This is a genomic window from Paenibacillus cellulosilyticus (assembly GCF_003182255.1).
Lineage (GTDB): Bacteria > Bacillota > Bacilli > Paenibacillales > Paenibacillaceae > Paenibacillus_T > Paenibacillus_T cellulosilyticus.
On the sequence record NZ_QGTQ01000003.1, the window covers coordinates 288,358 to 339,206 of the forward strand.

The following is a 50,849-nucleotide window of genomic DNA, read 5'->3' on the forward strand; positions in this document are numbered from 1 at the left end:
GAAATTCTCGGTAAAACGCTTGTTACGCATCAAACAGGTCCGGAAGGTAAAGAAGTAAAGCGCCTGCTCATCGAGCAAGGCTGCGACATTAAGAAAGAATACTACGTCGGCGTTGTCGTTGACCGTGGTACGGGCCGCGTCGTTCTGATGGCTTCTGAAGAAGGCGGCACGGAAATCGAAGAAGTGGCGGCTCATTCGCCAGAGAAAATCTTCAAAGAAGTTGTCGACCCAGCAATCGGTCTGCAACCATTCCAAGCAAAGCGTCTTGCTTTCAACATCAACATTCCGAAAGAGCTCGTGAACAAAGCAGCTAGCTTTATGATCGCTCTGTACACGGCATTCGTTGATAAAGATTGCTCCATCGCTGAGATCAACCCGCTCGTCGTAACTGGCGACGGCAACGTTATGGCACTGGATGCCAAACTGAACTTCGATTCCAACGCACTGTTCCGCCATCCAGAAATTTTGGCGCTGCGCGACCTGGAAGAAGAAGATGAGAAAGAAATCCAAGCGTCCAAGTTTGACCTGAGCTACATCGCACTCGACGGCAACATCGGCTGCATGGTTAACGGTGCGGGTCTTGCAATGGCAACGATGGACATTATCAAATACTATGGCGGCGACCCTGCTAACTTCCTCGACGTAGGCGGCGGTGCTACGAAAGAGAAAGTAACGGAAGCATTCAAAATCATTTTGTCGGACGAGCAAGTTAAAGGTATCTTCGTTAACATCTTCGGCGGCATTATGCGTTGTGACGTTATTGCTGAAGGCGTAATCGCAGCTGCGAAAGAGCTCGGTCTGGATCGTCCGCTTGTCGTACGTCTGGAAGGCACGAACGTAGAGATCGGCAAAAAGATGCTCAACGAGTCCGGCCTGAACATTGTTGCGGCTGATTCGATGGCGGATGGCGCTCAGAAGATCGTTGCGCTCGTGAAATAAGGACTAACTAGCGACTAATTCCGAATTTTTTCTCAGGGGATGTGAAATTTCGATGAGCATTTTGATCAATAAAGATACAAAAGTCATCACGCAGGGCATCACGGGTAAAACCGCGTTGTTCCACGCGAAAGGCGCGCTCGACTACGGTACACAAATGGTCGGCGGCACGTCGCCGGGTAAAGGCGGCACGACGGTTGATATCGCGCTCGAGAACGGAACGACGGCATCGCTGCCTGTATTCAATACCGTTTCCGAAGCGGTAGCAGCTACAGGTGCAACAGCTTCCGTTATCTACGTTCCGCCAGCATTCGCTGCGGACGCGATTCTTGAAGCCGTTGACGCACAACTGGACCTCGTTATCTGCATCACGGAAGGTATTCCGGTGCTTGATATGGTTAAGGTTTCCCGTTACATGGAAGGCAAGAAAACGCGTTTGATCGGACCAAACTGTCCAGGCGTTATTACGCCAGACGAGTGCAAAATCGGTATCATGCCTGGTTACATTCATACGAAAGGCCATGTCGGCGTCGTTTCGCGCTCCGGCACGCTTACGTATGAGGCTGTACACCAGCTGTCGACGCGCGGCATTGGCCAATCGTCCGCAGTAGGTATCGGCGGCGACCCAGTTAAAGGTACGGAATTCATTGACGTGCTGAGCATGTTTAATGAAGATCCAGAAACGTATGCTGTAATCATGATCGGCGAGATCGGCGGTACGGCAGAGGAAGAAGCAGCTGAATGGATCAAAGCGAACATGAAGAAGCCAGTTGTTGGCTTCATCGGCGGCGCTACAGCTCCTGAAGGCAAACGTATGGGACATGCTGGTGCAATTATTTCCGGCGGTAAAGGTACGGCTGCTGAGAAAATCAAGACGCTCGAGGCATGCGGCATCAAAGTCGCTCCTACGCCGTCGGAGATGGGCTCGACGCTCGTATCGGTACTCGAAGAGCAAGGTCTGCTCGAGAAATGCATCACGCGTAAATAATGAAGTAAATATGGTTAGGAATCACGCCCCTGCTTAATCAGCAGCGTGATTCTAGCGATAAGGCAAGCAGCCTTTCGGCCCAAATTGGGCACGAAAGGCTGCTTTTTTGCATTTAAGTCGATTAGGCGGCTTGCATTCTCGTTCCGGCTAGAGCACAATAGGAAAGGAATGTAGGCCTCCACTATGGAGGTTATTGGAATGTGCAATGAGAAGAAGCGCAAAATGATGATTATGCTGCATCAACTGCCAGGCGTCGGTTGGAAATCGATTAAACGCGCAATGGATGCGGAGCTGTGGAACCGTACCTCATTAAGCAGCGCAGATGTATGGTTATCGGCAGGATTTCGTCCAGAGGCAGCCGGTGAGGCAGCTAGACGTTTCTCTGACAGCGAATCGGGGTATGATTCTATCATATCAAGCTACTCTCAGCGTAATGCCGACATCATCACGATTGATGATGAGGAATACCCGAATATGCTTCGGAATATCCATGAGCCGCCTTGGGTGCTATATGCGATCGGCAGGCTAGACCTGCTGCATCGGCATTCGGTCTCTATCGTAGGTACACGCACGCCTACCGCTTACGGTAGACATATGACCAAGGAACTGGCTACTGGCTTCGCACGGCGCGGCCTGACGGTCGTCAGCGGCCTTGCTAGGGGTATTGATGGGGTGGCGCATGAATCGTCCGTCACGCTGGCAGGAAGCACGATCGCAGTGCTTGGGACACCGCTGGACCGAATCTATCCACCTCAGCATGCCTCACTATTCCGACAAATCGCGGTAGAAGGGCTGTTGTTGACGGAGGTACCGATCGGGATGGCGTTCCATCCGGGCTATTTTCCACTGCGTAATCGCATTATTGCCGGCTTGTCTGCAGGAACGGTCGTAATCGAAGCTGCTGCGCGAAGTGGTTCGCTTATCACTGCCGAGCAGGCATTCGCGTTTGACCGTGAATTGTTCGCTCTACCGGGACCTGTAACATCGCCGAAGAGTGCCGGAACAAACGGACTGCTTGCCGAACGCAAGGCAAATGCGATATTATCGGTCGAGGATTGGTTTAAGCATTTACCGTATACCAGTTATTCGAGTGAGGACGATCAGCGTCATGAGCAGTACGAAAACGCTAGAAATTCGGCTGAAGAATTGACGGGAGATGCCAAGCTCGTATACGATCTGCTGCTTGATCGCCCTTGTACAGCAGACGACCTGCATGAGGCTACTGGAATACCGCTTGGACTTTTGCACGCTGTTCTGATAAATTTATGTATAACTCGCAGGATACATCAACAGAACGGCTCTACATATTCCATTATTTAATGCTGGGAGAGGAGGACGCTTAATGGCGGATTCGCTCGTTATTGTCGAGTCGCCTGCCAAGGCGAAGACGATCGGCAAATATTTGGGCAGCAAATATATCGTGAAAGCGTCCATGGGGCATATTCGTGATTTGCCGAAAAGCCAAACTGGCGTGGAAGTCGAGAACGGCTTCCAACCAAAATATATAACGATTCGAGGTAAAGGTAACGTCCTGAAGGAATTGAAGGATGCAAGTAAAAAAGTAAAACATGTCTTTCTCGCAGCCGACCCCGATCGCGAAGGGGAAGCGATTGCTTGGCATCTCGCTCACTACTTAGAGTTAGATGAAGCAAAAAGCTGCCGTGTCGTTTTTAACGAAATTACGAAGCAGGCCGTGAAAGATGCGTTCAAGACACCAAGACCTATTAATATGGACTTGGTTAATGCCCAGCAAGCGCGCCGCATCTTGGATCGACTGGTGGGTTATAAGATCAGCCCGCTGCTGTGGAAGAAGGTTAAGAAAGGCTTGTCCGCTGGCCGCGTACAATCGGTTACGGTGAAGCTCATTATCGATCGCGAGAACGAGATTGAAGCGTTCGTGCCAGAAGAGTATTGGACAATAACCGCGCGTTTGAACAAAAACGGTAACGCGTTCGAAGCGAAATTTTATTCGATCGCAGGAGAGAAGCGGGAACTCGGTAACGAAGCGGATATGCAGGCCGTGCTTGATGCGATGAATGGTGCTCCATTCACGGTCAGCGATGTTCGTGAGAAGGAACGTCTCCGCAATCCGGCACCGCCTTTCATTACAAGTTCACTTCAACAGGAAGCAGCAAGGAAACTTGGTTTCCGCGCATCGAAGACGATGTCCGTCGCTCAACAGCTGTATGAAGGTGTCGATCTTGGCAAAGAAGGTACGGTCGGTCTGATTACTTATATGCGTACAGACTCGACGCGTATCTCTCCGGTTGCACAGGAAGAAGCAAAAGGTTTTATTGAGAATAAATATGGGCCGTCTTATTTTCCGGAAGAGCCGCGTATTTATTTGAAGAAGAACAGCAATGCGCAGGATGCGCACGAAGCGATTCGTCCGACATCGGTGCTTCGCGAGCCGGATCAAATGAAGGAATTCCTGACCCGCGATCAGCTTCGCCTATACAAGCTTGTATGGGAGCGTTTCGTTGCTAGTCAAATGTCATCTGCCGTGCTTGATACGATGACAGTTGATCTTAATGCGAACGATACGGTATTCCGCGCGGTTGGTTCCAAGGTGAAATTCGCCGGCTTTATGAAGGTTTATGTCGAAGGCAATGATGACGGCACGACGAACGACGATGATAAGTTCCTGCCGGCACTTGCAGCAGGCGATCTCATTACGACGGATTCGATCGAGCCGAAGCAGCACTTTACACAACCGCCACCGCGCTATACGGAGGCACGTCTGGTTAAGACGCTCGAGGAGCTGGGCATTGGTCGTCCAAGTACGTATGCGCCAACGCTGGAGACCGTTCAGAAGCGTGGATACGTTGCGATCGAAGAGAAGAAATTTATTCCAACGGAGCTGGGCGGGCTTGTAAGCCAGCTGATGGAAGAGTTTTTCCCCGAGATTCTCGATGTAGAGTTCACTGCACAAATGGAAGACGAGCTCGATCACGTTGAAGAAGGTACAGAGAACTGGGTAAAGGTGCTGTCCGAGTTCTACGAATCGTTCGAGAAGCGGCTTGAATTTGCTGAGAACGAAATGAAGGAAGTTGAGCTTCAGGACGAAGTGTCTGACGAGTTGTGTGAAAAGTGTGGCAAACCAATGGTTTACAAAATGGGCCGGTTCGGCAAGTTCCTTGCTTGCTCGGGATTCCCGGATTGCCGCAATACGAAGCCGATCGTTAAAGACATTGGCGTTGCGTGTCCGAAATGCGCCAAGGGCAGCATCATCGAGCGGCGCAGTAAGAAAGGCCGTGTATTCTACGGCTGCAACCTGTATCCGGAATGCGATTTCGTATCATGGGATAAGCCGGCAGGGGTACCTTGTCCATCCTGTGGAGGCTTGATGGTCGAGAAACGAAGCAAAGCAGGCGTTAAGCTGCAATGTACGGTTTGCGATCATAGCGAGCAGGTTGCAGAGGATAGTGAAGAGGATCACGAACAAGAACAGGCATAACGCCTGTACGTATGCATCATTACAACGTGCTGTCCGTCTATTAGAGACGGCAGCCGTTTTCATTCCGAAAGGTAGGTTTGCACATTGTCTTCTTTTCCTAAAGTAACGGTCGTCGGCGCCGGTCTCGCTGGCAGTGAGGCTGCTTGGCAAATCGCGTCGCAAGGCGTACCCGTTACCTTATACGAGATGCGTCCAGTCACACGAACACCAGCACATCATACCGATAAATTCGCTGAGCTCGTCTGCAGTAATAGCTTGCGGGCCAATGGACTAACGAATGCAGTAGGTGTATTAAAGGAAGAAATGCGTCAGATCGGTTCGCTTATTCTAAGCAGTGCCGACCGTAACGCGGTACCAGCAGGCGGCGCATTGGCTGTTGACCGCGATGGCTTCTCCGGTGATGTAACGAACTCGCTTCGCGAGCATCCGCTCATCGAGGTTCGCAACGAGGAGCTTACGTCGATTCCTGAGGATGGCATCGTCGTTATTGCGACAGGCCCGCTGACGGCGCCTTCGCTTTCTCAGAGCATTCAAGGGCTGCTAGGCGAGGAGTACTTCTACTTCTATGATGCAGCTGCACCAATTATCGAGAAGGATTCCATCGATATGAGCAAGGTTTACCTTGCTTCCCGTTACGATAAAGGCGAAGCTGCTTACTTGAACTGCCCGATGACAGAGGAAGAGTTCAATACGTTCCATGATGCCCTTATTACAGCTGAGAAAGCAGAACTCAAAGAATTCGAGAAAGAAGTATACTTCGAAGGGTGCATGCCGATCGAAGTTATGGCTTCACGCGGCAAGCAAACCGTATTGTTCGGACCTATGAAGCCGGTTGGCCTAATTAATCCGCATACGGGCAAGCTGCCATATGCCGTTATCCAGCTGCGTCAGGACAACGCTGCAGGGACGTTATACAACATGGTTGGCTTCCAGACTCATTTGAAGTGGGGCGAACAGAAACGCGTCTTCTCGCTGATTCCAGGGCTTGAGAATGCAGAATTCGTTCGTTATGGCGTTATGCACCGCAATACATTCATCAACTCGCCAAGCTTGCTGAATGCGACATATCAGTTCAAAGGCCGTGACAACCTGTTCTTCGCTGGTCAGATGACAGGCGTTGAAGGTTATGTTGAGTCGGCAGCTTCTGGCTTGATTGCCGGCCTTAACGCTGGTCGTGTTGCACGTGGTCTTGAGCCGCTTGTACTGCCGGCGGATACGACGCTTGGCAGCATGGCGCAGTACATCACGACAGCTGATTTCAAACACTTCCAGCCAATGAACGCAAACTTCGGGTTGTTCCCACCGCTGGAGAAACGAATGAAAAGCAAACGGGATAAGAATGATGCAATTGCAAATCGTGCACTAGCATCGATCGAGCAATTCAAGCGCGAGCATCTGAGCTAATAAATTTTTGCTATTTTCTGAATCTCGCATATCATTTCGAATTAGGTTTTCAACAACCCGATCCTACACGATCGGGTTGTGCTGAAGACGAAGCTTATGCTTTCGAAGTAGGTTATTGCAATTGATTTCTGCGAATCAACAAAAGCAATAACCGGCTTATGCTTACGATGCTGGTTTTCTAAGATCAATCATCACAGATGATTGGTTGCTCAGAAAACTTAAAGGAGGTCCATTCATGGAGATGCAATTTCATGCGACGACCATATGTGCGGTGCGGCATAATGGCCAAGGCGCTATAGCAGGCGACGGACAAGTGACGTTCGGTAACAGCATGGTGATGAAGAGCACCGCGAAGAAGGTGCGCAGGCTGTATCGTGGGCAAGTCGTAGCTGGGTTCGCTGGCTCGGTTGCTGATGCGATTACACTGTTCGAGAAGTTTGAAGGCAAGCTGGAGGAGCATCACGGCAACCTGCAGCGTGCAGCTGTAGAGCTGGCCAAGGAATGGCGCTCCGACCGAGTGCTTAGACGATTGGAAGCTATGATGATCGTCATGGATGCAACTGGACTCCTTCTCATTTCGGGAAATGGTGAAATTATCGAGCCAGACGACGGAATTCTCGCAATCGGTTCCGGTGGCAGCTTTGCACTTGCCGCAGCAAGAGTATTGAAGCAGCATGCGACGCATATGGAAGCAAAGGATATGGCAAGGGCTGCGCTGGAGACAGCGGCAGACATTTGTGTATTTACAAACCGTAATATTATCGTAGAGCAAGTGTAACCGTCCTATCGTAATGAGCGTGTATATCATTCAATAACCGGCGGAGGGATGTTAATATGGGCAACGAGTCATTGACACCAAGACAAATTGTCGCGGAACTGGATAAGTACATTGTCGGCCAGAAGCAAGCCAAACGTTCCGTTGCGATCGCTTTACGGAACCGTTATCGGAGAAGCAGACTCGCTGAAGAACTGCGCGATGAGATTGCACCGAAGAACATTCTCATGATCGGACCGACTGGTGTCGGTAAAACCGAGATCGCCCGCCGTCTCGCGAAGCTTGTGCAAGCTCCTTTTGTCAAAGTAGAAGCTACGAAATTTACAGAAGTCGGTTACGTAGGTCGTGACGTGGAGTCGATGGTACGTGACCTTGTAGAGACTGCGATCCGTATTGTGAAGGCAGAACGGACTGAGGCCGTGAAAGATCGTGCAGAGGTGCTCGCGAACGAGCGTATTATTTCGTTGCTGGTTCCATCGCCGAAGAGCGCTAAACCGCAAAAGAATCCGTTTGAAATGCTATTTGGCGGTCAACAATCAAAAGAAGAAGACGACGAGCCCGTGCATGATGCTCCGACGGCAGAACAGCGTAAAGCGATCAAGGAAAAGCTGGCTGCTGGTCTGCTTGAGAATGAGCTTATTGAAATCGAAGTTGAAGACAATTCGCCCAATATGCTCGATATGCTGTCGGGTCAGAATGGCGAAGGTATGGGTGGCATGAACATGCAGGAGCTGTTCGGCCAATTTATGCCGAAGCGTTCGAAAAAGCGTAAGCTTCGGATTAAGGAAGCGCGCAAAGCGCTGACGCAAGAAGAAGCGAACAAGCTGATCGACATGGATGACGTTATTTCGGAATCCGTTACTCGCGCAGAGCAATCTGGCATTATTTTCATAGATGAAATTGACAAAATTGCAAGTCCGTCAAGAGGCGCAGGTCCTGATGTTTCCCGTGAAGGGGTTCAGCGCGATATTCTTCCTATCGTTGAAGGCTCTACCGTCATGACCAAATATGGTCCGGTCAAAACGGATTATGTTCTGTTCGTGGCAGCAGGTGCATTCCATGTTGCGAAGCCGTCGGATCTCATTCCCGAGCTGCAAGGTCGTTTCCCGATTCGTGTTGAATTGACTTCCTTGAGTTTGGATGACTTCGTCAATATATTGAAGGAACCGAAGAATGCGCTCATCAAGCAGTATGCTGCGTTGCTTGAAACAGAAGGTATTGCGATCGAATTCTCTGATGAAGCGATTCGTGAGCTTGCCTCGATTGCAGCAGATGTGAACAAAAACACCGAGAATATCGGTGCAAGACGTCTCCATACCATTCTAGAAAAGCTGCTTGAGGATCTTTCGTTTGAAGCGCCAGAGCTTCAATTGGAGCAGATTACGATCACCCCTGAATATGTAAGGGAGAAACTGGGCAGCATCGCGCAAAACCGCGATTTGAGCCAGTATATTTTGTAGCGGCTGTTTGTTCGGGAGGATACAACAATGACTCTTCTGTCAAAAACAAGAACGTTGAATAGGCTGCTCCAGCGGGCAGCCGGCAAGGCACTCAATTTCCGCGAAATGGCGGAGGTGCTGAGCGCAACGATGCAAGGCAATGTATTCGTTGTAAGTCGTAAGGGAAAAATTCTTGGCTGCGCGGCCATTGGCGCTTATGAACACGATCATATGCGTATGATGTCGATGAGTGAACTTCGTTTCTCGAACGAGAGCAATGAACGTTTTCTGCATCTGCAGGAGACGGTAACAAACGCAGATCCAGATCCTGGTGTCGTTGAGGTATTCCCGCTGTTGTCCGGACAGCGTACGATGACTGTGGTGCCGATTATCGGTGGTGGTGATCGGCTTGGCACACTTGTACTAACGCGTGACGCAGAAATGTTCGGAGACGAGGATTTAATTCTGGCCGAGTACGGGTCAACGATTGTCGGAATGGAAATTTTACGTGAGCGAGCCGAAGAAGTCGAACTGGAAGCGAGAAGTCGTGCAGTTGTTGCAGTGGCTGTTGGCTCACTTTCATTCAGCGAGATGGAGGCGGTCGAGCATATTTTCGAGGAGCTAGAGGGGAAAGAAGGACTACTCGTCGCTTCGAAAATTGCAGATCGTGTCGGCATCACACGTTCAGTTATTGTAAATGCTCTTCGCAAGCTTGAAAGCGCTGGCGTGATAGAGACGCGGTCCCTGGGGATGAAAGGAACATATATCAAAATTTTGAATCCCCAGTTGCTGGTAGAACTAGATAAAATGAAGGCTTAAATGAATAAATAAGGCGTTAGTATGAAAGCCCTGTCTTTGGAACTCAAAAGATAGGGCTTTTTTCTTATTGTACATATTTAGGAATTTGTTGAAGATTAATCATGTCGGCAAAACTCGACAGATTACCATATTATTTTTAATAATTTGGTGTCGAAGAAAGAAGGAATACATCGCTTCAGGTTGAATAGTGTTAAGAGATCATGAACAAGAAAGCGGGGGAACAATCGGTGAAATTGTTAAGTGGCGCTGACTTTCGACGTTTGGAATCAGCGGTTCAGTCGGCTGAGCTGAGACAGCAGGTCATATCGGATAATGTCGCAAATGTCGACACTCCGAATTTCAAGCGCTCCGAAGTATTGTTTGAGGATCTGCTGACAGAGGCAATGGGCACTAGTGAAGGTTCAATTTCGGGCTTCAGAACAAATGCCAAGCATATTCCAATAGGGCAATCGTCGGAAGTACCTGCTCCTATCGTCGTACAAGACGAGACCAGCTCGATAAACAATAACGGCAATAACGTTGATATTGATCGAGAGATGTCACTGCTAGCCAAGAACCAACTCGCGTACAATTTGTACATCCAGCAAGTGAACCATGATGTGTCGATGATGAAAACCGCAATCGATGGGAGGGTTTAATTAGGTGAAGCTTAGCGGCGGTTTTGACGCGAATGCATCGGCATTGACAGCGCAGCGACTTCGGATGGATGTCATTTCATCCAACATTGCCAATGCGGAAACGACTCGCGCCAAGTATGTAGATGGTAAATTTGTCCCTTATGCTCGTAAGATGGTTGTGATGGAGCCGACTAGTCCGAATTTCTCAGACATGCTGTCCAACCAGCTGAATGGAAGTGGTACAAGCAGCAGTACAGGCGGCACAGCATCCCCTGGTGTGAAAATAACCCAAATCGTTGAAGATCAAACACCTTTCAAACTTGTTTATAATCCTAGTCATCCAGATGCGGATGAAGATGGATACGTACAAATGCCAAACGTTGATATTGCAAAAGAAATGATCGATATGATTTCTGCTACTAGAGCTTATGAAGCGAACGTAACGGCATTGAACTCCAACAAAGCCATGTTTGCCAAAGCACTTGAAATCGGAAAGTAAACATGACGGAGGGATAAACCTTGATTCAATCTTTAAAATCAATCCCAATTCAATCGATTCAAACAAGCAATGCACTTACTTCGAACGTTCAAGCTACGCCAGCTGAAGTAACTCAATCATTCGGCGACTTCCTGCAGCAGGCTATCGAAGGGGTTAGCGCACAGGAGAAGGAAGCACAAGCGACAACTGTTAAGTTTATGGCAGGACAAGCTGACGTATCGCAAGTTATGATCGCCTCGCAGCAAGCAGAATTAAGCCTTCAGCTCACTTCTCAAATTCGCAATCGCGTAGTTGAAGCTTATCAAGAGATTATGCGAACGCAATTATAGTTAGAGAAATGAGCGGGTACAGCAATGGGTGAGGTGACATTGTGAATGAGACATTCGCCCGGTATCGCGAAAGTATTTCGCGGTGGTGGGGACAGACAGGTAAGAAGCAGCGAATTTGGCTTGGCGCAACACTAGGACTAATTATCTTATCGATAATTTTATTAACTTACATATTCTCAAGAACAGAATACGAAGTTGCATTCACTAACTTGGATTCAACCGATTCTGCAGCAGTAATGAATTACTTAGATAGCAGCGGTATCGGTTATAAGCTGTCGAGTGACGGCAAGAGCATTTCAGTACCAAGTGCAGTATCATCGCGAGTTAAAATCGACGTCGGTTCGCAAGGGCTCGTCCGTAACGGATCGATCGGTTTCGAATCGTTCGCAGAAAGCTCCTCCGCTTGGGGAGAAACGCAAAATGTGTTCGATGTAAAATATCGCAACGCACTTAACGGAGAAGTTCAACAGCTTCTCAACAACATGAAAGGCGTTGAGTGGTCGAAAGTTCTCGTAACACTTCCGGAAGAAAGCGTATTTGCAAACGAGGATGGCGACAAAGCGATTGCATCGATCTCGATGAAGTTTGTAAGCGGCTATCGCCCGACGCAGAAAGAAATCGATGGATACTTCAACCTAGTAAAAACGGCCGTTCCGAAACTGGCCATTGAAGATATCACGATCGCAAGTCCAGAAGGACAACTTCTCTCTTCCGAACAAAGTGATGGCGTAACGAGCACAGATTCGGCTGATCAATTGTTCACGATTCAGCGCAAGTACGAAAGTGAATTAAAGAAGAACATTCAACAGTACTTGAGCACAATTATCGGTGAGGGTAATGTGGCGGTATACATTGCCAGCAGCCTGAACTTTGACAAGACGACTTCCGAACAAAACCTGCTTCAACCGCTTGAGAACAATAACAACAACGGTGCATTGATCAGCTCGCAAGATAATAACAAATCGTCAACGAACAGCGCTTCCGATGCAGGCGGCGTTCCAGGAACAGGCGAAACGGATGTACCAGGTTATCAATCAACGGATTCGGGCAATGCTTCTTCCGAAGAATCGTCCAGTATTCGAAACTACGAATACAGCCGGATCAAGAATATTGTTGAGTCCAGCCCGTTCATGATCAAAGACTTGACGATCAGTGTTGGTGTCAACTCGGCTGCTCTTAAAGACGACGCTCAAACGCAAATTACGAACTACGTTAAACAAATTCTTCGCACGCAGCTGGCGCAATCGGGTCTCGATGTTTCGAGTGATGCTGTAGTAAGTCAGCGTGTGACGGTTATGGCGCAAGATTTTGTGATCGATGGCTCAGCTTCGCAATCGTCTAAACTTAGCACGGCATGGATTGCGGGTATCGGAGCTGCAGCAGTAGCGTTGATCGCGGGATTGGTATTCTTCGTAAGACGTAAACGTAAGCAAAATGAACAACTGATGACAGCGGCAGCAGCGGCTGAACCGGTTCGGGTCGAATATCCGACGATTGATCTGGAAAATGTGACGAACGATCATCAGGTGAGGAAAAATCTTGAGACGCTGGCCAAGCGCAAGCCGGAAGAATTCGTCAATCTCCTTCGGACTTGGCTTGTAGATGAATAGAGGTGGTCGGCATGGCGCGAGCTTATGGGGGTTTGACTGGAAGACAGAAAGCAGCAATCTTGCTGATTACGCTAGGACCTGAAGTATCGGCTGAAATATTCAAGCAGCTGCGCGAGGAAGAAATCGAACAGCTGACACTCGAAATTGCCAATGTTCGCAAAGTCGACAGCGCAGAGCGCGAACAGATTCTGTCAGAATTCCATCAGATCTGTCTGGCGCAAGAATACATTCAACAAGGCGGTATTGCGTACGCCAAAGATATTCTCGAGAAAGCGCTCGGCGAGCAGAAGGCTGTTGAAGTCATTAGCCGTCTGACAGCAACATTGCAAGTTAGACCGTTCGACTTCGCTCGCAAAGCGGAGCCAACACAAATCTTGAACTTTATCCAGAATGAGAATCCACAGACGATAGCATTAGTACTTTCGTATTTGCAAGCCGAGCAAGCTTCCAGCATCCTGTCGTCGCTGCCGCAAGAGAAGCAGGCAGAGGTGGCAAGAAGAATCGCACTCATGGATAGCACATCGCCGGAAGTTATTTCGCAAGTGGAACGCGTTCTTGAACAAAAGCTGTCCGCAACTGTTACGCAGGACTACTCGACAGCAGGCGGTATCGAATCGATCGTTCATATTCTCAACGGTGTCGACCGTGGTACCGAACGTACAATTCTCGATGCGCTCGAAATTCAAGATCCGGAGCTTGCGGAAGAAATCAAGAAACGTATGTTTGTATTCGAAGATATTGTCAATATCGACAACCGTTCCATTCAACGGATTATCCGCGACCTCGAGAATGCCGACCTGCAGTTGGCGCTCAAAGTGGCAAGCGAAGAGGTTCGCGAAGCGATCTTCCGCAACATGTCCAAGCGTATGGCGGATACATTCAAGGAAGAAATGGAATATATGGGACCTGTCCGGCTGCGTGACGTTGAAGAAGCACAAACTCGCATCGTAGCAACGATCCGCAGACTGGAAGAAGCCGGTGAGATCATTATCGCTCGCGGCGGAGGAGATGATATCATTGTCTAATTTGATAAAGTCTTCGCACGTTGTTTCCGTTGAAGACTTGCGCAAATTGGAATGGTTCAATCGCTATGTGCCACCTGCACCTGCGAATGATCACGTTCAACCAGAGATTCCGCAACCAGATGCCGAGACGATATCACTTCGCGATGAAATATTGCAGGATGCACAACAATTCGCTGAAGAACGACTTCAAGAAGCAACGATGCAGAGCAATGCGATGCTGTCAGACGCTGAACAGCAAATCTCGCAATGGTGGCAATCCCGTCGTGAAGAAGATGAGACGATTATCCGTCAAGCGCAAGATGAAGGTTTCAGCCTTGGCTATGAGGATGGGCGTGCTCAAGCGGTTGGAGAACTGAAGCGTGAATGGCAGCAGCGGATTGAAGAAGCACAGCAACTGCTTAGTTCCTCTTATAAGATGCGTGATCAAATTATTCAAGAAGCAGAGCCATTTCTTGTAGAACTGAGCTGTGCAATTGCTGAGAAAATCATCGGACAAGAACTTACGATGAATCCAGAGCTCGCGGTGGACATGATCCGCAAGTCGCTCGCAAGACGCAAAGAGCAAGGTGTTATTACATTATGTGTAGCGCCACAGCATTTAGCGTTCATGCAAGCAGCTAGAGAAGAGCTCGCATTATCGATCGACTCGCAAGCAGAACTTCATATTTTGCCAGATGCAACTGTACAAGATTTCGGATGCGTCATTCGCTCCAGCTTCGGCAGTATCGATGCTCGAATCGATACGCAGCTTACCGAGATCAAACGCGAACTGACACAGCTAGCGCTTGAAAGTGACGAGTGGGGGAACGCACATGAACGTTCCGAAGCTTAATACACGGAAGTATCTTGAACATTTGCGGCCGATTGATCCTGTCCGGGTAAACGGCAAAGTTACACAAGTTATCGGACTAACGGTTGAATCCGAAGGACCGGATGCAAGTATCGGTGATGTATGCCATATTTATCCGACCAAAGGTGCAAAGCCGCTCAAGGCTGAGGTCGTTGGTTTTCGTGATAACAAAGTTATTCTAATGCCGCTCGGCGAGCTGGATGCGATCGGACCAGGCTGCGATGTTGTTGGTACGGGTAAGCCGCTAACGGTACAAGTCGGTTCCGAACTTTTAGGTAAAGTTCTAGATGGATTAGGGCAACCCTTAGACGGTTCCTTCATGCCAAGCCGAATGCCGCATAGCTCGACGAACAATATACCAAGCAATCCGCTCACGCGTCCTCGCGTGAAGGTTCCGCTCGGGATTGGCGTTCGTGCCATCGATGGTCTGCTGACCGTTGGCCAAGGCCAGCGTGTTGGTATTTTTGCAGGCTCTGGCGTCGGTAAGAGTACATTGCTCGGTATGATCGCGCGCAACACTTCAGCTGATGTGAACGTCATCGCGCTCATTGGTGAACGTGGTCGCGAGGTGCTCGAGTTTATCGAGAAGGACCTTGGACCTGAAGGTCTTGCTCGCTCGGTTGTAATCGTCGCAACGTCAGATCAGCCAGCGCTTGTCCGGATGAAGGGCGCTCTGATTGCAACGACGATTGCGGAATATTTTCGCGATCGCGGCCTGAACGTCATGCTTATGATGGACTCCGTCACACGTTATGCGATGGCATTGCGTGAAGTTGGTCTAGCAATAGGTGAGCCGCCTGCTACAAGAGGCTACACGCCGTCTGTATTCGCCGCACTTCCGAAGCTGCTCGAACGAGCGGGAACCGGTCAGAACGGTTCCATCACTGCTTTTTACACAGTGCTCGTAGACGGTGACGATATGAATGAGCCGATTGCCGATGCGGTGAGGGGTATCTTGGATGGTCACATTGTCTTAAGTCGCGAACTTGCGCATCAAGGACATTTTCCGGCGATTGATGTGCTCGCTTCAATCAGTCGCGTCATGAAGGAAATCGTTACGGAAGACCAGCAGGATGCGGCTAATCAGCTTAAAAGTTTGCTAGCTACTTATAAGAGTTCGGAGGATTTGATCAATATTGGGGCGTATCAAATAGGTTCTAATGAAAAAATTGATCAATCTATTGAAGCAATTGATGAAATTCGTGCCTTTACAAGGCAGAAAACAAACGAGAAGGTCGGCTTAGAAGAAGCGCAACAGCTTCTGATTCAACAATTTCTCGGGAGATGAACGATAAGTGGCAAAGTTCGCGTATGCCTATCAGAAAATAGTAGGTTTAAAGGAAAGCGAGAAGCGTCAAGCGGAATGGATGCTATCTGATGCACTTGGAAAGCTGCAGATCCAGCAGCTTTCGCTCGAACAATTGTTGTCCGAGCGAAAGCTGTGGGAGGATCGGCAGACGGAGATGGCACAATCAGCAGTATCATTAGGAGAGCTGTTGGCTGTTCAACAGTATATAAGCTACCTGGACAGCTGCATTCAGAGCAAAAACGCAGAGGTTCGTCGGGCGAATGGAGTAGTAGAGCAAAGTCGCAGCCATCTGACTGTCAAATTGAAAGACGAGAAAGTGTGGCTGCAAGCGAAGGAACGAGCATTCAATCGATTCCGGCAAGCAACGATGCTCCAAGAGCAGAACGAGCTAGATGAAATGGCGACCGTCCGTTTCATGTTCGCAGCCCCTTAACCGATGCTAGAAAGCTTGCGTGATCCGGGACTTCGGGAGGGATGAAATTGGCGGAAATGGATTTGGACAATGAGCGCTACAGCGGATTTGAACGATTTATGTTCTTCTTGACGCCGATTTTGTTCACGATCATATTGCTTGGCGTGTTTCTAATGCTCTTTAACGAGAATATGAGAAACAGAATGCTAGAAGCAGGTAATTCGATTCCTTACTTAGCAGATGTACTTCCAGATCCGAAAACGAAGGAAGAGCCAACTGATCAACAAGTGGCTGCTGAGACATCGACTGCAAAGATCGATGAGCTGCGCAAGCAGCTGAACGACAAGACGAGCGAACTTACTGCAGCGCAGGACAAAGCCGCACTTGCAGATGAGCAAATCAAGCAGCTGCAAAGTGAAATCGAACAGCTGACGAAAGCGAACGAAGAGAAGATGCTCGACGATGAGCAGTATCAAGCGAAGATTACAGAGTTGGCTAACATGTACGCACTTATGACGCCTAGTAAAGCCGCTCCGATTCTTCAAAGCATGTCCACAGATGAAGCTGTGTTAGTTCTTGAAGCGATGGCTGTGGATAAACAATCTAAAATACTCGAGAAGATGACTGCGCAGAAAGCAGCTGACATCTCGATCAGTCTGAAAGATGTAGTATCGGCGAAGGATCGTCAAATCGCTGCATTGCAAGGGCAGTTGGATCGCCAATCGGCATCGAGTACGACGACTACGCAAACGCAAAGCGTGCTGGATACTACACAGCTGCAGAAGACATTTGCAAGCATGACTGCCAAAAGTGCAGCTGATCTGCTGATCAAAATGGCGGACGTCAGCCCGAGCAAGGTGCTTCGTATTTTGAATGCAGTGGATGACAGTACACGTGCTAGCATTTTGCAGGAAATGTCGACGATTAATAACGGTGTTACGGCACAACTCGTATCGAAGCTTATGACAGGAAAATAATCGAATCGCTTGCTTTCTAGGGATGGAAGGAGGTGAAACAGATGGATATGGCAATTGCTTCTACACCAACCGTTCCAGCTGCGCAGACGCAGTCGAAGACGGCAGCAAATGGCACGGATTCGAGTGCGGCAGCAGCGGGCAGCAGCGGCCAGTTCGGCCAGAAGCTCGCAGGCAGTATGAAGGGGCAAGGCGGTACCAGTACGGCAGCAGCGAAGACGGAAGCATCGTCGACGACTGCTGCGGACCAAACAGCAGCAACGACGCAGGTGGCAACAGTTGAACAATTAACGGCAGAGCAGCTTGTTGCAGCAATCGGAGAGCTATTGCAGGGACTGCAAAATAATGCAGACGAGCAGCAATCCGATGATGCGAGTACTCAGGATTCGCAAAATATGTTAGATACGCTTCAGCAAATGCTGGATCAATTGAATGCGATGCTGACACTGCTAGGACAGGAGCCTGTACAGCCTTTGCCGCAAGTTCCTGGCTTCGAGGTTGAAGACATGAAAGTTGATGTGGCGCAAGCGCTTGTTCAGCTGCAACAGACGATTGAAAGTGGTCAACTAGGTTCAGCTAAGCTTGGCAACTCGCTCGAATGGCTTAACTCACAACTTACAGTGCTGCAGCAATCGGTACAGCAGTTGAAGACAGGACAGAATGAGCAGGCAGCACCTCAAGAGGATGAACAACTCTTGAACATTGCTCCTCACACTTCGAGTACAAGTGAACAACCAACCGCAACAACTACACAGACGACAGTCACTGTTAAAGCGGTGTCGCTGCTTGATCAGCTGAACCGTAATACGGTAAGCCCAAATCTTCTGCAAGTCATTGCTGGTCAGCAGCAAACGAGTGAGCATGCGGAGGAGCCTGTTGTAACTGCAGACGAAACGCCAATTGCGATCAACTTGCATGCACAGGCAGTCGAAGCAGCGCGAACGACCACGGTGGCTCGCACGGTACAAGTACCGCAGCAAGTACCAGTGGAACAATTCGCTGAGAAGATGGCAGATTTGATGGTCAACAAGTTCGAGGTGAAGACTGCGGCTGGTAATTCGGAAGCGAAGCTGACGCTGACTCCTGAGCATCTTGGACAAGTGGATGTACGTATCTCTGTTCAGAATGGTCAATTGACGGCATTATTCGTTACCGATTCGAGTGCGGCAAAGGACATGTTGGACAACCAGTTAGCACTTCTTCGTGCTAACCTTCAATCTCAAGGTCTAGACGTTGAAAAGTTGGAAGTATCGCAGCAGTCCGTCGACAGTCAGATGGCGCAGCAGCAAGACGGCGGATCCGGCAGACAACAGTCAGGTAACAGTAGTGGAACTAGCGATAACAGCGAATCGGAGCTATCTGCATTCGAGACGGAGCTAGCCGAACAGACCGTTATTCGAGGGCTTGGATTCGGACGCGGTATTAACGTAAGAGCTTAACAGTTATTGGATACAGCAAGGGATGGAGGTGAAAGAAGTGGCATCAACTGTCAGTACTAACTCAGTCTGGCCGAATTACAGCACATCGAATGTGCAGAAGGCAGCTGCGAAAGAGTCGACTTCAACGCTTGGTAAGGATGATTTCCTGCAATTGTTAGTAACACAATTGTCGAACCAGGATCCAAGTTCGCCGATGGATAATACGGAATTTATCGCTCAGATGGCACAGTTCACTTCGCTTGAGCAGATGATGAATATGTCGGACGAGATGAGTAAGCTTCGTCAAAGTCTCAGTGCAGCTTCTAATTTGATCGGTATGACCGTTGAATGGACTGGTCTGTCGGACGAAGGAGTGACAACAACTTACTCTGGCATGGTAGAAGCCGTCACCGTCAAGGATGGCGTACAGTATGCGAAAGTCGGCGATTACGCTGTTAATGTTGATGATTTAAACACGATTACTTACTCATCTTCATCGTCGACAGCATCTTCTGAGGAAGAGAACAGCAATGAATAATCGAGTGACAATCGGCTCGATGTATCCGTTGCCAGGACGACCGGCGGATGTTCGCACATCGTCTAGTGGCCCGTCTATCCTACGCACGTCGGAAAGCCAATTCGAGCAAGTACTGCAGCAGCAGCAATTACAGCTCATATTTAGTCAGCACGCAGTTCAACGCATACAACAGCGTGGAATCGAAATGCCGCCAGAGACAATGACGAAGCTGGCTAACGCAGTTGATCAAGCAGCTTCCAAAGGTGCTGTCGATTCGTTAATCGTTATGCCTGATGTTGCATTGATCGTGAACGTACCGAACCGAACGGTCGTGACCGCAATGGATCATACGCAATTATCGAATACCGTATTCACCCAAATAGACAGTGCTGTTATTCTTCATTAACAAGCAATGGGCTGGACCTGAGAAGGAAGCCTAGCAATCGCAGATCGACTGAAGCGATTGAAATTCCAATGAACCCGAAACGGGAGGTTGAATTCGTACATGCTTAGATCGATGTATTCCGGTGTATCCGGCATGCGTGCTTTTCAAACGAAACTCGACGTAATTGGCAACAATATCGCGAACGTGAATACGGTAGGTTTTAAGAGCGGCCGTGTTATGTTCAAAGATATTTTGAGCCAGAGCGTTTCTGGTGTGACATCACCAGAAGAGGGTGTACAAGGCGGTACCAACGCAAAGCAGGTTGGCCTTGGCGTAGCAATCTCGTCCATTGATACGGTACATACTGCAGGCAGCGCACAGACGACGAACGTAGCGACAGACTTAAGGATCGATGGCGACGGATTCTTCGCAGTTCGCGCTAACGACGAACAAGAGGTTCCATACCTGACGCGTGCAGGTAACTTCACCCTTGATTCGGCTCGTCAGCTCGTTACGTCTGATGGCTACTTCGTTCTAGCAGAAGGAGGCGAGCCTATCACTTTGGGTGAAGACGTAACATCGTTCTCTATCTCAGAGGATGGGACTATTATTTCGGTTAACGCAGACGGTACTTCAGAAGCGACCGACTTCAAAATCGGCGTGGTGAAAGTAACGAACCCTGGCGGTCTCGAGAAAGTTGGCAATAGCATGTATCGTGTAACGACTAACGCTAACTTGGAAGATATCGAAGTTGGTGCGGCGAACGATGCTGAAACGGGGACAGGCGCAATTATCTCAGGTCAATTGGAAATGTCAAACGTCGACCTGACGGGCGAGTTTACTGAGATGATCGTGGCACAACGCGGCTTCCAAGCGAACTCGCGCATCATCACGACATCCGATGAAATTCTGCAAGAAGTCGTCAATCTGAAACGATAAAGCAGTGGCCGGGGAGAGGTTCTAGAATCTCTCCCTGGGAGCAGCCAATGCTTACGAAGCAGCTTTGCCGCTTAGTGGGCTAGACCAATGAGGGTGAGCTGCACAGCCTGTAGGAGGGAACGTATGATTGGCTTAACGCGATTGAATGGAACGCGAATTACAATTAACGCTTTGTTGATTGAGACGATTGAAGAGATGCCTGACACGCTTATTACACTCACGACCGGTAAAAAATTACATGTGCTTGAAAAGTCTTCGGAAGTGATTTCGCTCGTTCAGCGCTATCTTCAGACGATTGGCGCCATTGCGGCGACGACCTATAAGAGCGAGCAAACGGAGGAAACCTCGTCATGAGAAAAATGGTACCGTGGTTAATCTCGATCCTGTTAGCCATCACGTTAATTGCGATCGTCGTAGTTGTTCTACTAAATACGATGTTCGACGACACAAGCAAGGAGGCCGAATCGACAGAGCCTGTGAAGGTAGAGGTCTTGTCAGCTGATGAGCGAGTGGAGGTCACTTCTGAATTGAAGGATATAAGACGCAATCTGCTCGACAATGATTACGTCCTCATTGTGAGCTTTGCGTTTCAGCTAGACAGTAAGAAATCGCAAGAAGATTTCGAGAAAGTGAAAGACATTCAAATCCGTCCGATCATTAACCGTGTAATTGCGGATATGACGGTCGATCAATTGAGTGGTTCTAAGGGTCAAGATATGCTCTCATCGAAGCTTCTAAATTTGATCAACCAAGAGCTTCCCGAAGATGAGAAGCTGGTGAAAGTCGACATTACGAACTTCGTCATGTCCCAGATCTAGTCGATAGACCGGTATTCCTGTAAGGGGGGTGAGAGATTTGGTTGATGTGTTGTCACAGAATGAGATTGACGCGCTGCTAGCTGCTCTATCATCCGGCGAGATGGATGCAGAGGAGTTAAAGAAAGAGGATACGCAGAAAAAGGTACGTTCCTATGACTTTAAGCGTGCAACTCGATTCTCTAAAGATCACATCCGCAGCTTAACGCGTATACATGAGAACTTCGCGCGGTATTTGACAACCTATTTCTCCGCGCAGCTTCGAACCTTTGTACAAATTAGCGTCGTTGACGTAGAACAGCTGCCATACGACGAATTCATTCGCTCGATTCCAAAGATGACGATTCTGAACATTTTTGAAGCAGAGCCGCTTGAAGGCCGAATGGTGCTTGAAGTGCATCCAAACGTCGCTTACGCGATGCTAGATCGTCTCTTAGGCGGACAAGGCACTGCGCCATCCAAGATGAATGCGTTGACTGAGATTGAAATGACAATCATGGAACGTATATTCAGCCGTGCTTTTGAAAGTCTACAAGAAGCGTGGAAGACAATTATAGATTTGCAACCAAGATTGGAAGCACTTGAGACGAACCCGCAGTTCATGCAAATCGTTTCACCAAACGAGACGATTGCACTCATCTCGCTTAGTACAAAGATTGGTGACACGACAGGGATGATTAACCTTTGTATCCCTCACGTCGTCATTGAACCGATCATGCCGAAGCTATCTGTTCACCACTGGTTCGTATCGCAGAAGAAGTCGCGTTCGCCAGAAGAAGTGGAGATGCTCGAGCAGCGTGTGAATCGTGCTCAGCTGCCAATTGCAGTAGAGTTAGGTGAATCGACCATCAGCATCTTTGAGTTCCTAAACTTGTCGCAGGGCGATGTTATAGCGCTCAATAAACCTGTTGGCGAAGGACTGAGTGTTAAGGTTGGAAACAAAATCAAGTTCATCGGCAGTCCCGGCTCGGTCAAAGATCGAATCGCGGTACAGGTTGACGAAATTGTCAGCGAAGGAGTAGAGGAAGAACATGACTAGTAAAGATTATTTGAGTCAAGAAGAAATTGACGCTTTGCTGAGGCAGTCATCCAGTGATCCTGAGCCGGTGACGACAGATGCTGCAGAAGAAAGCATAACGAGTTTCCTCGATACGATTGAACAAGATGCGCTTGGCGAGATCGGCAACATCACGTTTGGCAGCGCAGCAACGGCATTATCGACTCTTCTTGGCAAGAAAGTAGATATCACGACGCCTCAAGTAACGCTTGTGAAACGTTCGGAGCTCAAAGAAGTATTTCCGAAGCCGCATGTTGCGGTATCGGTTGAATATGTGGATGGTTTTCAAGGTATTAACTCCCTAGTAATTAGAACGCATGATGCGCAAGTGATTGCGGATCTAATGCTTGGCGGAGAGGGAGACGTTCCGCCAGGAGAACTGAATGAAATTCATATCAGTGCCGTTCAAGAAGCAATGAACCAAATGATGGGTTCGTCGGCGACTTCGATGTCGACAATCTTCAACCGTTTCGTCAACATTTCGCCACCGGGAATTAACATTCTTGATGTCGACAATGGCGATGGCGTCAATTCGCTGCCACAAGATGACTACTTCATTAACGTGTCCTTCCGTCTAATGATTGGTGATTTGATCGATTCTACGATCATGCAGCTGCTTCCGGTATCGTTCGCGAAGCAAATGGTTCAAACGCTCATGGGTGGCATGGATGAGGCTCCAGCCCCTGTAGCAGCAGCGTCGGCACCGGCTCCTGTACAAGCAGTTGCAGCCCCTGCAGCAGCTTCTGTACCAGCACCACAGCCGCCTGCAGCAATGCCTCCTGCAGCACCGCCAGCCGCTTATGCACAACCGCAGCAGCAGGCTTACGCGATGCCGCCGCAAGGCCCGAATACATATGGTCAACATCCAAATCGCAATGTGAATGTTCAGCCCGTTCAGTTCGCGAATTTCCAAGGCGCTCCATATGTGCAAGCAGACGACACAAATCTTAATTTGCTTCTCGACATTCCACTGAAAGTAACGGTAGAATTGGGGAGAACCCAAAAGCAGATTAAAGATATTCTAGAGTTGTCGCAAGGATCGATTATCGAGCTGGACAAGCTTGCTGGTGAGCCGGTGGATATCCTCGTGAATAACAAACTGATCGCGAAGGGCGAGGTCGTCGTCATTGACGAAAACTTTGGTGTCCGGGTAACGGATATCGTTAGTCAATGGGACCGCATGCAAAAAATTCAATAACATCCTAGGGGGAAATGTGAACGATGGCTAACCGAATTCTAATCGTAGACGACGCAGCATTTATGCGTATGATGATCCGTGATATTTTGACGAAAAATGGGTACGACGTTGTAGGGGAAGCACCGGACGGCTCAGTTGCTGTCGAAAAGTTCAAAGAACTGAAGCCTGACCTGACAACGATGGATATTACGATGCCTGAGATGGACGGTATCGCTGCACTGAAAGAAATCAAGAAGCTTGATCCGAATGCGAAAGTCATCATGTGTTCTGCAATGGGTCAACAAGCGATGGTTATCGACGCTATCCAAGCAGGTGCTAAAGACTTTATCGTAAAGCCTTTCCAAGCAGATCGCGTAATTGAAGCTATCAAGAAAACGCTAGGTTAGGACTTTCGTATTATGACTAAAAGCCAGCTTCGTGTCGCGGCGCTCGCGACAGCCATTCTCCCGCTTCTCGCAGGGAAGGCTGCCGCGGCGTCCGAAGGACTGGAGACGACGGATACTGCTCCTACTTTTGATGGCAATATGACCGGAACTCTCATAACAGTCATGATCGTATTAGCCGTCATTATCTTTTTGATCGTTTTCCTAATCAAAATGCTAGCTCGGCGTAATCGAGGCTGGGGAGCGAATCGAGCGCTTCGTACACTTGGAGGTGTGCCGCTCGGGCAGCATAAATCGCTTCAGGTTGTCGAATTGGCTGGCAAAGTGTATGTAGTCGGTGTTGGGGAAGATGTCACACTGATCGATAAGGTGGACGATGCTGAGCAAGCTTCGCATATTATCAGCCTTATGGAACAGAGCAACGCGGTCAACTGGAATCCAGCAGCATTGTCGGATTTGATCGGCAAGCTGAAGAAGAACAAGCACGCAGGTGACAGCACAGCAGCCGACAGTTCGTCCGAGGGGCCGGATTTTGAGCGAATGCTCCGCCGCAAGCTAGACGAACAATCGCAGCGCAAGCAGCAAGTTGAAACACTGCTGCGTACACCAAATCAAAGCGATCGGTTGATGGACGAATGAAAACAAAATGGATTATTGCAGTCGCCCTTGTGCAATTGGTGATGCTGGGAATGTTCCATTCTCACGCTTATGCCGAACCGCTGCCGAACGTCAACATTTCGATCGGGGATGAAACAGAAGGATCGGGCTCCAGTGCGATATCGATACTGCTGATGTTAACCGTTCTCAGTATCGCTCCAGCGATTCTGATGCTGATGACAAGCTTCACACGAATTGTCATTGTACTCGGCTTCGTCCGTACATCACTCGGCACGCAGCAGATGCCGCCCAATCAGGTGTTAATCGGTCTTGCGATGTTCCTTACCTTCTTCATCATGTCGCCTACGTTGTCACAAGTGAACCAAGTAGCGCTTCAGCCTTACTTGAAAGGTGAGATCACGCAAACGCAAGCGTTCGAGAAAGCGGCTGAACCAATGAAGAAGTTTATGTTCTCGCAGACAAGAGAGAAAGATTTGCTCTTGTTCATCAAGTACACGAAAACAGAGAAGCCAAGCAGCTATGAAGATATTCCGATCACGGTTCTCGTTCCAGCGTATGCGATTAGCGAGCTCAAGACAGCCTTTCAAATGGGCTTCATGCTATTCATACCGTTTCTCATAATAGACATGGTCGTATCTAGTACGCTAATGGCAATGGGGATGATGATGCTTCCGCCGGTCATGATCTCGTTACCATTCAAAATATTGCTGTTCATCCTGGTGGATGGTTGGTACTTGGTCGTCAAGTCACTGCTGATGAGCTTTAATATGAGCTAGCGGAGGGAACGAACAGCAATGAGTGCGGATTTTATTATCGGGCTAGCAAGTGAGGCCGTGTTTACGATTCTTAAAGCGAGTGCGCCGATGCTTGTTATTGGTCTTACGGTAGGCTTGATCGTAAGTATTTTTCAAGCGACTACACAGATCCAGGAGCAAACGCTCGCATTCGTACCAAAGATCGTAGCCGTGTTTGCTTCCATTATCATTTTTGGCCCATGGATTATGAATACGTTGGTAGACTTCACATTTAACATCTTGAACAACTTGTATAAATACATCGGATAGGCTGGTTAAAAGGATGGAGCTGATCGCACAGGGGTTCCCTATTTTTTTGCTAATATTTTGTCGAATGACAGCGTTTTTCGTCGTAGCTCCCATATTTTCCATGAAGATGGTACCTACTACGTTTAAAATCGGCATCGGTTTCTTCCTATCACTTATCGTATTTCTAACATACGGGGTGAAACAGAATGTCGATCTGGACGCTGCGTATGCCTTACTCGTCATTCGTGAAGTATTAGTCGGTCTGCTTATCGGATTTGTCGTCTATCTGTTCTTCACGGTCGTTCAAACAGCAGGCTCGTTAATGGATATATCCATGGGCTTCGCGATGTCCAATGTCATCGATCCGATGACAGGTGCTTCTTCGCCTATACTTGGCAACTTGAAGCATTTGGTGCTGATTATGGTGTTCCTATCACTCAACGGACATCATTACTTGATTACCGCACTCATGGATAGCTATCAGTGGCTGCCGCTGGATAATGACTTATTCACACACATGTATGATGGCAAAGTTTCGAATTTCATTGTTACAACTTTCTCTGAGACGTTCATGCTGTCGTTTCAAATTGCATCCCCCATTCTTGTCGCGATGTTTCTGACGGATGTCGGTCTTGGGTTTCTTGCTAAGACGGCGCCACAGTACAACGTCTTCGTAATAGGGATGCCGCTCAAAGTATTGCTCGGTCTATTTTTATTAGCACTAATCGTGCCGTCGTTCTCGAATATGTTTGACCAATTGTTCTCGACGATGTTCGAACGGCTCCATCAGTTATTAACGATGCTGCAGCGACCGAATGCAGGCTAGGTGCCGCCCTCTAGGCGGCAGCTGGTACCGACAAGGAGGTGACTGCAAGTTGGACGAAAGAGCCCGATATCGCTTAAAGCTAGATCTGCAATTGTTCAGTCAAGAGAAGACCGAGAAAGCGACGCCCAAGAAGGTTGGAGAAGCTCGCAATAAAGGCCAAGTTGCCAAGTCACACGAATTGCCGGGCGCGTTAATTTTATTGTTCGTTTTTATGAGCTTCGCCATGATCGGGCCATTCTATAAGGATAAACTCGTTGGGATGTTCGGCGACCTATTCGATAAATGGCTCACGATGGAAGCTACACCAGGCAATATTATGTCGTTGATGACGAGCTTGATGTATGAAATGCTCATCATGCTGTCACCAATCTTCATTATCGCGGTTCTAGTTGCGCTGCTCGCCAACTACGCACAGGTCGGAATCCTGTTCACAGGACATCCTTTAATGCCGAAGTTCAGTAAATTGAACCCGCTTCAAGGACTGAAGAGCATAATGTCGCTGCGTACAGTGATCGAATTTATAAAGGCAATGCTGAAGCTGCTTATAATCGGAATTGTCGTGTTCCAATCGCTAAAGAGCGAGTGGGGACGTATTCTACACCTTGATCAATTGCCGGTTACGGAGCTCGCCAGCTTCGTAGGTGGTGTCACCTTGATGCTTGGTATCAAAATCGGTGCCTTGCTCGTCGCTCTCGCGGTAGGCGATTATTTCTACAAGAAGTACGAGCACAACAAAAGCTTGCGCATGTCCAAACAAGACATTAAGGACGAATTCAAAAACACCGAGGGTAATCCGCTTATCAAAAGTCGAATTCGCGATCGTCAACGGAAGATGGCGCTTCAGCGCATGATGCAAGAAGTACCGAAAGCAGACGTCGTTATTACAAACCCAACTCACTTCGCTGTAGCGTTGAAATATGATGCTTCCAAAATGGAAGCACCAGTCGTTATTGCGAAAGGGATGGACTATGTAGCGCTCCGTATTCGGGAAACAGCCAAGGAGCACGGCGTCATTACGATGGAAAACAAGCCGCTCGCCAGAGCGCTGTACGACCGTTCGGAAATCGGCGACTCGATTCCTTCGGATTTGTTCCAAGCGGTGGCGGAAGTGCTGGCATATGTATATAAGTTGAAAGGCCGAGTGAAATCTTCTTGAAACGGGGGAACGCGTCATGAAACCTAGGGACCTGGTCATCTTGATCGGCATCATCGGCATTGTGCTCATGATGGTTATTCCCGTCCCAACTGTCCTAATGGACGTGCTTCTCATCATTAACATTTCAGCAGCACTTATGATATTGCTTCTTTCAATGAACACGAAGGATGCATTGCAGTTCTCTATCTTCCCATCCGTTCTACTTATTACAACCTTGTTCCGGTTATCACTTAACGTTTCGACAACTCGCAATATTCTAAGTAAGCATGAAGCAGGTAAGGTTGTCGAAACGTTTGGTAACTGGGTAGCAGGCGGGGAGATCGCTATTGGTTTTATCGTTTTCCTCATTCTCGTAGTCGTTCAATTCATCGTTATTACAAAAGGTTCTGAACGCGTTGCAGAGGTTGCAGCACGATTCACCTTGGACGCAATGCCAGGTAAGCAGATGAGTATCGACGCCGACCTGAACGCGGGGATGATTAACGAACAGCAAGCAAGAGAACGCCGTACCAAAATTGAAAGGGAAGCAGATTTCTACGGCGCGATGGACGGTGCGAGTAAATTCGTTAAGGGCGATGCAATCGCAGCGATCGTCATCTTGTTCATTAACTTGATTGGCGGTTTCCTTGTTGGTATGGCTATTCATGGAATGCCATTTAACGAGGCGCTGCATACGTACTCGATCTTGACGATAGGTGACGGTCTCGTCAGCCAGATCCCGGCATTATTGATCTCGACGGCTTCCGGTATGATCGTGACGCGCGCTTCCTCGGATGGCAATCTTGCAGAGGATCTTACCTCGCAGATGCTCAAATATCCGAAATTGCTCTATATCGTAGCAGGTACGGTTGCCCTACTTGGATTATTTACCCCGATTGGGCCATTTGCGACGCTGCCAATTGCTGCCACTCTCGTCTATAGCGCTTGGCGCTTGCAGAAGAATATGAACAAACAGCAGATCGAAGAAGAGATGCTGGTAGAAGAACAGCAAATCGAAGAAGTTCGCAGTCCAGAAAGCGTTATCAGCTTGCTGCAAGTTGACCCGATTGAATTCGAGTTCGGTTACGGCCTCATCCCACTCGCGGATGCGCATCAGGGGGGCGACCTGCTCGATCGGATCATCATGATAAGGCGGCAGTGTGCACTTGAGCTTGGCCTCGTCGTACCGGTGATTCGAATTCGCGATAACATTCAGCTGAAGCCGAACGAATATGTGATCAAAATTAAAGGCAATTTGGTTGCTCGCGGAGACTTGCTCTTGAATCATTACTTGGCAATGAGCCCAGGCTTCGATGATGAGTCGGTTATCGGCATCGAGACAACGGAGCCTGCATTTGGACTTCCAGCACTTTGGATTGATGAGACAATGAAGGAGCGGGCTGAATTGTCCGGTTACACGGTCGTCGATCCGCCATCTGTCGTCGCTACACATTTGACGGAAGTTATTAAGCGCCATGCGCATGAATTGATCGGTCGTCAAGAAACGAAAGCGCTCGTCGAGAACGTGAAGGAGAACTACCCAGCACTGGTCGACGAATTGATTCCAAATGTGTTGACAATAGGGGATGTTCAGAAAGTATTGTCGAAGCTGCTGCGAGAGAAAATCTCGATTCGTGATCTCGTCACTATTTTCGAGACATTGGCCGACCAAGGTCACTTTACGAAGGATACCGATGTACTGACCGAATATGTAAGACAGTCGCTATCGCGGCAAATTACGCAGCAGTTTTCGCCTGCTGGCGAAATGCTTCGCGTCATTACGGTTGGTCCGGCGCTTGAGAAGAAAATTGCAGAATCGGTACAGCAATCGGATCAAGGTAGTTATCTGTCGATCGACCCTGTATCTACTCAGCAAATCTATCAGCGTCTAACAGATCAAGTAACGAAGCAAATTCAATCAGGCAATCAGCCGGTGGTCCTCGCTTCGCCTACGATTCGAATGTATTTGCGCAAGCTTGTTGAACGAACCATGCAGGATATTCCGGTATTGTCGTACAGTGAGCTTGAGCCGAATATTGAAATACAAAGCGTTGGGGTGGTGAATCTGTGAGAGTGAAGCGTTATGTAGTTAATACGGTGTCTGAGGCGCTTCCACTCATTCGCAGTGAGCTAGGCAGCGACGCTGTTATCCTTAGCACAAAAGATGTGAAGATCGGCGGGTTCATGGGAATGTTCCGCAAGCGCAGAACAGAGGTCGTAGCTGCTGTTGAAGCAGAAACGTCTAAACCAAACAAACCGCGTCCAGCCCAACAGCCACTGCTCCATGTGAATAAGCCGCAGCGGCCGGCTGCTTCTGCAGCTGCAGCCTACGGAGCGTCTTCCGAAACAGGCAGCATGCGTGCTGCAGCAACAGCTGTACTTGATCCTCTAGAAGCTAGTCAGGCTGCCGAACGGGCGGCCTTCGTGCTTCAAGCAGTAGCCGCTTCAGACAATGAGCCGGTATTTAACGCCGCTCCAGTTGTAAGTCAACCAGCCGCTCCTGCTGCTACTGCGGTGACTGCTTCCGTTCAACGTTCAGAATCCGAGCTGGAGAACAAGCTGACCAATGAGATTCGTGATATGAAAGAATGGATTATGAAGCTGTCGAAGCAGAAGGCAATCGATACACAACCTGAGGCTTTGCGGCTGCTCTGCGAACGGCTTAAAGAGCAAGAAGTTGCAGAAGAGTGGATCGACAAGCTGCGTGATGAGTTGAATGAACTGCCTGAAGCGCAAGAAGGCTGGCTTGATGTGGAAGTAGTCTGGCAGCGAGCTGCTGAAATATTAACACATTGGCTGAAATCTTACGAACACCCTGGCATTAGCAGTACAGAGCGCAATGTTTACTTCGTCGGTCCGACTGGCGTCGGCAAGACAACAACGATCGCTAAGCTGGCGGCCGAGCAGACGCTCAAGGCAGGCAAGAAGGTTGGATTCATTACCTCGGATACATACCGGATTGCGGCTGTTGATCAACTGCGAACGTATGCCAACATTTTGAACGTTCCAATGGAGGTCGTATTCTCACCCAATGAAGTGCCGAGAGCATTCAGCCAATTGGAGGATAAAGATCTTATACTGATGGATACCGCAGGGCGCAATTATCGAAGCGAACTGCATGTATCTGAAGTAAACAGTATGTTGAACAATCAACAGCCAGGCACCGTATTTCTTGTAATGAGCCTTACGGGGCGGACAAGTGATATGCGAATCATTGCAGAGCGTTTCATCCCTTATGGTATCCGTCAAGTAATCTTCACGAAGCTCGATGAAACAGCAGTGTACGGCACAATTATGAATCTCATTCTTGAATATGAGCTTCAGACAGCGTATGTAACTAGCGGTCAGACGGTACCAGACGATATCTCGCATTTCAGTGCGGATGACTACGTCGCAATGCTTCTGGGGGTTCCGGCACATGTATGATCAAGCAGAGGCGCTGCGGAATTGGGTCCGAAGCAATGAGAACGTCCAGGCAGGACGCGGGACGCGTATCATTACCGTGACAAGCGGTAAAGGCGGAGTCGGCAAGTCGAACTTTAGCTTGAACTTCGCATTAACTCTGCAGCAATATGGCAAAAGCGTTCTTGTCTTCGATGCCGACATTGGCATGGCAAATCTTGATGTGCTAATGGGACATTCGGCTACCTATTCGATTTACCATCTGCTGAAGCAGGATAAGACGATTTGGGACATTATTCAGCTTGGCCCCCAAGGCTTGCATTTTGTCGCTGGGGGCTCTGGCATGAATGAACTGCTCTCTTTGTCTGATGCCCAGTTGAACAAGTTTATCGATCAGCTCGATAAACTGCAGGGACGCTACGATTACTTAATATTTGACACCGGCGCTGGCTTATCAAAGGAAACTGCAAGCTTCATTGCTGCCGCCCATGAGACGATCGTCGTAACGACACCTGAGCCAACCGCGATTACGGATGCATACGCTTTGATGAAGATGGTTCGATCATTTGGACATACGCCATCTTTCCGGTTAGTCGTGAATCGAGCGTTAGATAATCGCGAAGGTCTGCAAACAGCAGAAAAAATCGCAATGGCAGCTCGTAAGTTTATGGGAATCGAAGTTCCTCTGCTCGGTATTATCGCTGATGATTCGAGCGTAAGCCGAGCAGTCCGAGAACAGCGGCCATTTTCACTCGCTTATCCTACAAGTGATGCCTCAAGAGGGATTCAGTCGATTACGCGTGCTTACCTCGATATGCCGGCTTTAAGTCAATCGACTAACGGCGGTGTCAAAGGATTTCTACATAAGATGATCAGGCTGATGAAATAGTCCTTTGTATAACGGAGGTGTGAGATGTCACTTTATCGCGTACTTGTCGTAGATGACTCTGCTTTTATGAGAAAAATTGTATCGGACCTCATTACGAGGGATGATCAATTCGAAGTCGTAGCTACTGCTGGCAATGGGCTTACAGCAATCGATATGGTAGCGAAGCATAAGCCAGACGCGGTTACGATGGATTTGGAAATGCCAGAAATGAACGGGTTAGAAGCGCTTCAAATCATTATGAACGAGCGGCCTGTGCCTGTCATAATGCTCTCGGGGATTAGCGAAGAGAATACGCGTGATACGATTAAAGCGCTGCATAATGGTGCTTTCGATTTTATTCGTAAACCTGCAATCGATGGCTCGGTTGACATTAACCAGGTTGGTGAGCAGTTGCTGGACAAGCTGCGCATCGCGGTTCTTGTAAGCCGAGCACAATCGAAGACGAAGCCCGAGAAGCAAATAGCTGTTCCTAAGCTTGCCGACCGAAAGCGTTCGGAAGGCACACCAGACAAACAACCAGAGCCAACAGCAGCTGCTGGTGAAAGCAAGCGACAGTCTAAACAGACGAAGAAGCAGCCGACGACACCGAAGAGCACTTCTATTGAAAAAACTGCTTCTCAGAAACCGGTTGCTGCTGATTCTATGAAGAGCACGACTGTTCCATCTGTACAATCTTCTTCCGTTGAGTACGTAGAAGCGGTCAAATTGACAGCTCCGAGTGATCGGAACCCGCTGCTGCCTACCAAAGGAGATAAACGCAAAGGCACTCCTGTCTTTGATAGTATCGTCCTAATTGGAACCTCTACAGGTGGACCGAGAGCGCTTCATGAAGTGATCTGCACGCTGCCGGCTGATATTAACGCTCCAGTGCTGGTTGTGCAGCATATGCCACCTAACTTTACTCGATCGCTTGCCCAGCGTTTGGATGCATTCAGTGCTGTGAAAGTGACAGAGGCGGTGCAAGGAGAGCGCGTGGTAAGCGGTACAGTATATATCGCACCTGGCGGATTCCACATGGAACTTGCAAAAGATCGCAGCGGCTATTACATCAAGCTTACGGAAGATGAGCTGCGCAGCGGACACCGACCGTCTGTGGACGTGTTATTTGAATCGGCGGCTTCCTGCAATGAGCTTCGGCGCCATGCTGTATTGATGACGGGCATGGGCAGTGATGGAGCGAAAGGCATGAAGTTGCTGCGCGACAGTGGGGCACTGACAACGATTGCTGAAGCAGAAGAAACCTGCGTCGTATACGGAATGCCACGGGCAGCCGTAGAAATGGGAGCGGCAACGGACATCGTTCCACTGCCCCGTATTTCAAGTGCTTTAGTTCAGGCAGTTGCAAGGCGTTCGACCGAGTAACAGAAGTAACAATACGTTAGAGAAGTAATCAACGGAGGTGCTCGAGCATGGACATGAACGCATATTTGTCAATGTTTATCGACGAATCGAATGACCACCTGCAAGCGCTCAACGAAAATCTGCTTAAACTGGAAGGCGACCCGAACGATATTAGTATCGTTCAAGTCATTTTCCGTTCGGCGCACACCCTTAAGGGGATGTCCGCGACAATGGGGTTTGAAGATCTGGCTTCACTGACGCATGAGATGGAGAACGTTCTTGATCTTGTTAGGAATAGCAAGCTATCGATGGACAGCTTCATCTTCGATACGCTGTTTAAAGGGTTGGATGCCCTGGAAGCGATGGTGCAGGACGTTGTCGAAGGCGGTACAGGCAAGGCGGATGTCAGTGCAATTAATGCTGCGCTGCAATCCATCGTCAAAGGTGACTATAAAAATAAGTCTGCTGGTGAAGCAGCGAGTGCGGCAAGCGGTACGGCTGATGCCGTAACAGGCAATTCAGGCGGCGGTTTGCTGGATATCTTCCAACACTCGGTGCTGAAGCAATCGATCGAGGCTGGAAATCAGGTTTATTACATACAAGTTACGCTGCGCGAAAGCTGTGTTCTGAAAGCAGCACGCGCTTATATGGTATTCGACATACTTGAGAATAACGGCGAAGTTATCAAGTCCGAGCCTTCGGTACAAGATTTGGAGCAGGAGAAATTCGACCGTTCCTTCGTCGTATTTATGATTTCGGCTACGCAAGCCGAGGTGTTGAAATCGCAAATCGAAGGCGTTTCCGAGATCGAACTTGCAGATGTTGTTCTGCTTGATGCAGAATCGCTTCAATTATATGCGCCAACTGCAGAAGCACGCGTCCAGCCTGCTGCTCCATCGCCAAGCGCTCCAGCTAGCCGAGAGGTGGCGAAGAAGGAGACGACGGAAGCGAAAGCACAAGCTTCGGCTGGTGCAGTTGCGGTAAACCGGACGATCCGGGTCGATATCGATCGTCTCGATTCGCTGATGAATCTATTCTCAGAGCTGCTGATTGACCGAGTAAGGCTCGAGCAGTTGTCGAGTGAAATTAAGCGCAGCGATCTTATTGAAACAGTGGAGCATATGGCGCGTGTAAGCACGGACCTGCAGGATCTCGTACTGAAGCTCCGGATGGTTCCAGTAGAATCGGTATTCAACCGTTTTCCGCGGATGGTTCGCGACATTGCGAAGCAGCTCGATAAGAAAATTGACCTAATCGTTACCGGCGCGGAGACTGAGCTCGATCGCACGGTTATAGAAGAAATCGGCGATCCGCTCGTTCACTTGCTCCGCAACTCACTTGATCATGGCGTCGAGACGCCTGCTGATCGAATTGCGGCAGGCAAGTCGGAGACCGGTACGGTTCACCTGCGTGCTTATCACAGCGGCAATCATGTGTTTATCGAGGTTGAAGATGACGGTAACGGTATCGACGGTGCGAAAGTTAGCCGTATCGCTGTGAAGAACGGCGTATTGACCGAAGAGGAAGCAAAGCGTCTGACAGAAGAACAGATGCAGATGCTGATCTTCGCCGCTGGTTTCAGTACAGCTGATAAGATTTCAGACATTTCGGGACGTGGTGTTGGTCTTGACGTCGTGAAGTCCAAAATCACCTCGCTTGGCGGCCATGTTACGATTCGTTCGAAGCAAGGCCAAGGAACCGTATTCTCGATTCAGCTGCCACTGACGTTGTCGATTATTTCCGCGATGCTGATCAAGATGGGTGACGAGAAGTATGCAATTCCTCTGTCCTCCATTGTCGAGACGGGTATCGTACAGCGGGATCAGATTGCAACGATTCACGGTAACCAAATGATTGAGTTCCGCGGCAGCGTTATCCCAGTCGTCTCGCTAGGTCGTGTATTGAATGTACCGGGCTATCGCGAAGAGGACGAAACAGAGAACGAGATCGTTGTTATTCGTAAAGGTGATAAGCTGGCTGCACTCATCGTAGATTCCTTCATCGGCCAGAGCGAAATCGTCTTGAAATCACTTGGCAAATATTTACCTAGCATTAAGTCCATCTCGGGCGCAACGATACTCGGCGATGGACAAGTTGCCCTCATCATAGATCCGAATGCTTTCATTAAATAAGGGAGGGATTACGAATGGCAGAAGAATTGAAAGTTATCGTTTTCGCACTTGGACAAGAAGAATACGGTATTGAAGTAGACAAAGTACGTACGATTGAACGAATTCAACCGATTACACGCGTTCCGAAGGCGCCATCTTTTATTAAAGGGGTAATTAATCTCCGCGGCGTCGTTATTCCTGTCATTGATTTGAGAGGGCGCTTCGGCCTGGAAGAGACGGTTACGACGGAAAACTCCCGTATTATTATCGTTGCTGCCAATGAGCTTGAAGTCGGCTTCATCGTAGACTCGGCAAATGACGTAATCGACATTGATGCGGAGTCGATCGACAGCCCACCGGAAGTTGTTGGCGGCATTAAAGCGAAGTATTTGCACGGCATCGCGAAGATTGGTGAAAAGCGCCTGCTTGTCATGCTGAATCTGTCCGAGGTGCTCAACCGCAAAGAAATTATGCAGCTTGAACAGCTTGAGGTTTAGTCGTGAATGATTTTAACGGACTAGGTCCATATAAGCTGGATGTACTGAAGGAAGTCGGAAATATCGGGGCGGGCAACGCGGCAACCGCGTTGTCCCGTCTTCTGGACAAGCCAGTCGACATGGCGGTGCCCAAAGTTTCACTTCTGCCTTTCGAGGAAATTGCCGAGATCGTAGGCGGTGCCGAGCAGACTGTCATTGCTGTATTCCTGCGTGTCGAGGGCGAAGCGCCGGGCAATATGTTTTTCATTATTGAAGAGCCGTCCGCTAAACGGATGATGCATCGACTGCTTTCGCTGGAAATCCGAGAGCAAGAAGGCTACTCCGAAATGGAGCTGTCCGCGCTATGTGAGATCGGGAACATTTTGGCAGGCTCCTATCTTTCTTCGCTTGCAGATTTTACTGGGCTTTCAATGATGCCAACCGTTCCATCCGCTGCACTTGATATGGCGGGAGCAATATTGTCTTACGGATTACTGCAATTCGGGGAAATGGGCGATTCTGCACTCCTTATTGAGACAGCATTCCTTGAGGGCAGAGATATGCTAGAGGGGCATTTCTTCCTCATTCCGGATCCTGGTTCATTCAATAAAATCTTCCTAGCGCTAGGGGTTACATCCGAATGATGGAGCAGCAAACAGTCAAGGTCGGCATGGCTGACCTGAACATTGCATTAAACGGCGCATTGATTCGGACGAGCGGTTTAGGATCGTGTGTAGGGGTTACACTCTATGACTCGGTTGCCGGAATAGCAGGTATGGCACACGTCATGCTTCCCTCCTCGGAAATCGCAAGAGAGTCGAATTTTAATGTTGCCAAATATGCGGACACTGCAATACCGGCGCTCATCCAAGCAATGGAGAATGCAGGAGCCTCGATCCCGCGGATGGTTGCCAAAATGGCAGGAGGCGCTCAAATGTTCGCCTTTGCGTCACAAAACGACTCGATGCGCATCGGTCCCCGCAACGTAGAATCGTGCAAGCTTGCGCTTGGGCAAGTATCGATTCCCATTCGGGCAGAGGATACAGGTGCGAATTTTGGTCGAACGATTGAAATTGATAGTGCAACAGGTAAGTTAACGATTCGAAGCGTCCAGTTTGGTATAAAGGAGATTTAATAATGATTGGAACGTGGCGGTGGAATGTCGGATTTGGTGCTGTAGGTGGCATGATGTCGCTATTGTTCTCGATGAGTGGGAACACGTTTGCTGTTAGCTGTGTGAGAGGGATTTACGCATTTGCAGTCTTCTTCTTATTGGCATTCTTATTCCGGGCTATTCTGCGAATAGTAGCAATGCCTCAGCCTTCCGTTCCTGCACTCCATCTGGATGAGCAGGACGGCGGCTATGAAGCTGGAAGCAAGTTTGAAGCCGTCATTCCAGACGAATCAGATCAGCTTCATGAGATGCTCAAATCAAGCCCTGACGGTCGACCAGCTGCACCGAATGCGGAAGCGGCACAAACGAACCAGTTTCAACCACTGAAGCCGCCTCAACTGGTATCGACCCAGAATAAGGATCCCGAGGAATTAGCCAAAGCAGTACGTCACCTGACAGGAGGGTGAGACGATGATTGAGCCGAAGACGCCTCATTTGTCTAACATCGAGAAATGGCGCAAATGGAAAACCGAAAAGGACATCGAAGCGAAGAAGCAACTCATTGAGCAGTATTTGCCTTTGGTTGATTATGTGAAAAGCCGAATGGCAATTGGATTACCGAAGACCGTATCCAAAGATGATCTATACAGCAATGGCGTAATGGGTCTCATCGATGCTATCGAGAAATTCGATTACGAGCGCGGATTACAATTCGAAACCTATGCGTCATGGCGTATTCGCGGCTCAATTATCGATGGGCTGCGGCAGGGCGACTGGGTTCCTCGATCCGTACGTGACAAGGCCAAACGGATCGAAGAAGCGTATCAGCTGTTGGAGCAAAAGTACTTGCGCTCTGTGTCGGACGCAGAGATTAGCTCATACTTGAATGTGTCCGAAAACGAATATAATGTGATGCTGCAAGAAATTGCAGTGACGACGATTTGTTCGCTGGAGGATCCGATTCGCGAGGAAGAGTCCGAAACCCGTCTCTCCTTACTTATTGACGAGAAAGCGAAAAATCCGGATTATAAGGTACATGAGTTTTATTTGAAAGAGTCCCTGATGAAGGGAATCGAGCGACTGACACCGAAAGAGCGCACAGTTGTTTCCTTATTCTACTACGAAGAATTGTCTCTTAGCGAAATCGCAGAAGTGATGTCTTTGTCACCATCAAGAATTTCACAACTTCACTCCAAGGCAATTTTGCGACTACGCGGAGCTTTAGGTAAAAATAAAGATCAGTTGCTCCAAAATACGTAAAATGAGGAGGAGTCGCCTTGAGCGAGGCAGGTCAATTGGAACAACATATTCGCATTCAGATTTCTGCGGATAAGCTTTCTGCATTCATACAATTTAATCGAGCGGATGATTCGTTCACTTGTTCGCCTGAAGCGCTGGAACAATATGTTAAAGATAATGGTGTCATTTATGGATTGCATTATGATGTCATACATAAAATTGCTAAAGATCCAAAAGCCTACTATTATAATCAGACATTAATCGCTGCAGGCGATCCGCCTCTGCAAGGTGAGAATGGCTCAATAAAGCTGGCGTATCGTCTTGATGATGATTCGCTTCACCGTCCGATCGAGAATGCTGATGGCAAGGTTGACCTCAAAGAGGTCAACCGGATCAATAACGTACAACGAGGCCAGTTAATTGCAGAGCGTATTGCTGCAACCCAAGGCAAGGAAGGCAAGAGTGTAACGGGTATTGTTCTTCCAGGTAAGAACGGGAAGGATGCACGGTTTAAGGTCGGCAAGAACGTTGTTCTTAACAGCGACCAGACAGCGATGTATTCAGCTATTGATGGGCTGATGACGAAGACGGATAATGATAAAATCAACGTCTTCCCTGTCTACGAAGTTAACGGTGACGTCGACTATCGTACTGGCAATATCGATTTTGTTGGAACCGTTGTTATTCGCGGCAACGTACTGACAGGCTTCCGTGTTAAGGCTGCAGGCGATATTCGTGTCATTGGCGGGGTTGAAGGTGCGGAACTCGAGTCTGATGGCTCCATCGAGATTACTGGCGGCGTTATGGCTGGTGACAAAGGGTATCTGAAGGCGAATCGCAACATTAAGCTGTCATTTGTTCAAGATGGCAGACTGCATGCAGGCGAGAACATTATTGTTAGCCAAAGCATTATGCATTCGCAGCTGAAGGCAGGCAAGTCTGTCGTTTGCTCGGGCGCCAAAGGACTTATTGTTGGCGGTTGTGTGCAGGCAGGCGAACGCGTTGCCGCTCGGACAATCGGCAATACAATGTCGACTGCAACCGTCATTGAGGTAGGGGTGCTGCCGGATCTGCGTACAGAGCTTCAAGAGCTTCGTACTTCCATACGTCAATTGGTTGATGGGCTCGACAAGACAGAGAAGGCGCTTGGACTGCTCGATCAGCTTGCATCGGTAGGTCAGCTGTCGGACGACAAGCTCGCATTGCGCGTAAAGCTTGGAGCTACGAAGCGCCAAACGAATGAACAGATCGATACGAAGCGCGAACGTATTCTCGAGATCGAGAAAGCATTAGAAGATACCGACTTGGCTCGTGTAGATGTTGCGAACGTTTGTTATGGCGGATCTAAGATCGTTATTGGTCGGTATACCCGTTTTGTAAAAGATGCCACGAAGCGCTGCTCCTTCCGTTTACAGGATGGCGAAGTGACGATGATCTCGTCATAGTCGGGGGGCTCGGCCTGATGGAAGACGAAGGGAGGGCTTGACTTGTCTTATCGTTCAATCGATTTTCAAGTATCAATGTCCAACATACCCGACAAAAGCATTACGCACAGCCAGTCAATGCATAAGCCAGTTACGGATCAGGCTTTAGCGGCTGACAGCTTTACGAAGCAGACAGATCAGGCTAGAACTCGTAATGCTCCGCTGGAGAAGTCGGATAAAGCTTCAATACGAAGCGGAGAAGAGCGGAAGCAGCAAGGTAATTCCAAGCAACGAGGTAAACGTAAATCCGATGGGCAGGATGCAGGAGAGCACAATCCCAAACCATCGGATTTGCATCCGTATAAAGGTAAGCAATTCGATGTATCACTTTAACTTCAAGTAGATTCAGACATACTATTAGCAGGTTGCCTTAGCCCTTTGCTACGGCAATAAGCAGGTGAGAAAACAATTATGCAGCTGTGGGGATATGTGGCGCTATTAGGCGCCTTTATACTCGTTATGTCATGGATGCTTCCTCGTCGAAAAAACGAGCCTCAGCACCCATCTCAAACGACAACCAACATGGAAATTGCACTTGAGCAATTTATGGAAAATATGGAGTCGGACAACAAAGAGCTTGTTGACCTTGTGAAACGAGCGCAAACCGATAATGCCGAGCAGCTTGCTATACGTGAGCGGAGAATTATCGATCTGGAACACCGATGTGCGGATCTTGAATCACGTTTGGAAAAAGTGATCACGCAGCCACCAGTAGCTGTATACGCGGATATTGGGACTGTTCATACACCAAATGCAGACGTACAAATCGCGCAAGCAGCTGAAGTGCAGCCAGAGCCTCGTATTACAATTCGTACTCGTTACACGGAGCTATTTGAGCTGTACGATAGTGGCAAATCGATTGAAGCAGTAGCCCGCAAGCTGGGTATGAATAAAGGCGAAGTGCAGCTCATCATTCAGCTGGCTAAGCAGGAGGAGGGCGCACTTGTTTAAAGATCGTCGCTTTCTATCTGGACTTGGAGCGGGAATTGTAGCAGGTGCACTTCTTCTTCAACTTATGACGATGGGTCAGCAGTCGGCTTCGCTGCCTGATTCTGAACAATCTGATCAGCCGATGTATTCCGAGCAAGAAGTTCAAGAGATGATTGAGAAGGCCAAAGCAGATGCGAAGGCAGAAGCTGACACAAATGCTGCAGCTGGCGAACAAGCAAGCACCGAAGGCGAGCAGGTGAAGACGCCAGAGGCACCAGAAGCGCCGAAACAGCCAGAGGATGCGAAGGCAGCTGTACAGCCAGAGCAGCCTTCTAGCCCAGTCGCTGATGCTGCTGCAGAGGAAGAGGCCCAGTCGACAACGGTTGAAAAACAGGTTGTTATCCGTATTCAACCTGGAGCCAATTTAACATCAACTGCGAAGATTCTATCGGATAATGGTCTAATCACGAGTCAAAGCAAGTTTATCTCGAAGATGAAGAGCGATAAAAAGCTGGTCCGCGCCGGCTATTTCGCGTTTAAGGGCGAACCAACGCTTGATGAGGTCATTACGACACTTACAAGCAAGCCCCTTACAGAAAGCGAAGCAAATCGAATAAAGTCGAATTCTTGACTGAAAAGGTGTCATGTTTACTTGCATGACGCCTTTTATTATGCTATATTAATTGTCGGTGTTAAAAACACACGCCAGTTAATTCCTTCAACGGTGCTTGCCGGGACGGCAAGTTTTGGAGGAAGATGCGACGGGCGGAGGAACATTCCAAAACCATTATTAGGAGGTGTAGTGAATATGGCGGTTATTTCCATGAAACAACTCCTCGAGGCTGGTGTACACTTCGGTCACCAAACGCGTCGTTGGAACCCAAAAATGGATCGTTATATTTTCACTGAAAGAAACGGTATTTACATCATTGACCTGCAAAAAACGGTCAAAAAAGTTGACGAAGCTTACAACTTCATCAAATCGGTAGCTGCAGAAGGCGGCACGATCTTGTTCGTTGGTACGAAAAAACAAGCACAAGATTCCGTTAAAGAAGAAGCAGCTCGTTGCGGCAACTTCTACATCAACCAACGCTGGCTCGGTGGTACGCTCACGAACTTCCAAACGATTCAAAAGCGTATCGATCGTCTGAAGCAACTGGAGAAATGGGAAGAAGACGGTACGTTCAACGTACTGCCTAAGAAAGAAGTAATCATTCTCCGCAAAGAGAAAGATCGCCTTGAGAAATTCCTCGGCGGCATTAAAGGCATGAAAGGTCTGCCAAGCGCGCTGTTCGTAATCGACCCGCGTAAAGAGCGTATCGCTGTTGCGGAAGCTCGTAAACTTGGTATTCCAATCGTAGGTATCGTTGATACGAACTGCGATCCGGACGAAATCGATTATGTCATCCCAGGTAATGACGACGCTATCCGCGCTGTTAAGCTCCTTACTGCTAAGATGGCTGACGCAGTTGTTGAAGCTAACCAAGGCGAACAAACAACAGCGTAATCAAACTCGGCATACAACAGAAAGGGTGGTCAGAAGGTGTAAAGCCTCCTCACCGCCCTTTTTTTGAAACATGAACGAATATAAGAAGAATTATTCAGGAGGTCATAGTATGGCAGTTAGTGCGAGTGCAGTTAAAGAATTGCGTGAAAAAACGGGCGCAGGTATGCTCGATTGCAAAAAAGCGTTGGACGAAGCAAATGGTGATATCCAAAAAGCTTCCGAGATCCTTCGCGAGAAAGGCCTCGCGGCAGCAGCGAACAAAGCTGGCCGTGTAGCTACTGAAGGCGTAGTTGAATCGTACATCCACGCAGGCGGCCGTATCGGCGTTCTCGTTGAGATCAACTGCGAAACAGACTTCGTTGCAAAAACGGATCAATTCCGTGAGTTTGCTCGCGACATCGCGATGCAAATCGCAGCTGCAAATCCTAAATTCGTTCGTCGTGAAGAAGTTGGAACAGAAGAGCTCGAGAAAGAGCGCGAAATTCTGACGGCTCAAGCGCTGAACGAAGGTAAACCAGCTAACATCGTTGCTAAGATGGTAGAAGGCCGCCTTGGCAAATACTATGAAGAGTTCTGTCTGATGGAGCAATCGTTCATCAAAGATCCAGACAAAACGATCGCTACGCTGCTGAAAGAAAAAATCAGCACGATCGGTGAAAATATTTCGATCCGCCGCTTCGTTCGTTACGAACTGGGCGAAGGCTTGGAGAAAAAAGTTGATAACTTCGTAGAAGAAGTTATGGCGCAAGCTAAACTGTAAGAAGCATTACAGCAGGCGGGGCGGATTTGTCTGCCCCGCCCTCTTGTATGCCCGGATTAAGTTTGATTGTGTCTCAGCCATTGTTTGACGAGGTACAAGATGGAGGTAATAAGAATGGAACGTCCAGTTTTCAAACGCGTAGTACTTAAAGTAAGCGGAGAAGCACTTGCTGGTCAGAACGGCTATGGTATCGAAGCGTCTGTAATTGCATCGATCGCTCAGCAAGTTAAAGAAGTAGTGGAATTAAACGTTGAAGTTGCAATCGTTGTTGGCGGCGGCAATATTTGGCGCGGTATCGCAGGGACAGCAAAAGGGATCGATCGTGCTACAGCAGACTACATGGGTATGCTTGCAACTGTAATGAACTCGCTGGCGCTGCAGGATGCACTTGAACAAATCGATGTACCGACTCGTGTACAGACTTCGATCGCAATGCAGCAAATTGCTGAACCTTACATTCGTCGTCGCGCGATTCGTCACTTGGAGAAAGGCCGCGTTGTTATTTTCGCAGCGGGCACGGGCAACCCGTTCTTCTCGACGGATACGACAGCAGCACTCCGTGCAGCAGAGATCGAAGCAGAAGTTATTCTGATGGCGAAAAACAAAGTGAATGGCGTCTACTCTGCTGATCCTTTCAAAGATGCAACGGCCGAGAAATACGATCAGCTTACGTATATGGAAGTACTGAACAAAAACCTGGGTGTCATGGATGCAACGGCATCTTCGTTATGCATGGACAATAACATTCCGCTTATTGTATTCTCCATTACGGAATCCGGCAATATTAAACGTGTTATACTTGGCGAGCGAATTGGTACGATTGTGAAAGGAAGTGTCAACTAGTGCCTCAAGCGATTAAGAAAGATGCAGAGGAACGGATGGAAAAAGCGATCGGTGCACTGAAGCGTGATTTGTCTACTCTTCGCGCAGGCCGTGCGACACCAGCACTGCTCGATCGCATTCAAGTTGAATACTACGGTGCTATGACACCAGTTAACCAGCTGGCTAACATTAACACACCGGATACAAGAACGCTTCTGCTTCAACCATGGGATAAGTCGTCGGTTGCAGCAATCGAGAAAGCGATTATGAAATCTGACCTCGGTCTGACGCCTTCGAACGATGGCAGCACGATTCGACTGTCGATTCCTCCGCTTACTGAGGAGCGCCGTACGGAGCTCGTAAAGTTGACGAAGAAATTCGGTGAAGAAGCTAAGATTGCAATTCGCAACATTCGTCGTGATGCGAATGATGACATCAAGAAGCTGGAGAAAACGACGATTTCGGAAGACGAGTCGCGTCGTCACCAGGACGATATTCAAAAATCGACGGATCGTTTTGTCGCAGAAGTAGAAAAAGTACTCGCTGCAAAAGAGAAAGAGATCATGGAAGTTTAATAGATGATGCTGCCCCTCCGACAGGTGGGGTTTGTTGTATCATTAGGAGGAGTCCCGGATGATCGATCGATTATGGTCCAAATTCGTCAAGCCGTCATCCGATAAGGCTAGTACGCTGACGGTTGAAAATGTGCCGCAACATGTCGCTATCATCATGGACGGCAACGGTCGTTGGGCTAAAAGCCGTGGGCTGCCTCGTATCGCTGGCCACCATACCGGCATGAAAGCAGTAAAGCAAATTACGATGGCAGCAGATCGGTTGGGTGTGAAATACTTAACCTTATATGCGTTTTCAACGGAAAATTGGAAACGGCCTAAGGCTGAAGTTGATTTCTTGATGAAGCTTCCGCAGGAATTTCTTGCTATTGAATTGGAAGAATTAATTGCCAACAATGTACAGGTTCGAATGATGGGGTACCGCGAAGCGCTGCCCGGTCATACTGTTGAAGCACTGGAAGAAGCGATGCTTCGGACCGCCAACAATACGGGACTTATCCTTAATTTCGCTCTTAACTACGGCAGCCGTAAAGAGATGACGGATGCGGTGAAGCTGATTGCCGAAGCTGTGCGAGATGGTAAGCTGTCCCCTGATCAAATTGATGAATCAACCATGAGTGAGCATCTGTTCACAAGTGGAATTCCAGATCCAGATTTGCTCATCCGAACAAGCGGTGAGCTCCGATTGAGCAACTTTATGCTGTGGCAGTTGGCATATAGCGAAATGTGGTTTACAGACGTCTACTGGCCTGACTTCTCGGAGAGCCATTTCCACGAGGCGATAGCGGAATATCAAAGACGCGCACGCAGGTACGGCGGCTTGTAACAAATAATGGAGTGAACAAGTTGAAACAACGGATCGTGACTGGTGTACTTGCCGGAGCTGTATTTGCCTGTGCAGTCGTAGCCGGGAATTGGGTTTATGCAGTATTGATTGTTCTTCTGGCTCTCATCGGGTTTCATGAATACGTTAAGATGAATGGCGTCCAATGGTCTCATCCTTCATCGGTTCTCGGATTTGTTGGCGTCTTACTTCTCGTTCTTCCCTGGGAGTTATTCGGAACGAAGCAGCCATCCGTAACAACTGTGCTGTGGGTATTGATGTTCGCGCAATTAGCGATTACTGTATTGTCCAAAAATAAATGGACGCTCGACAGTGCATCCTTGATGCTGCTCGGTGCGTTTTATGTTGGTTATGGCTTCGATGCCATGCTGACCGTTCGCTCGATGGAGCCACATGGACTTTATTTCTCTTGCTTGGCGTTCGGATGCATATGGGCATCCGATGCTGGCGCATATTTCGTCGGACGAGCTATCGGTAAGACGAAGCTGTGGCCTTCAATTAGTCCGAACAAGACGGTAGAAGGCGCAATTGGTGGTCTTGTGCTGGCGCTTGTTGTCGGTCTTGTTTTTGCGCTATGTGCACCAGATTGGATCGGAATAGGTGAGGCGCTTGGTATCGCAGCTGTATGTGCGGTTGCGGGTCAGTTTGGTGATCTTATTCAATCCGCATATAAGCGAATTCGCGGCATTAAGGATTCAGGTTCATTGCTGCCTGGTCATGGTGGCGTGCTTGATCGTTGTGATAGCTGGATCATCGTATTCCCGTTACTTGTACTTATGGAGCTATTTACTAAATAAGCGCGGTCGATCATCTATGAATGGCATCGATGAGGATTTAATACATAACCGATTCAGCAGCTGTAAGCCGATACTCGGCACATAGGCGTCAGGAGGATTTCGACATGACGAAAAAAGTAACCGTACTCGGCTCTACCGGATCCATTGGCACACAGACGCTGGACGTCATTGCCAATGATCGGGATCAGTACGAAATTGAAGGATTGGCAGCAGGGAACAATGTCTCGTTGCTTATTGAACAAGCGAAGCAATTTCATCCGACGTATGTTTGTGTCGCTTCAAAGGAAGCGGCTGAAGAAGTAAAGCTTCATCTACCGGCAGGTACGAAGGTCTATTATGGAGAGCAAGGACTTATTGAGATAGCAGCAGCAGGACAATCCGATATGGTTGTAACCGCTATTGTAGGCAGCCGTGGACTTGGCGCCACACTTGCCGCTATCCGAGCAGGTAAAGCGGTCGGACTTGCAAATAAGGAGACGCTCGTAACGGCAGGACACCTTGTCATGTCGTTGGCGCAAGAGCGAGGCGTTGCTGTTTTGCCAATTGACAGTGAGCACTCAGCCATTTTTCAATGTTTAAATGGTGAGAGCCGCAGCTCTGTGAAACGAATTACGTTGACAGCCTCCGGTGGTTCTTTCCGTGATCGTACACGCGAGGAGCTTGCGAACGTGACGGTCGAGCAAGCCTTGAAGCATCCTAACTGGTCAATGGGTGCCAAAATTACGATCGATTCGGCAACAATGGCGAATAAAGGGCTTGAGGTTATTGAAGCTCGTTGGCTATATGACATTGATTATGATGACATCGGCGTTGTCATTCATCCTGAGAGCATCATCCACTCTTATGTGGAATTTGAAGATCACAGCGTGATGGCACAGCTAGGTCTGCCTGATATGCGTGTTCCAATTCAATATGCATTAACCTATCCTGCACGCCGTCCGACGCCAACTGGTCGTCTGGATTTGGTGAAGCAGGGTACATTACATTTCCGCGAAATGGATGAGCAGCGCTACCCTATGATGAAGCTGGCATATGCGGCAGGACGAGCAGCTGGTACGGCAACGACTGTATTCAATGCCGCGAATGAGGTTGCTGTTGCTCGCTTCCTGCGCGGGGAGATCGGCTTTCTTGATATTGAACGAGTTGTGGAGTCAGTGCTCGAGAAGCACACTACGATTTCGAATCCAGACGAGCAGACCATTGCAGAGACGGATCAATGGGCGAGACAGCAGTCGGAAGTCGTGTAGAGCCTAGCGCGGCGGTTCTCTTGTATCGGATAGGAGAATAATGATAAATTAAGAACAAGCCAACCCGGGTGCTGCTGGAGTATGTTGGATCAGGAATAGGAGGCTCCTAGCCATGCATATGATACAGGTCATCTTTTTGACCGTGCTCGTTTTCTTCGTCATCGTGACGATCCATGAATGGGGTCACTATTATTTTGCAAAGCGTGCTGGTATTCTCGTTCGTGAATTTGCTATCGGGTTTGGACCTAAGCTGTTATCGTTCAAACGCGGTGAAACTAGATACACACTCCGTCTTATTCCAGCCGGTGGATTCGTCCGCATGGCAGGTGAGGATCCGGAAATTGTCGATGTCGCGGAAGGACAGACGATAGCGGTCCGACTGAGCGGTGACACGGTCACAAGAATTTATTTGGATCGACTCGATGAGCGCAGTCAAGTCATTCGTGGTGAGGTTGTGACCATCGATATGGAGCGTCGTTTGAGTGTAACGCTTGATGTAGATGGCGTATCGGAGACGTATCGCATTCATCCTCAGGCGCTGCTTATTTCTAAAGGCAAAGAGACTCAAATCGCTCCTATCGACCGCCAGTTTGGCAGTAAGACGATTGGTCAACGTGCACTGGCGATTTTCGCTGGACCGTTCATGAACTTCGTGCTTGCATTCGTGCTGATCGGTATTTATATTCAACTTTCGGGTGTAACCGTAGACAATCCGGACAAGGTTCTCATCGGTGAGATTGTTGCTGGAAGACCTGCTGCTGATGCAGATCTGAAGGTAGGCGACGAGATTCGCTCCGTCAATGGGGTCAAGGTAGAAGTAGGCTCTGAAAGCAAGATTATTGATATGATCGCGGATTCACCGGGCAAAGCGACCACTTGGGAAATTGTTCGTGACGGCCAAGCCCGGAACGTGACGATTACACCAGTGCTTGACAAAGAGACGCAGGTTGGTAAAGTCGGCATTGGCTTTGCTTATCCGACCCGAGCCGCGACGTTTGGCGAGACGATCAAGCTGTCTGGTCAGTACATGAAGTCGATGACTGTTGCGATCTTCGAAGGCTTCAAGAAGCTGATCTTCGGTGAGTTTAAACTCGATGATCTTGGCGGACCGGTACGTACGGCCGAAGTGACAGGCCAGATCGCCGCACAGGGCATAACGAAGTTGACGAGTTGGGCAGCGCTGTTAAGCTTGTATCTTGGTATTTTCAACCTGCTGCCGATACCGGCATTGGACGGAAGCCGTCTCATTTTCCTCGGCTTGGAAGCTGTACGCGGCAGACCGCTCGATCCGAATCGGGAGAGCTTGGTTCACTTTATTGGTTTTGCGATGATCATGCTGCTTATGCTGGTCGTCACTTATAATGATATTTTGCGATTGTTTAGAGGGGAGCACTAAGAGCGTTTATGGCGAAGGAGAAAGGTTTTGTAACCGAAATTACGCCTCAGAGCGAAGATTTTTCCCGTTGGTATATTGATGTAATCAAGAAAGCGGAACTGATGGATTATTCCCCAGTACGCGGTTGCATCGTATTCCGTCCGGAGGGCTACGAGCTGTGGGAAAATATTCAACGTGATTTGGACCGTCGTTTCAAAGAAACGGGTCACCGCAATGCATATTTCCCGCTGTTTATTCCAGAAAGCTTCTTCCAGAAAGAAAAGGAGCATGTCGAGGGCTTCAATCCGGAGCTCCCGTGGGTAACAGAAGCAGCCGGCGAGCCGCTTGAGGAGCGTCTGGCAGTCCGTCCGACATCCGAGACGATGTTTGGCCATATGTATGCAAAATGGATTCAGTCGTATCGTGACCTGCCAGTTCTCATCAACCAATGGGCAAACGTTGTTCGTTGGGAGAAGCGTACGCTGCCGTTTCTGCGGACAAGCGAATTCCTGTGGCAAGAGGGTCATACGGCTCACGAGACAGAGCAAGAAGCTCGCGAAGAAACGATGCGCATGCTTCATGTATACCGTGATTTCGTGCAGGATTTCCTCGCGATTCCGGTTATCATGGGTCAGAAGACGCCTTCCGAGAAATTCGCTGGTGCGGTTGATACGTACTCCATTGAAGCAATGATGAAAGACGGCCGTGCCGTACAAGCGGGTACATCCCACTACCTTGGAACGAACTTCGCCGTTGCGTTCGATATTAAGTTCCTTGATCGTGAAAACCAATTGCAATTTACGCATACAACGTCATGGGGCGTCAGCACACGCCTTATCGGCGCATTGATCATGGTACATGGTGATGACCGCGGTCTCGCATTGCCTCCGAAGGTAGCTCCTACGCAGGCAATCATGATCCCAATCGGACCTCCAAAGACTCGTGATGTTGTAATGCCTCGTGTTGATGAGTTGTTTGCACAGCTCAAACAAGCTGGCGTACGCGTTCGTGTTGATGATCGTTCCGATGTTAGCCCAGGCTGGAAATTCAACGAATACGAAATGCGGGGTGTACCGCTTCGCATCGAGATCGGTCCTCGTGACTGCGAGAATGGACAAGCCGTACTCGTCAGCCGTATCTCCGGCGAGAAGCGCATTGTACAGCAGGCGAATCTCGTAGAAGAAGTTGAACGGATGCTGGAAGAAATCCATAACGACATGTTCGAGCGCGCGAAGCAGTTCCGCGAGGACAACTTCCGTTCACTCGACACGCTCGACGAAATGAAGGCGTTCCTCGAAGAGAAGCGCGGCTTCGTCGAAGCGGGCTGGTGCGGTTCCGCAGCATGCGAGAAGACGGTCAAAGAAGAGACAGGCGCTACGAGCCGCAACATTCCGTTCGAGCCAACGTCTCACAAGTCGACCTGTCTCGTCTGCGGCGAGAAGGCAGCGCACACGGTTGCTTTCGCACGCGCCTACTAGGGACCTACCCAAACCCTCGGGACACACCCCACCCAAACCCTCCCCTTGTAGGAGAGGGCCCCAAGGGCTCTGCCCTTTGGAAACCCGAAGGACTGAGTCTTGGCACGGTGGATCGTGTGCCCGCTTTGTCCCATTGGGACAAGCTTTAGGTTATAGGTGATTGGGTACGGTCGTGTGTTTACATACGTGTTCGATGTAACGCGTCATGCGTGCGGGTACCCGCTTACGTCCCTCCGGGACATGCTTTACTGAAGTGCGGATGCATTATGATAACACCTTTTATAGTGACATGGACAAACACGTTGGTGTGAATGTCGGTGAAAGCTATGGGAGGTGTTTTTATTTATTTCATCCAACCATTTCCTTATTAATGATCATAACTTGCTTCTGGAATTTTCAGATTAGATTTTCATTTTGTCCGATGTCCCCATACGTGTCTGGTTTCAGGTATAATATATATCGATCATCACAAAGTTCGACACAAGCAGTCAAAATGTTTCAGGATGAACAAGCACTAGTTGGTCAATTCATCTTTTATTGGTTTCTCCAACAAGGGGCTCTGAGCTTGCGAAGAGTTCCCCACGGTCGAGCACCAACCAACAGCGTGTCCCGTAGGGACGACAAGCGGCTTAATCGCACGCACCGACGATCGAGCTCGATCATAGCATTTCATTCATCAACCGT

54 protein-coding genes (1 of these 54 running past the window's edge) are annotated in these 50,849 nt (G+C 48.8%); all 54 read left to right on the plus strand.

The window, feature by feature from the left end; all coding sequences use genetic code 11:
* On the plus strand, positions 1-939 hold the 3' portion of the coding sequence (sucC, locus tag DFQ01_RS06470; RefSeq protein WP_110043059.1) for an ADP-forming succinate--CoA ligase subunit beta. The gene continues 222 nt to the left of window position 1, outside the view; 939 of the gene's 1,161 nt are visible here — the last part of the coding sequence; the start codon falls outside the window, past its left edge; the stop codon is at positions 937-939.
* Between the two features lie 52 nt (positions 940-991).
* Complete coding sequence (gene sucD / locus DFQ01_RS06475) at positions 992-1,924, plus strand: succinate--CoA ligase subunit alpha (protein ID WP_110043060.1); 933 nt, start codon at positions 992-994, stop codon at positions 1,922-1,924.
* Positions 1,925-2,122: 198 nt separating this feature from the next.
* Complete coding sequence (gene dprA, locus DFQ01_RS06480) at positions 2,123-3,244, plus strand: DNA-processing protein DprA (RefSeq protein WP_174812720.1); 1,122 nt, start codon at positions 2,123-2,125, stop codon at positions 3,242-3,244.
* A 22-nt stretch (positions 3,245-3,266) separates the two neighbouring features.
* Positions 3,267-5,381, plus strand: a complete 2,115-nt coding sequence (gene topA / locus DFQ01_RS06485) for a type I DNA topoisomerase (protein WP_110043062.1) — start codon at positions 3,267-3,269, stop codon at positions 5,379-5,381.
* A gap of 84 nt (positions 5,382-5,465) precedes the next feature.
* Positions 5,466-6,785, plus strand: coding sequence for an FADH(2)-oxidizing methylenetetrahydrofolate--tRNA-(uracil(54)-C(5))-methyltransferase TrmFO (trmFO, locus tag DFQ01_RS06490; RefSeq protein WP_110043063.1), 1,320 nt, complete (start codon positions 5,466-5,468; stop codon positions 6,783-6,785).
* 235 nt (positions 6,786-7,020) lie between these two features.
* Positions 7,021-7,563, plus strand: a complete 543-nt coding sequence (hslV, locus tag DFQ01_RS06495; RefSeq protein ID WP_110043064.1) for an ATP-dependent protease subunit HslV — start codon at positions 7,021-7,023, stop codon at positions 7,561-7,563.
* Positions 7,564-7,619: 56 nt separating this feature from the next.
* Positions 7,620-9,020, plus strand: coding sequence for an ATP-dependent protease ATPase subunit HslU (hslU, locus tag DFQ01_RS06500; protein ID WP_110043065.1), 1,401 nt, complete (start codon positions 7,620-7,622; stop codon positions 9,018-9,020).
* A gap of 27 nt (positions 9,021-9,047) precedes the next feature.
* Complete coding sequence (gene codY / locus DFQ01_RS06505) at positions 9,048-9,818, plus strand: GTP-sensing pleiotropic transcriptional regulator CodY (protein WP_110043066.1); 771 nt, start codon at positions 9,048-9,050, stop codon at positions 9,816-9,818.
* A gap of 227 nt (positions 9,819-10,045) precedes the next feature.
* Positions 10,046-10,456, plus strand: a complete 411-nt coding sequence (gene flgB, locus DFQ01_RS06510) for a flagellar basal body rod protein FlgB (RefSeq protein ID WP_174812719.1) — start codon at positions 10,046-10,048, stop codon at positions 10,454-10,456.
* Positions 10,457-10,460: 4 nt separating this feature from the next.
* Positions 10,461-10,934, plus strand: a complete 474-nt coding sequence (flgC, locus tag DFQ01_RS06515) for a flagellar basal body rod protein FlgC (RefSeq protein ID WP_110043068.1) — start codon at positions 10,461-10,463, stop codon at positions 10,932-10,934.
* Between the two features lie 20 nt (positions 10,935-10,954).
* Positions 10,955-11,263 carry a flagellar hook-basal body complex protein FliE gene (gene fliE / locus DFQ01_RS06520; RefSeq protein WP_110043069.1) on the plus strand — a complete coding sequence of 103 codons (309 nt, stop codon included), beginning with the start codon at positions 10,955-10,957 and terminating at the stop codon, positions 11,261-11,263.
* A 41-nt stretch (positions 11,264-11,304) separates the two neighbouring features.
* The gene (gene fliF, locus DFQ01_RS06525; RefSeq protein ID WP_110043070.1) at positions 11,305-12,873 is read left to right on the plus strand and encodes a flagellar basal-body MS-ring/collar protein FliF; all 1,569 of its coding nucleotides are present in this window, start codon (positions 11,305-11,307) and stop codon (positions 12,871-12,873) included.
* A gap of 11 nt (positions 12,874-12,884) precedes the next feature.
* On the plus strand, positions 12,885-13,898 hold the full coding sequence (gene fliG, locus DFQ01_RS06530; RefSeq protein WP_110043071.1) for a flagellar motor switch protein FliG: 1,014 nt from the start codon (positions 12,885-12,887) through the stop codon (positions 13,896-13,898).
* Positions 13,891-14,730: a FliH/SctL family protein gene (locus tag DFQ01_RS06535; RefSeq protein WP_110043072.1), complete on the plus strand. Its 840-nt coding sequence runs from the start codon at positions 13,891-13,893 to the stop codon at positions 14,728-14,730. The genes fliG and DFQ01_RS06535 overlap by 8 nt, the downstream gene beginning before the upstream one ends.
* Positions 14,711-16,036 (plus strand): flagellar protein export ATPase FliI, encoded by a 1,326-nt coding sequence (fliI, locus tag DFQ01_RS06540; RefSeq protein ID WP_110043073.1) that lies wholly within the window; start codon positions 14,711-14,713, stop codon positions 16,034-16,036. Before DFQ01_RS06535 ends, fliI begins: the two co-directional genes overlap by 20 nt.
* Positions 16,037-16,043: 7 nt before the next feature.
* Entirely contained in the window at positions 16,044-16,490 is a 447-nt protein-coding gene (gene fliJ / locus DFQ01_RS06545) for a flagellar export protein FliJ (RefSeq protein WP_110043074.1), read from the plus strand.
* Positions 16,491-16,531: 41 nt separating this feature from the next.
* Positions 16,532-17,446 carry a MotE family protein gene (locus DFQ01_RS06550; protein ID WP_245946560.1) on the plus strand — a complete coding sequence of 305 codons (915 nt, stop codon included), beginning with the start codon at positions 16,532-16,534 and terminating at the stop codon, positions 17,444-17,446.
* 41 nt (positions 17,447-17,487) lie between these two features.
* Entirely contained in the window at positions 17,488-18,882 is a 1,395-nt protein-coding gene (locus DFQ01_RS06555) for a flagellar hook-length control protein FliK (protein WP_110043076.1), read from the plus strand.
* A gap of 37 nt (positions 18,883-18,919) precedes the next feature.
* Positions 18,920-19,399 (plus strand): flagellar hook assembly protein FlgD, encoded by a 480-nt coding sequence (flgD, locus tag DFQ01_RS06560; RefSeq protein ID WP_110043077.1) that lies wholly within the window; start codon positions 18,920-18,922, stop codon positions 19,397-19,399.
* On the plus strand, positions 19,392-19,784 hold the full coding sequence (locus DFQ01_RS06565; RefSeq protein ID WP_110043078.1) for a TIGR02530 family flagellar biosynthesis protein: 393 nt from the start codon (positions 19,392-19,394) through the stop codon (positions 19,782-19,784). Before flgD ends, DFQ01_RS06565 begins: the two co-directional genes overlap by 8 nt.
* Positions 19,785-19,883: 99 nt before the next feature.
* Entirely contained in the window at positions 19,884-20,702 is an 819-nt protein-coding gene (gene flgG / locus DFQ01_RS06570; protein ID WP_110043079.1) for a flagellar basal body rod protein FlgG, read from the plus strand.
* A 123-nt stretch (positions 20,703-20,825) separates the two neighbouring features.
* Complete coding sequence (locus DFQ01_RS06575; protein ID WP_110043080.1) at positions 20,826-21,056, plus strand: flagellar FlbD family protein; 231 nt, start codon at positions 20,826-20,828, stop codon at positions 21,054-21,056.
* A complete protein-coding gene (locus tag DFQ01_RS06580; protein WP_110043081.1) occupies positions 21,053-21,520 on the plus strand; it encodes a flagellar basal body-associated FliL family protein in 468 nt (155 codons plus the stop codon). The genes DFQ01_RS06575 and DFQ01_RS06580 overlap by 4 nt, the downstream gene beginning before the upstream one ends.
* Positions 21,521-21,557: 37 nt before the next feature.
* Positions 21,558-22,556: a flagellar motor switch protein FliM gene (gene fliM / locus DFQ01_RS06585; RefSeq protein ID WP_110043082.1), complete on the plus strand. Its 999-nt coding sequence runs from the start codon at positions 21,558-21,560 to the stop codon at positions 22,554-22,556.
* Positions 22,549-23,772, plus strand: a complete 1,224-nt coding sequence (gene fliY, locus DFQ01_RS06590; protein ID WP_110043083.1) for a flagellar motor switch phosphatase FliY — start codon at positions 22,549-22,551, stop codon at positions 23,770-23,772. Before fliM ends, fliY begins: the two co-directional genes overlap by 8 nt.
* Positions 23,773-23,795: 23 nt before the next feature.
* Positions 23,796-24,158: a response regulator gene (locus tag DFQ01_RS06595; protein ID WP_110043084.1), complete on the plus strand. Its 363-nt coding sequence runs from the start codon at positions 23,796-23,798 to the stop codon at positions 24,156-24,158.
* Between the two features lie 12 nt (positions 24,159-24,170).
* Complete coding sequence (locus DFQ01_RS06600) at positions 24,171-24,794, plus strand: FliO/MopB family protein (RefSeq protein ID WP_110043085.1); 624 nt, start codon at positions 24,171-24,173, stop codon at positions 24,792-24,794.
* Positions 24,791-25,549: a flagellar type III secretion system pore protein FliP gene (gene fliP / locus DFQ01_RS06605; protein WP_110043086.1), complete on the plus strand. Its 759-nt coding sequence runs from the start codon at positions 24,791-24,793 to the stop codon at positions 25,547-25,549. Before DFQ01_RS06600 ends, fliP begins: the two co-directional genes overlap by 4 nt.
* A gap of 18 nt (positions 25,550-25,567) precedes the next feature.
* Positions 25,568-25,837 carry a flagellar biosynthesis protein FliQ gene (gene fliQ, locus DFQ01_RS06610; protein ID WP_110043087.1) on the plus strand — a complete coding sequence of 90 codons (270 nt, stop codon included), beginning with the start codon at positions 25,568-25,570 and terminating at the stop codon, positions 25,835-25,837.
* 13 nt (positions 25,838-25,850) lie between these two features.
* On the plus strand, positions 25,851-26,642 hold the full coding sequence (gene fliR, locus DFQ01_RS06615; RefSeq protein WP_110043088.1) for a flagellar biosynthetic protein FliR: 792 nt from the start codon (positions 25,851-25,853) through the stop codon (positions 26,640-26,642).
* Positions 26,643-26,691: 49 nt separating this feature from the next.
* A complete protein-coding gene (flhB, locus tag DFQ01_RS06620; RefSeq protein ID WP_245946561.1) occupies positions 26,692-27,798 on the plus strand; it encodes a flagellar biosynthesis protein FlhB in 1,107 nt (368 codons plus the stop codon).
* A 16-nt stretch (positions 27,799-27,814) separates the two neighbouring features.
* Positions 27,815-29,848, plus strand: a complete 2,034-nt coding sequence (gene flhA, locus DFQ01_RS06625; RefSeq protein WP_110043090.1) for a flagellar biosynthesis protein FlhA — start codon at positions 27,815-27,817, stop codon at positions 29,846-29,848.
* Positions 29,845-31,203 (plus strand): flagellar biosynthesis GTPase FlhF, encoded by a 1,359-nt coding sequence (gene flhF / locus DFQ01_RS06630; protein WP_110043091.1) that lies wholly within the window; start codon positions 29,845-29,847, stop codon positions 31,201-31,203. Before flhA ends, flhF begins: the two co-directional genes overlap by 4 nt.
* Entirely contained in the window at positions 31,196-32,068 is an 873-nt protein-coding gene (locus DFQ01_RS06635; protein WP_110043092.1) for a MinD/ParA family protein, read from the plus strand. The genes flhF and DFQ01_RS06635 overlap by 8 nt, the downstream gene beginning before the upstream one ends.
* Before the next feature lie 24 nt (positions 32,069-32,092).
* Positions 32,093-33,430, plus strand: a complete 1,338-nt coding sequence (locus DFQ01_RS06640; RefSeq protein ID WP_110043093.1) for a protein-glutamate methylesterase/protein-glutamine glutaminase — start codon at positions 32,093-32,095, stop codon at positions 33,428-33,430.
* A gap of 47 nt (positions 33,431-33,477) precedes the next feature.
* Positions 33,478-35,541, plus strand: coding sequence for a chemotaxis protein CheA (locus tag DFQ01_RS06645; RefSeq protein ID WP_110043094.1), 2,064 nt, complete (start codon positions 33,478-33,480; stop codon positions 35,539-35,541).
* Between the two features lie 14 nt (positions 35,542-35,555).
* Positions 35,556-36,017, plus strand: coding sequence for a chemotaxis protein CheW (locus DFQ01_RS06650; RefSeq protein ID WP_110043095.1), 462 nt, complete (start codon positions 35,556-35,558; stop codon positions 36,015-36,017).
* A 2-nt stretch (positions 36,018-36,019) separates the two neighbouring features.
* A complete protein-coding gene (locus DFQ01_RS06655; RefSeq protein WP_110043096.1) occupies positions 36,020-36,640 on the plus strand; it encodes a chemotaxis protein CheC in 621 nt (206 codons plus the stop codon).
* The gene (locus DFQ01_RS06660) at positions 36,637-37,131 is read left to right on the plus strand and encodes a chemotaxis protein CheD (protein ID WP_110043097.1); all 495 of its coding nucleotides are present in this window, start codon (positions 36,637-36,639) and stop codon (positions 37,129-37,131) included. Before DFQ01_RS06655 ends, DFQ01_RS06660 begins: the two co-directional genes overlap by 4 nt.
* Before the next feature lie 2 nt (positions 37,132-37,133).
* Complete coding sequence (locus tag DFQ01_RS06665; protein WP_110043098.1) at positions 37,134-37,577, plus strand: hypothetical protein; 444 nt, start codon at positions 37,134-37,136, stop codon at positions 37,575-37,577.
* A 4-nt stretch (positions 37,578-37,581) separates the two neighbouring features.
* Entirely contained in the window at positions 37,582-38,370 is a 789-nt protein-coding gene (locus tag DFQ01_RS06670; protein WP_110043099.1) for a FliA/WhiG family RNA polymerase sigma factor, read from the plus strand.
* Between the two features lie 17 nt (positions 38,371-38,387).
* Positions 38,388-39,794 (plus strand): flagellar assembly protein A, encoded by a 1,407-nt coding sequence (locus DFQ01_RS06675; RefSeq protein ID WP_110043100.1) that lies wholly within the window; start codon positions 38,388-38,390, stop codon positions 39,792-39,794.
* A 42-nt stretch (positions 39,795-39,836) separates the two neighbouring features.
* A complete protein-coding gene (locus DFQ01_RS06680) occupies positions 39,837-40,166 on the plus strand; it encodes a hypothetical protein (RefSeq protein WP_110043101.1) in 330 nt (109 codons plus the stop codon).
* A gap of 78 nt (positions 40,167-40,244) precedes the next feature.
* Entirely contained in the window at positions 40,245-40,784 is a 540-nt protein-coding gene (locus DFQ01_RS06685) for a DUF6115 domain-containing protein (protein ID WP_110043102.1), read from the plus strand.
* A complete protein-coding gene (locus DFQ01_RS06690; RefSeq protein WP_110043103.1) occupies positions 40,777-41,394 on the plus strand; it encodes a hypothetical protein in 618 nt (205 codons plus the stop codon). The genes DFQ01_RS06685 and DFQ01_RS06690 overlap by 8 nt, the downstream gene beginning before the upstream one ends.
* A 177-nt stretch (positions 41,395-41,571) precedes the next feature.
* Positions 41,572-42,270: a 30S ribosomal protein S2 gene (gene rpsB / locus DFQ01_RS06695; protein ID WP_110043104.1), complete on the plus strand. Its 699-nt coding sequence runs from the start codon at positions 41,572-41,574 to the stop codon at positions 42,268-42,270.
* Between the two features lie 109 nt (positions 42,271-42,379).
* Complete coding sequence (gene tsf, locus DFQ01_RS06700) at positions 42,380-43,030, plus strand: translation elongation factor Ts (RefSeq protein ID WP_110043105.1); 651 nt, start codon at positions 42,380-42,382, stop codon at positions 43,028-43,030.
* Between the two features lie 114 nt (positions 43,031-43,144).
* Positions 43,145-43,873, plus strand: coding sequence for a UMP kinase (gene pyrH / locus DFQ01_RS06705; protein ID WP_110043106.1), 729 nt, complete (start codon positions 43,145-43,147; stop codon positions 43,871-43,873).
* Positions 43,873-44,427 carry a ribosome recycling factor gene (frr, locus tag DFQ01_RS06710; RefSeq protein WP_110043107.1) on the plus strand — a complete coding sequence of 185 codons (555 nt, stop codon included), beginning with the start codon at positions 43,873-43,875 and terminating at the stop codon, positions 44,425-44,427. The genes pyrH and frr overlap by 1 nt, the downstream gene beginning before the upstream one ends.
* A gap of 58 nt (positions 44,428-44,485) precedes the next feature.
* Positions 44,486-45,250 (plus strand): undecaprenyl pyrophosphate synthase, encoded by a 765-nt coding sequence (locus DFQ01_RS06715; protein ID WP_110043108.1) that lies wholly within the window; start codon positions 44,486-44,488, stop codon positions 45,248-45,250.
* Between the two features lie 20 nt (positions 45,251-45,270).
* Positions 45,271-46,065, plus strand: coding sequence for a phosphatidate cytidylyltransferase (locus DFQ01_RS06720; protein ID WP_110043109.1), 795 nt, complete (start codon positions 45,271-45,273; stop codon positions 46,063-46,065).
* Between the two features lie 104 nt (positions 46,066-46,169).
* Complete coding sequence (locus DFQ01_RS06725; protein ID WP_110043110.1) at positions 46,170-47,312, plus strand: 1-deoxy-D-xylulose-5-phosphate reductoisomerase; 1,143 nt, start codon at positions 46,170-46,172, stop codon at positions 47,310-47,312.
* Between the two features lie 112 nt (positions 47,313-47,424).
* Positions 47,425-48,708: an RIP metalloprotease RseP gene (gene rseP, locus DFQ01_RS06730; protein WP_110043111.1), complete on the plus strand. Its 1,284-nt coding sequence runs from the start codon at positions 47,425-47,427 to the stop codon at positions 48,706-48,708.
* Between the two features lie 8 nt (positions 48,709-48,716).
* Entirely contained in the window at positions 48,717-50,165 is a 1,449-nt protein-coding gene (gene proS, locus DFQ01_RS06735) for a proline--tRNA ligase (RefSeq protein WP_110043112.1), read from the plus strand.
* Positions 50,166-50,849: the final 684 nt, after the last annotated feature.

Excerpts from the sequence above, each read along its gene's own strand:
- sucD (WP_110043060.1), top strand. The coding sequence starts at position 992 with ATGAGCATTTTGATCAATAAAGATACAAAAGTCATCACGCAGGGCATC.
- dprA (WP_174812720.1), top strand. The coding sequence starts at position 2,123 with ATGTGCAATGAGAAGAAGCGCAAAATGATGATTATGCTGCATCAACTG.
- topA (WP_110043062.1), top strand. The coding sequence starts at position 3,267 with ATGGCGGATTCGCTCGTTATTGTCGAGTCGCCTGCCAAGGCGAAGACG.
- hslV (WP_110043064.1), top strand. The coding sequence starts at position 7,021 with ATGGAGATGCAATTTCATGCGACGACCATATGTGCGGTGCGGCATAAT.
- hslU (WP_110043065.1), top strand. The coding sequence starts at position 7,620 with ATGGGCAACGAGTCATTGACACCAAGACAAATTGTCGCGGAACTGGAT.
- codY (WP_110043066.1), top strand. The coding sequence starts at position 9,048 with ATGACTCTTCTGTCAAAAACAAGAACGTTGAATAGGCTGCTCCAGCGG.
- fliG (WP_110043071.1), top strand. The coding sequence starts at position 12,885 with ATGGCGCGAGCTTATGGGGGTTTGACTGGAAGACAGAAAGCAGCAATC.
- fliI (WP_110043073.1), top strand. The coding sequence starts at position 14,711 with ATGAACGTTCCGAAGCTTAATACACGGAAGTATCTTGAACATTTGCGG.
- DFQ01_RS06550 (WP_245946560.1), top strand. The coding sequence starts at position 16,532 with ATGAAATTGGCGGAAATGGATTTGGACAATGAGCGCTACAGCGGATTT.
- DFQ01_RS06555 (WP_110043076.1), top strand. The coding sequence starts at position 17,488 with ATGGATATGGCAATTGCTTCTACACCAACCGTTCCAGCTGCGCAGACG.
- DFQ01_RS06565 (WP_110043078.1), top strand. The coding sequence starts at position 19,392 with ATGAATAATCGAGTGACAATCGGCTCGATGTATCCGTTGCCAGGACGA.
- flgG (WP_110043079.1), top strand. The coding sequence starts at position 19,884 with ATGCTTAGATCGATGTATTCCGGTGTATCCGGCATGCGTGCTTTTCAA.
- DFQ01_RS06575 (WP_110043080.1), top strand. The coding sequence starts at position 20,826 with ATGATTGGCTTAACGCGATTGAATGGAACGCGAATTACAATTAACGCT.
- DFQ01_RS06580 (WP_110043081.1), top strand. The coding sequence starts at position 21,053 with ATGAGAAAAATGGTACCGTGGTTAATCTCGATCCTGTTAGCCATCACG.
- fliY (WP_110043083.1), top strand. The coding sequence starts at position 22,549 with ATGACTAGTAAAGATTATTTGAGTCAAGAAGAAATTGACGCTTTGCTG.
- DFQ01_RS06595 (WP_110043084.1), top strand. The coding sequence starts at position 23,796 with ATGGCTAACCGAATTCTAATCGTAGACGACGCAGCATTTATGCGTATG.
- DFQ01_RS06600 (WP_110043085.1), top strand. The coding sequence starts at position 24,171 with ATGACTAAAAGCCAGCTTCGTGTCGCGGCGCTCGCGACAGCCATTCTC.
- fliP (WP_110043086.1), top strand. The coding sequence starts at position 24,791 with ATGAAAACAAAATGGATTATTGCAGTCGCCCTTGTGCAATTGGTGATG.
- fliQ (WP_110043087.1), top strand. The coding sequence starts at position 25,568 with ATGAGTGCGGATTTTATTATCGGGCTAGCAAGTGAGGCCGTGTTTACG.
- fliR (WP_110043088.1), top strand. The coding sequence starts at position 25,851 with ATGGAGCTGATCGCACAGGGGTTCCCTATTTTTTTGCTAATATTTTGT.
- flhA (WP_110043090.1), top strand. The coding sequence starts at position 27,815 with ATGAAACCTAGGGACCTGGTCATCTTGATCGGCATCATCGGCATTGTG.
- DFQ01_RS06635 (WP_110043092.1), top strand. The coding sequence starts at position 31,196 with ATGTATGATCAAGCAGAGGCGCTGCGGAATTGGGTCCGAAGCAATGAG.
- DFQ01_RS06640 (WP_110043093.1), top strand. The coding sequence starts at position 32,093 with ATGTCACTTTATCGCGTACTTGTCGTAGATGACTCTGCTTTTATGAGA.
- DFQ01_RS06645 (WP_110043094.1), top strand. The coding sequence starts at position 33,478 with ATGGACATGAACGCATATTTGTCAATGTTTATCGACGAATCGAATGAC.
- DFQ01_RS06650 (WP_110043095.1), top strand. The coding sequence starts at position 35,556 with ATGGCAGAAGAATTGAAAGTTATCGTTTTCGCACTTGGACAAGAAGAA.
- DFQ01_RS06660 (WP_110043097.1), top strand. The coding sequence starts at position 36,637 with ATGATGGAGCAGCAAACAGTCAAGGTCGGCATGGCTGACCTGAACATT.
- DFQ01_RS06665 (WP_110043098.1), top strand. The coding sequence starts at position 37,134 with ATGATTGGAACGTGGCGGTGGAATGTCGGATTTGGTGCTGTAGGTGGC.
- DFQ01_RS06670 (WP_110043099.1), top strand. The coding sequence starts at position 37,582 with ATGATTGAGCCGAAGACGCCTCATTTGTCTAACATCGAGAAATGGCGC.
- DFQ01_RS06685 (WP_110043102.1), top strand. The coding sequence starts at position 40,245 with ATGCAGCTGTGGGGATATGTGGCGCTATTAGGCGCCTTTATACTCGTT.
- rpsB (WP_110043104.1), top strand. The coding sequence starts at position 41,572 with ATGGCGGTTATTTCCATGAAACAACTCCTCGAGGCTGGTGTACACTTC.
- tsf (WP_110043105.1), top strand. The coding sequence starts at position 42,380 with ATGGCAGTTAGTGCGAGTGCAGTTAAAGAATTGCGTGAAAAAACGGGC.
- pyrH (WP_110043106.1), top strand. The coding sequence starts at position 43,145 with ATGGAACGTCCAGTTTTCAAACGCGTAGTACTTAAAGTAAGCGGAGAA.
- DFQ01_RS06715 (WP_110043108.1), top strand. The coding sequence starts at position 44,486 with ATGATCGATCGATTATGGTCCAAATTCGTCAAGCCGTCATCCGATAAG.
- DFQ01_RS06725 (WP_110043110.1), top strand. The coding sequence starts at position 46,170 with ATGACGAAAAAAGTAACCGTACTCGGCTCTACCGGATCCATTGGCACA.
- rseP (WP_110043111.1), top strand. The coding sequence starts at position 47,425 with ATGCATATGATACAGGTCATCTTTTTGACCGTGCTCGTTTTCTTCGTC.
- proS (WP_110043112.1), top strand. The coding sequence starts at position 48,717 with ATGGCGAAGGAGAAAGGTTTTGTAACCGAAATTACGCCTCAGAGCGAA.